The organism is Catellatospora methionotrophica, from assembly GCF_011297335.1.
Taxonomy (GTDB): Bacteria; Actinomycetota; Actinomycetes; order Mycobacteriales; family Micromonosporaceae; genus Catellatospora; species Catellatospora methionotrophica.
Map to the genome: position 1 here is coordinate 1 of NZ_JAAOTJ010000025.1, position 57,168 is coordinate 57,168.

A 57,168-nucleotide genomic window follows, 5' to 3' on the forward strand; every position below is an offset into this window, starting at 1 on the left:
CTGTGCCGCAACTCTTAAAGACTTGCGGCCTCAGCGCGTGGCGGAGGCCGCAAGTCTTTAAGAGTTGCCCCAGGTGGGAGGGGCGGGGTGGGCGGTGGTGTCAGTTGCCGAAGGTGTTGCACTGGCGGGGGTCGCCGGTGCGGTAGCCCTGGTCGAACCATTGCTGGCGTTGGGCGGAGGAGCCGTGGGTGAAGGCTTCCTGGTTGATGCGGCCGGTGGCCTTCTGCTGGATGGCGTCGTCGCCTACGGCGGCGGCGGCTTCGAGGGCCTGGTCGATGTCCTGCTGGGTGATGGACTTGAAGAGGGGCTGGCCGGTGGCGTCGGTGGTCTTGGCGGCCGCGTTGGCCCAGACTCCCGCGTAGCAGTCGGCCTGCAGTTCCATGGCGACGGAGTACTTGTTGGCGTTGGCGGGGTCGCGCTGCTGGGCACGGCGCACCTGGGCCTCGGTGCCGAGCAGGGTCTGGATGTGGTGGCCGTACTCGTGGGCCAGCACGTACGCCTGGGCGAACTGGCCCTTGGCGCCGAACCGGTTGGCCAGTTCGTCGTAGAAGCTCAGGTCGATGTAGACGTGGTTGTCGCCGGGGCAGTAGAACGGGCCGACACCGGCGGTGGCCGGACCGCACGCGGTGTTCACCGAGCCGGTGAAGAACCGGGTGGTCGCCGGCTGGTACGGCTGGCCGAGGTACTGCGGCATCGCGGAGCGCCAGTACGCCTGGATCGAGTTGATGTAGAGCAGGTTGCGGCAGGCCGGGTTGTCGAAGCGTTTCGGGTTCGACTTGTCACACTGCTGCGCCAGCGCGCTGCTGTTGACGTCGTTGGGGCCCGGCTGGTTCTGCTGCTGCTCGGGGGTCAGCCCGCCGACGCCGCTGAACAGGCTGGAGCCGCCGCCGGTGCAGATCAGGAAGCCGACGCAGAGCGCGCCGACCAGCAGTACCGCCATGCCGATCTTGCTTTTCATGAGCATCGGCAGCAGCCCGGCCAGGCAGCCCGCGCCCGCGCCGCCCATCCCGCCGCCGCCCCCGCCGCCTCCGCCGCCCATGGGTGGGAAGTTGAAGCCGCCTCCGCCGCGCCCGCCCCCGGCGCCACGCATGTCCTCGACCTGTGACGGGTCGAGTTCGGCGTTCTCGTTGATGCTCACGTTCGCCAGCGTAGGCAGTTTTGTGGCGAATCACACCCAAATCAGGCTGTCTCAAGGGTAAATGCCGTGGCAGGGCGGCTCGGGGTGCTCGGTAGACTGGAGTCTCCTTCCCGAAGCCACCCGGTGGCCCACCCCCGACCTGGGAGCAATACATGATCACGGCCACCGGTCTGGAACTGCGCGCCGGAGCGCGCATCCTGCTGGGGGACACCACCCTGCGCGTGCAGCCCGGCGACCGTATCGGTCTCGTCGGGCGCAACGGGGCTGGCAAGACCACCACGCTCAAGGTCCTCGCGGGCGAGGGCACCCCGTACGCGGGCAAGATCGACACCCGGGGCCCGGTCGGTTACCTGCCGCAGGACCCCCGCACCGGCGACCTCGGCATCACCGCCAGCGACCGGGTGCTGTCCGCGCGCGGGCTGGACGTGCTGCGCAACGAGATGAAGGAGCTGGAGGGCAAGCTCGCCGACGACGAGCGCTTCATGCGCCGCTACGGCCAGCTGGAGGACCAGTTCTCCGCGCTCGGCGGCTACGGCGCCGAGGCCGAGGCCGCCCGGATCTGCTCGAACCTGGGCCTGCCCGACCGGGTGCTCCAGCAGACCGTGGGCACCCTGTCCGGCGGTCAGCGCCGCCGTGTCGAACTGGCCCGCATCCTGTTCCGCGACGCCACCGAGACCGGCGGCGGCATCCTGCTGCTCGACGAGCCCACCAACCACCTCGACGCCGACTCCATCACCTGGCTGCGCGGCTTCCTCGGCGGCCACAAGGGCGGCCTCATCGTCATCTCCCACGACGCCTCGCTGCTGGAGGCCGTCGTCAACAAGGTGTGGTATCTCGACGCCAACCGCTCGGTCGTCGACGCGTACAACATGGGCTGGAAGACGTACCTGGAGGCGCGCGAGACCGACGAGCGCCGCCGCAAGCGCGAGCGGGCCAACGCGGAGAAGAAGGCCGGCGCGCTCATGGCGCAGGCCGACAAGCTGCGCGCGAAGGCCACCAAGACGATCGCGGCGCAGAACATGGCCAAGCGCGCCGAGAAGATGATCGCCGGGCTGGACGAGGTGCGGGCCACCGACAAGGTCGCCAAGGTGCGCTTCCCGACCCCGGCCGCCTGCGGCAAGACGCCGCTGACGGCGGAGGGACTGTCCAAGTCGTACGGTTCGCTGGAGATCTTCACCGACGTCGGCGTCGCGGTGGACCGTGGCTCGCGCGTGGTCATCCTGGGCCTCAACGGCGCGGGCAAGACCACCCTGCTGCGTATGCTCGCCGGCATCCTGGAGCCGGACACCGGCGAGGTCAAGGCGGGTCACGGCCTGCGCCTGGGCTACTACGCCCAGGAGCACGAGACCCTCGACGTCGAGCGCACCATCCTCGACCACATGCGCTCGGCCGCCCCCGAGCAGACCGACACCGAACTGCGCCGCATCCTGGGCGCGTTCCTGTTCAGCGGGGACGATGTGGACAAGCCCGCCGGAGTCCTGTCCGGTGGCGAGAAGACCCGCCTGGCCCTGTCCACCCTGGTCTGCTCCGGCGCGAACGTGCTCCTGCTCGACGAGCCCACCAACAACCTCGACCCGGTCAGCCGCGAGCAGGTCCTCGACGCCATCGCCCGCTACCCCGGCGCGATCGTCCTGGTCACCCACGACCCCGGCGCGGTCGCCGCCCTCAAACCCGACCGCGCCATCCTCCTCCCCGACGGCGACGAGGACGCCTGGTCCGACGACCTCCTCGAACTCGTCGAACTCGCCTGACCCCACCCCACCCCACCCGCCAGCCCCACCCCCCGCGCAACTCTTAAAGAGTCGCGGCCACCGGCACCTGCCGAGGCCGCGACTCTTTCAAAGTTGCGGACCGAAACGGCGCGCGCCGCGCGACGGGCCGTGGTGGCGAGGCGCGGCGGCGGGGTGGGCGGGTCACCAGGGGGTGGAGAGGACGGCTTCGATGATCATGGCGGAGAGGGCGCCTACGGCGACCAGGGTCAGTGGGGCGGGGACGGGGTCGCCGCCGGGGCGTTCGGGGGCGACGGCGGCGATGGTGAGCCACGGGAAGTAGGGGAGCCAGGCGTGTTCCGCGCCGCCGCGGGCCAGGCCCGCCCCGACCGAGAAGAGCACCGCGCCGGACGCGCCCACCAGGAACGGCCAGCCGGGGGTGTTGCGCACCTTGCGCAGGCTGGCGTAGATGGGCGGCCCGGCGGCCAGCAGCAGCGCGCACACGCTGATCAGGCCCCACCACAGGGCTGACCGGTGCGGCTCGATGCGCTGGGCGAAGTCGGCGTACGCGGTGCCGAGCCCGTCGGTCCAGGTGAAGCCCAGCCGGGCCGCGCCGAGCACCGGCAGCAGTACGCCGAGCCCGGCGAACATGTTCAGGGCGGCGCGGCGACGGGCGAAGTTCAGGAACACCACGGACAGCCCCAGCCACGCCACGGCGTACGAGAACAGTGCCGCCGTGCCCAGCAGCAGCCCGGCCAGCACCGCCCACGCCGCGGCCCGCCAGCCGTGGCGGCGGGTGGCGCGCACCCCGGCCAGCGTCATCGCCGCGCCGATGGTGGCCACCACGGCGTCCATCGACACCGCCGTCCACACCGCGTACGGCGCGAGCGCCAGCACGGGCGCGTACGGCCGCGCGGCGGCCTCGCCGCTCATGTCGCGTACGGCGGCCAGCACCATCGGCACCGACAGCGCCCCGACAGCGGTCACCAGCAGCCCCAGCGCCAGGTGGTCGGTGACCCCGAGCCGCTGCACGGCCCACAGCACCAGCACCGGCGCGGGCGGGTGCCCCCGGGTGGCCGCGGTGTGCTCGGCCGAGCGGTCCGTGAAGCTGCGCAGGTAGCCCAGCGGGTCGTCGCCGACCTCCTGCACGTCGCCCAGGTAACTGTCCGGGGTCAGCGACCGGGTCAGCCCGTCGGAGCCGTCGACGAGCGCCAGCGAGACGGCCCAGGCGAAGAACGCGACGGTCGCCCCGAGGCTGACCGCCCACCACGGCAGTCGATGGATCCAGCCGCGCCAGGCGGCGCCGAGCACGGCTGTCGCGACGACGGGCGCCAGCAACGACATCGGCGACAGTTCGAGGCGATAGCGGCCCAGAAACGGCGCGCTCGCGGTGCCCAGCCGGGCCCCGGCGCGCACCGCCAGCCAGGTCGCGAGCAGGCCGAATGTCACCAGCACGAACCAGCCGAACAGGTCTCGCCGTTCGCGGTCGCGGGTGCTCAGGGGGTCGACGGTGGTCACGGCGAGACACGCTATCGGGTACCCGACAGCACCGTGCGTGTCGGTTGGCATGGAATTGATATCTAGCGCATGATCGTCGGAGGCGGTCTAATAGGTTGGACCGCAAACCGCATCGTCCGGGACGTGAGGATTTCAACATGGCAGCCACCGGCACAGCTACCACCACCGAGAAGGGTCGCCGGATCGTCGGGACCGAACGCCAGACGCTCGCCAAGGACCTCGTGAAGCGCTACACGTCGGGTGAGTCCATCCGCGCGCTGGCCGCGTCGACTGGCCGTTCGTACGGATTCATCCACCGCGTGCTCACCGAGTCCGGAGTCGCGCTGCGTCAGCGCGGCGGAGCCCGTCGGCGCAAGAAGGCATGATTCACCCGCGCCACGCAGAGCTTGGGGAGCCGGTTGATGTCTGAGATGGCAGCGGCCGGCTTTCGCATCAGCCAGGACGGTCCGGTCGCGACGGTGACATTGGACCGCCCGGAGGTGCGCAACGCGCAGACCCCCGAGCTCTGGGCAGGTCTCGCCGAAGCCGCACGGGGGCTCGCCGGCGATGTGCGCGTCGTGGTGGTGCGCGGGGAAGGGCGGTCCTTCTCCGCGGGCCTCGACCTGAAAGTGGTGCAGGGCGGCGAGTTCCAGCAGCTCGCCACCGTCAGCCCGGAGGAGTGCGCGGACCGGATCGCCGGTTTCCAGCAGGCCTTCTCCTGGCTCCGCCGACCTGATCTGATCACCATCGCCGCGGTGCAGGGCCACGCCATCGGCGCGGGCTTCCAGCTCGCACTGGCCTGCGACCTGCGCATCGCCGCCGAAGACGCCCTGTTCGCCATGGCGGAGGTGACGCTGGGGCTCGTGCCGGACCTCACCGGCACCAAGCGCCTGGTGGAGCTCGTCGGCTACGCCCGCGCGCTGGAGCTGTGCGTGACGGGCCGCCGGGTCAACGCGGCCGAGGCCGACCGGATCGGCCTGGTCAACCTCGTGGTGGCGCGCGACGAGCTGGACGCCGCCGCGGCCGATCTGGCCAATGCCGTGCTGGCCGCGCCGCGTGACGCGGTCGTCGAGATCAAGGCCCTGCTGGCCGCCGCGGGCGGTCGCGGCTTCGCCGTGCAGGAGCGCGCGGAGCGCGAGGCGCAGACGCGCCGCATCCGCGACCTGGCCGGCCTGGGCGAGTGACTTTCCGGCGGTATCGGTTCCGCCATCCCTTTCCCGCACCGTGACCCACTCTTTCGGGCGTCATACGAGTGGCTGATTCGTCATGGTGGAAAGACGGCCGCTCTCTCCTTTCCGGTGAGCGGGCGGCATCGGCGTCGTGTGCCATTGTCTGCCCAGCGGAATAGTTAATGAGCCGGGCTAAGGAATTTTCGTTCGGCGGGCCACGTTGAGCGGCACGTCGGGTCTTTCGCAGTGGGAGGTTTCACCGGTGACATATCCGGGTGGGGGAGCGGGCATGGAGACGCTGATGCGGTCCATGCGCCGTGGGCAGACCGTCGAGAACCGCAAGATCGGCAAGCCCACCGCGAAGCGGATCCTGTCCTTCGCCCGGCCGTACCGCCGTGAGATCGCGTTCTTCCTGGTGACCATCGTCGTCGGCGCGGTCATCGGGGTGGCGACACCGCTGCTGGCGGGCCGGGTCGTCACCGCGATCACGCCCACGGACGGGGTCATGGCCGCGGGCGCGGGCCGGACCGTCGTCACGATCGCGGTCGTCATCGCGCTGCTGGCCCTCATCAGCGCCGGGCTGTCGCTGGTCGAGCGGTTCTACTCGGCCCGCATCGGCGAGGGCCTCATCTACGACCTGCGCACCCAGGTGTACGACCACGTGCAGCACATGCCGGTGCAGTTCTTCACCAGGGCGCAGACCGGCGCGCTGGTCAGCAGGCTCAACGGCGACGTGCTCGGCGCGCAGCGCGCGTTCACCTCGACGCTGTCCGGGGTCGTCGGCAACCTCATCCAGCTCGTGCTCACCGTGGTCGTCATGCTGACCCTGTCGTGGCAGATCACCGTGCTGTCGCTGATCCTGCTGCCGGTGTTCATCCTGCCCGCGCGGCGGGTCGGCCACCGGCTGGCCGAGATCACCAAGGAGTCGTACGACCTCGGCGCGAAGATGAACGCGACCATGACCGAGCGGTTCGGGGTGGCCGGGGCGCTGCTGGTGAAGCTGTTCGGCCGCCCCGAGACTGAGTCCGGCCGCTTCGCCGAGCGCGCCGGGCGGGTACGCGACATCGGCGTGCAGAGCGCCATGTACTCGCGCACCTTCTTCGCGGCCATGATGCTGGTCGCGGCGCTGGCCCAGGCCCTGGTCTACGGCCTGGGCGGCTGGTACGCCGTGCGGGGCAGCCTGGACGCGGGCGACGTCGTCGCGCTGGCGCTGCTGCTGACCCGCCTCTACGGCCCGATCACCGCGCTGTCGAACGTACGCATCGACGTGATGGGCGCGCTGGTCTCCTTCGACCGGGTCTTCGAGGTGCTCGACCTGCCGCCCGCGATCGCGGAGAAGCCCGGCGCGGTCGACGTGCCGCGGGGCTCCTCGAAGATCGAGTTCCGGGACGTCGCGTTCCGCTACCCGACCGCCGCCGAGATCTCGCTGGCCTCCCTGGAGGACGTCGCGACGCTGGAGCGCACCGTCACCGCCCCCGTGCTGCGCGGCGTCTCCTTCACCGTGGAACCCGGCCAGATGGTGGCGCTGGTCGGCAGCTCCGGCGCGGGCAAGTCCACCACCTCGATGCTGGTCAGCCGGATGTACGACGCCACCAGCGGCGCGGTGCTCGTCGGCGACGTCGACGTACGCGACGCCACGCTGCAGTCGCTGCGCGACACCATCGGCGTCGTCACCCAGGACGCGCACCTGTTCCACGAGACCATCGCGGAGAACCTGCGCTACGCCAAGCCCGACGCCACCGACGACGAGCTGTGGGCCGCGCTGGCGGCCGCGCAGATCGACACCCTGGTCCGGGCCACCCCCGACGGTCTCGACACCGTGGTGGGCGAGCGGGGCTACCGTTTCTCCGGCGGTGAGAAGCAGCGCATCGCCATCGCCCGCCTGCTGCTGAAGGCCCCCTCGATCGTCATCCTCGACGAGGCCACCGCCCACCTGGACTCCGAGAGCGAAGCCGCCGTCCAGCAGGCCCTGTCCACCGCCCTGGCCGGGCGCACCGCGCTGGTCATCGCCCACCGCCTGTCCACCGTCCGCGAAGCCGACCAGATCCTCGTCCTGGACCAGGGCCGCATCGTCCAGCGCGGCACCCACGAACAGCTCCTGGCCTCCGGCGGCCTCTACGCCGACCTCTACCGCACCCAGTTCACCACCACCCCCACCTCACCCCGGCTGGCCGACACGCCTGCCTGACGGGTCCCACGGCGCAGCGGGGCGGTCAGCGGCGGCCGAGGGTGTGGGCGCGGCCACGCCAGCGCAGGTGCAGCTCTCCACCGTGGAGGCGGGCGGCCGGGCCGCGGCGTGGCCGGGGCGCGGTCTCGCCGTCGTACGCCCACAGCAGCTCGCGTAGCGCGAGTTCGCGCGCGGCCGCGGCATCGCGCGGCGGGTGGGCGCGGGCGAAGTCCCAGCCGTCGCGCAGCGAACCCTGCGGCGCGCGCCCCGCCGCCCAGGCCGAGAACGTCCGCGCCCACTGCCCGGGGCCCGCCGCAGCGGCCAGCCGGGGCCAGGTCCGCGCGACCTCCTCGGCCCGCTTGCGCAGCAGCGCGTCCCGCGTCGCGCCGACCGCCGCGGCATCGAAGCCGGCGGGCATCGCGGCTCCGGCCACCAGTGCGCGGACCAGCTCCTCCTGCCGCCGCGCCAGCCCACCGCCACCAGCGCCGACCGGGTGCCCTCGCAGCGCGATCCCGTCACCGCCGGCACCGACCGGCACCCGCTGCCGGGCGGGCTCGTCACCGGCCCGGCCGACCGTTGCGCCGCCGGTCATCGGGCCGGGGCTCCGGTGATCGCCGGGTAGCCGGTCGCGGCGGACAGGGCGTCGAGTTCGGCGCGCAGGGCCGCGGCGGGCGGGTAGTGGCCGTCGCGCTCCAGCAGGACCGCGGGCGGGCGCTGGCGCGCGCACAGCTCGCCCAGCAGCTCCAGCACCTCGCCGGGCACCGGGTCGGTATGCGTGTCGTGGTACCGCCCCTCGTGCAGGCGGCCCCCGGCGACGTGCACGTACGCCATGCGCTCCAGCGGGAGCCGGGTCAGCAGATCGACCGGGTCCTCGCCCCGGTTGAGCGCGTTGGCGTACACGTTGGCGATGTCGAGCAGCAGCAGCGCGTCGGTGCGTTCCAGGATCTCGGTGAGGAACGCGGCCTCGGTCAGCTCGTCGTCGGGCCAATCGAACAGCGCCGCGATCGGCTCCAGCGCCAGCGGCACGCCGAGCTCGGCGGTGGTGCGCGCGACGTTGGCGACCACCGCGTCGACGGCCTCGCGGCTGCGCGGCAGCGGCAGCAGGTGACCGGCCTCCACGCCGCCCGCGCGTACGTACGCGATGTGCTCGCTGACCAGCGGTGCGCCGACGGCGCGGGCAGCGGCGGCCAGGTGCTCGACCCGGTGCGGGTCGACCGGCTCGGCTCCGCCGAGGGACAGCTTCACCCCGTGCGGCACCACGGCGACACCGGCCGCGAGCAGCTTCGCCAGCGCCTCCGGGGGCTCACCGGAGTGCGGTAGCGACTCGGCGACGACCTCGACGAAACGCAGGCCGGGCAGCTCGGCGACGAAGCCGGAGATCTCGGGGCGCCAGCCGATGCCGATGCCCCGTCCGGCCAGCGGGGTCATCCTCCGCACCCGCCTCCGCCGCACGAGGAGCCGCCGCCGCATGAGGAACCGCTGCTGCAGGAGGAACCGCCGCCGCTGTCGCCGCCGCTCGATCCGCCGCCGTCGGAGCCGCTGTAGAAGGGGCCGTACGCGCCGCTGGTGTCGTCGCGCTCCGGGATCTCGCTCTCCCCGGCGAAGGCAGGGTCGGCGGCCCACAGCACGGCGGTGCCGAACAGGCCGACCGCCAGCGCGGTCTGCGCCGGGCCGTAGGTGTCCCAGGCGGGCCGCGACGCGGGGCGCAGGTGGTTGAAGTGGCGCTTGGCCTGGAGCAGCGCGTTCTCGGCGGCCCTGGTACGGCGCGGCTTGCGCACGAACAGCACCAGGCCGAGGATGCCGACCGGGATCACCAGCAGCACCAGGAACGTCACCGGGCGGTCGTTGGCGATCCCGGAGAGGATCCGGACCACGCCGACCGCGAACAGCGCGAGCAGGAGCAGCGGGCCGCGCCGGGCGCGGGACACCACGTCGGGACCGACGGTGAGGCCGCCGCGGCGCAGCTCCTCGCCGATGGCGGCCAGCGCCTCGGCCACCGAGCGGTCGGTGTGCAGCTCCTTGGTGCGCAGCCCGTTGCCCACGGCGTGCAGCACCGCGGCGTCCAGCGGGGTGCCGCCCGGCGGCAGCCCGCCGGTGCGGGTGAGCCGCCCGGCGCTGTCGGCCGCCACGACACCGCTCTGGCGCAGGAAGGTCAGCGACGAGTACACCGCCAGCGCCGCGCCGCCGTTGAGGTAGGCCGTGTGCTGCGGGGACAACTGGTCCACGCGGACCTGGCCGGGTCCGGCGAACAGGCGGGACCGGTGGATCAGCGTGCCCACCAGCACCACCGCCGCGGCGGCCGCGAACAGCATCAGGAAGGTGGGGCCAGAGATGCCCCAGGTGTCCGCCACGGGAGCTCCTTCGACGAGGGAGCCCTCATGATGGACCATCGCCGCAATCAGCGGGAGACCAGGACGCTCAGGCAGGTGACGCAGCCTTCGAGCTTCTCGAACTCGCCGATGTCCACCACGACCGGCGTGTATCCGAGATCGGCCAGCAGCTCGGCGGTGCGCGGCGCGGACGCGGCCAGCAGCACCCGGTCGCCGCCGAGCGGCACCACGTGGCTGCCGCCCTCCTCCTCGACCGGCCGCACGGCGGGGAACAGCCCCGTCGGCACCAGGTGCGGCAGGGCCAGGAAGGTGCCGTCGGGCAGCGCGGTGACCGCGGACTTCAGGTGCAGCACCGCGCCGAGCGGCACCGGCACGACGGTGCGTCCCAGCGGGGCGAGCAGCGCCCGCAGCTGGCGGATGCCCTCGGCGTTGGTGCGCCCGCCGCGTCCGACGTAGACGGTCGTGCCGACCTGGAGCACGTCGCCGCCCTCCAGGGTGCCCGGCTCGGCGATGTGCGCGGTGCGCAGGCCCAGTTCCAGTACGGCCTGCTCGACGCCGGAGATCTCGCCGCGGCGGGCCGGGGCCCCGGGGTGGGTCAGCACGGCGAGGTCGTCGACGACCACCACCGCGTCCTCGACGAAGACCGCGTCGGGGCAGTCGTCGGCGGCCGGGGCCGGGTAGACCTCCCACCCGGCCGAGGCCAGCGCGTCGGCGTACGCCATGTGCTGGGCGCGGGCCAGGGACAGGTCGATGTCGCTGCGGCCGATGTGGGTGACGATGCCGTCGGCGAGCCGGGAACCGGGCTCGCGGACCAGGGCGGTTCTCATCTCTTACGTAGTACCAGGAAGACCACCAGCGCGACCACCACCACGGTGGCGCAGCAGACCGTGCCGCCGAGGAGCAGATGCCAAGGTTTGAGGGCGCCCATGGGCGGCACTGTAGCGGCCGAAAGCTCTCCAGAAAATATCTTGTCGATGCGTGGATCTCGTGGCTAATGTCGGCGGTACACGGGAAAGGAGGTGGTCCAGCTTTGAGTAGCTACAGGACACGTGAGGTGGCTGCCCGCTAGGCGGCTGTCATCGACTGCACTTCTGTCGATACCTGAAGGTTCGACTGGAGCGTCGAGGCCGTGTGTCAGCGGCCCTGGCGAATCCAAGGGAGCCACCCGATTCCCGGGGGAACGTCCGGTTTGTCCAGCCGGCCCGCGCACCCGCGCGGTACCCCCGGGTTTCGTCATTCCCGGAGCCGGATGTCCGCTTCAGCGGCGGCGGACGGTCTCCTCGATCAGGTCCAGCACCGGGCCGAAGTCGTCGGCCGAGCCGCCCATCGCCAGCCGCTTGACCAGCCCGTCGTACGCCAGCTCCAGGAAGTGCGCCAGCACGTCCAGCGGCACGTCCTCGCGCAGCACGCCGGCGCCGGCCTGACGCTGCAGGCGCTCGCGGGTCGCGGTGTCGATCGCCTCGCTGTGCTGCGCCCACCGCTTGGCGAACGCGGGGTCCGTGCGCAGCCGCCGGGCCACCTCCAGCTGCGTGCCCAGCCAGCCGGCCGCGTCGGGGTCCTGGGCGTGCGCCAGCAGGTCCCGCATCACCTGGACCAGGCCGTTCGCGGCGACCGTGGCGGCCATCTCGACCGCGTCGTCCTCGGCGACGGCCAGGAACAGCGAGTCCTTGTCTCGGAAGTGGTGGAAGATCGCGCCCCGGGACAGCCCGGTCGCCTGCTCCAGGCGGCGCACCGTGGCGCCCTCGTAGCCGTAGCGGGCGAAGCAGGCGCGGGCCGCGGCGAGGATCTCGTGGCGGCGCGCATCGAGCTGATCCTGACTCACCCTGGGCACATGCCGATCTTCGCAGGTCGGCCCGGCACATGCAATCCGTACGTACGGCTTGACACCTGGTAGGGGCCCGGCCACCGCCGATGATGGCAGATCTAGGACGCAATGCGCGCGTGACCGTCGCATGGAAGAATCCTCCGCGGCCGGCGTGCGTTGAGCGTCGGGGACAGTAAGGCGACACCGTGCGAACCGTTGCAGGCCAAGGGTCTGCGGCCCGCCGGGGAGGAAACGAGCTGTGGACCTGGAACAGTTGACCGAGACCTGGGTGCCGACCTGGGTGATGGTGCTGGTGGTGTCGATCCTGACGATCTCCCTGCTGATCGGCGTGCCGCTGGCACGCTCGGCCGGGCGGCGGCGAGGCGTCCGGCTGGCCAACCCGGGCGGGTACGCCACCCGCGCGGACAAGGCCAAGGACACCGGCCTGTTCCTGGCCGCGCTGATCCCGACGCTGCTGGTCTGGCTCGCCGTGATGGGCGTGTCCTTCATCGGCCTCACCGGCTTCGCCAACGACGTCATGGGCTGGAACCACTGGACCAACGTCCTGGTCCCGCTCAGCCTCGACGGCATCAGCATCTCCTTCGGCGCGTGGGCGTTCGTCGCGGTCAAGCGCGGGCGGCACCCCGGCCGGGCATACAAGATCGTGCTCGCCGCGGCGACCGTCTCGGCGACCCTGAACTTCGTGCACGGCCGCGACAAGTGGTCCATCTGGGCGGGCCTCTACCTGGCGTTCCTGTCGTTCGCGGGCATGGCGATGTTCCACGAGCTGCTCGACCAGTTCATGGCCGGCTACGACGACGAGGTCGCGCTCAAGACCCGCTACCCGCGCTTCGGCCAGCGCTGGTTCTACGCGCCGATCTCCACGTTCTCCGCGCGCCGGGCCTGGATCGTGCACCCGCCCGCCGAGGGGCTGCGGCCCAGCGTGCGCAACGCGCTGACGCACCTGGAGGACACCCGCGAGGCCAAGCGCCAGCGGCGGCTGTACGGCGCGCAGCTGGTGCGCGAGGAGCAGCAGGCCAAGCTGGTCGAGGTCCACGCCCGCGCCGAGGTGCGCCGGGCCCGCTCGGCGAGCTGGCGTCCCGGGGCCGCACCGGGCACCGTGCCCCAGGTGTCGCACCAGCCGATGCCCCACCAGCCCATGCCGCCCCACCAGCCTGTCCCACACCACCAGCCCGTGCCGCCACACGACCCCGTGTCGCACCAGCAGAATGTTCCGCACCTGCAGAACGGGCACCAGCAGAACGGGCACGAGCCTTACCCGCCGCAGTCCCTGTACCAGCCGACGCCGCAACAGGAAGCCGTCACCGAGCCCCCGCCGGCCTACCAGCCGGAGCCCGCAGCGGTGCCGCAGGACCTGGTGCCGGAGCGCGACGAGCGGGGTACGGTCCTCGGCCCGGACCTGCGGGCCACCCTGGAGTCGGTGTGGAGCGCGCCGACCGGCCGCGAGCCGATGGGGCACCGGCCGCTGTCGGACACCAGCGAGATCACCTCGCGCGGCATGCTCAACCACCTCCAGGAGCCGGTCCAGCGGATGATCGCCGAAGCGGACGCGCGTGGCGAGCAGGTCAGCGTGGCCTTCGTCCGCGAGTGGACGGCCCGCGAATACGGGCGTACGCCGGGGGAGAACTGGGCCCGCAACCAGATCAAGGCAGTCCGGCAGCGCGATGCCCTCGGCGTGGACGCGGATCTGGTGTGACCAGGCATCGATTTCGTTTCCGCGGGGTTTCCCGCACAAAGGGGGGCTTCACCAGCGTGTCCTGAGTCACGTAAGGTGCCCGCGTGCCTCTGTTGCTGTTGGACCTCGACAACACACTGGTCGACCGCGAGGGCGCCTTCCGGATGTGGGGTACTCGGTTCCTGTCCGAGATCAGCGCCCCGCCGTACGACATCGACTGGTTGGTGGACGCCGACGCGGACGGCCTGACCTCGCGCTGGGACCTGGCCGACGCGATCCGTGACCGGTATCGACTGCGCAACTCCGTGATCGACCTGGTCGAGGAGTTGCACGAGGGGCAGATCGAGGCCACCCGGCTGGACCCGATGGTCGGGGCCGCGCTGCGGATCGCCGCCGAGGCGGGCTGGGTCCCGGTGATAGTCACCAACGGTGAGACCCGCCAGCAGGAAGCCAAGATCCGGCGTACCGGACTGGACCGGTTCGTGGCCGACTGGGTCGTCTCGCAGGAGGTCGACTGCCGCAAGCCCAACCCGCGCATCTTCGAGATCGCCGCGGAGCGGGCCCGGATGCGGCTGCGCGGCGCCTGGCTGATCGGCGACAGCCCCGAAGCCGACATCGGCGGCGCGACCACCATCGGCATCCCCAGCGTATGGATCCACCGCGGCCGCCAGTGGACCGAGCGCCGCTTCGGCCCGACCCGCATCGCCGAGGGCGCGATCCAGGCCGTGGCCGCGGTCCTCGCCGCCGACCCGCCCCACCGGATGGCCCGCTGACCCGGTGTGACGCGGGTCGCTCCGGAAAATCGGTTGACAGGTGCGGGGAGGTGGCGGAAGACTCGTCCGCGTTGTGCGAGATCCCGGAAACTGATCCGGGTCGAGAGAGAAGGGGGTTGAGCCGAATGGTTGCCGTCGCTGTGCGCTGCGCACTTTCCGCCTCTTTCTTCTTCTCTCCGACCGAGGAGCTTTTCCAGTGCGAGAGCACGACTTTCCGCGCGCCGGCCGCGTCAACCGCCGGAACCGCTTCGACGACGAACTGACCTTCGAGAAGTCGCACGCCGAGGACGTCGAGTGGGACGAGACCCCCGACAAGCCCGAATTCGGTGATCGCTGGTCCACCTGGGACCTGTCGACGCCCACCGAGCGCGGGCCGTTGCCGCACCCCGACTGGCTCGTCACCGAGCTGGCCGCGGTCGACGTGGAACGCGGGGTCCTGAAGACCGGCAAGGAGGCCGACGTCTTCCTGCTGCACCGCCACGTGCCCGGCACCGACCGGGGCTGCCTGCTGGCGGCCAAGCGCTACCGCAGCCACGACCACCGCATGTTCCACCGCGACTCCGGCTACCTCGAAGGCCGCCGCGACAAGGAGTCCCGGGTCAACCGGGCCATGGCCAACCGCAGCGCGTTCGGCAAGGAGGCCATCGCCGGGCAGTGGGCGGCGGCCGAGTTCGGCGCGCTGGCCCGGCTGTGGGAGATCGCGCGGCAGCTCGACGTCGCGCCGTTCACCCCGTACCCGGTGCAGATCCTGGGCACCGAGGTGCTGCAGGAGTTCATCGGCGCGCCCGACGGCACCGCCGCGCCCCGGCTCGCCCAGGTCCGCACCGACGAGAACGGCCTGGCCGACCTGTGGGCGCAGCTCATGCTCGGCCTGACCGTACTGGCCAGGGCCGGGTTCGCGCACGGCGACCTGTCGCCGTACAACATCCTCGTGCACGAGGGGCGGCTGGTCATCATCGATCTGCCGCAGATCGTGGACGTGGTGGCCAACCCGCAGGGCAAACGGTTCCTGGCCCGCGACGTGCACAACGTGGCGACCTGGTTCACCGCCCGCGGCCTGACCGGCCTCGACGAGGCGGCCATCACGGCCGAACTCCTCGCCGAAGCAGGCATGCGCACCTGACCCGCGCGGCGGGGCGATGATCGCTGTTTCCGGTCAGAAGCTGTGGTTAGACCGCACTTTCTGACCGGAAACAGCGATCATCGTCTGTCGTGGCTGGGCCGCCCGCGCTGGCCGGGGCGGGGTCAGCGGACGCGGCCTCGGGGCTTGAGCTGGGCGTTGGGGAGTACGGGGGCGGGTAGCGGGGGGCCGTTGTAGCCGGTCACCTGGCCGAAGCGGGGGTCCGCCGCCATCCACTGCTCGCGGGCGGCGGCGACGTCGTCATGGCTGCGCCCGACGAAGTTCCACCACATCACGATCTCCTCAGCGAACGGCTCCCCGCCGAGCAGCAGCACCCGCGCCGGGTCGTCCGCCGCCACATCGAGCGAGGTCCGCTCGCGGCCGAGGTAGAGCAGGGTGCCGGGCTCCAGCGGTACGCCGTCGACGTGGGCGGTGCCGTCCAGCACCAGCGCCGCGTACTCGAAATCGGGGCGCAGCGGCAGTGTGATCGCCGTGTGCGCGGTCAGTGCGGCTTCCGCGCCGACCAGCGGGGTGTACGCCGTCGCGGGCGACACCGCGCCCAGCAGCTCACCCATGATCACTGTCACGACGGCCCCGTCCAGCGCGACGACAGGCAGGTCAGGGTGGTGCTCGAAGGCCGGGGCGACCGCACGAGCCGCCTCCGGCAGGGCCACCCACAACTGCACACCGTGCAGCGGCGTGGTGCGCGGCACGGGCGACTCCTCAGAGTGCGAGATGCCGTGCCCAGCCGTCATCAGGTTGAGCTGACCCGGCCGCACCAGCGCCCTGCTGCCGACGCTGTCGCGGTGCAGCACCTCACCCTCGACCAGCCAGGTGACCGTCTGCAGCCCGGTGTGCGGATGCGGCGCTACGCGCATGTCGTGCTCAGCGGGCCCGTACTGGTCGACGAAACACCACGCCCCGACCATGCGCCGATCCTTGTGCGGCAACGTCCGGCTGACCACCATCCCGCGCGGCCCACCGAGCACCACCTCGCGCCCCGGCATCAGCTCATGCGTCGGCCCCTCCGGCGCCGCCTCGCCCCCGCAAGCAGTCTCCACCGGCGCAGCCTCGACGTTGCTCATGCAACTACCCTAGCCCCGCCGCTCCGCCCCATCCAAGATCGCCGTTTCGTGTCACTTCCCCGGGTCAGACCACAGGTTTCGACACGAACCGGCGATCATGCCCCGGCCCCGCGCCCAGAGCGAAGGAAGGGCGCCTTCCCCACGCAGAACGCGTGGGGAAGGTGCCCTTCCTTCCTGGCTACGGGCCGGTCAGCTCGCGAGCATGCGGCGCAGGACGTAGTGGAGGATGCCGCCGTGGCGGTAGTAGTCCGCCTCGCCGGGGGTGTCGATGCGGACGACCGCGTCGAAGCTGACACCCGTGTCGGTGGTGACCTTGACCGTCTTCGGGGTGGTGCCCGTGTTCAGGGCCTCCACGCCGGTGAAGGTGAAGGTCTCGGTGCCGGTCAGGCCGAGCGAGTCGGCGGTCTGCCCGGCCGGGTACTGCAGCGGGAGCACGCCCATGCCGATGAGGTTCGAGCGGTGGATGCGCTCGTACGACTCGGCGATGACGGCCTTGACGCCCAGCAGCGCGGTGCCCTTGGCGGCCCAGTCCCGCGACGAGCCGGAGCCGTACTCCTTGCCCGCCAGGATGACCAGCGGGATGCCGGCGGCCTGGTAGTTCTGGCTGGCGTCGTAGATCGTGGCGACCGGGGCGTCCGCGACGGTGAAGTCACGGGTGAAGCCGCCCTCGGTGCCGGGTGCGATCTGGTTGCGCAGCCGGATGTTGGCGAACGTGCCCCGGATCATCACCTCGTGGTTGCCGCGGCGCGACCCGTACGAGTTGAAGTCCTTGCGGTCCACCCCGTGCTCGGCCAGGTACGTGCCCGCCGGGGAGTCCGCCTTGATGGAGCCGGCGGGGGAGATGTGGTCGGTGGTGACCGAGTCGCCCAGCTTCGCCAGCACCTTCGCGCCCGCGATGTCGCCGACCGGCCCCGGCTGCGCCGCCATGCCCTCGAAGTAGGGGGGCTTGCGCACGTAGGTCGAGTCACCGGCCCAGGCGAACGTGTCACCGGTCGGCGTCGGCAGGCCCTGCCAGCGCTCGTCGCCCGCGAACACGTCGGCGTAGTCCTTGGTGAACATCTCCGCCGAGATGGACTTGTTGATGGTGTCCTGCACCTCGGCCGGGGTCGGCCAGATGTCGCGCAGGTACACCGGCTGCCCGTCGGCGTCGACGCCGAGCGGGTCGCTGGACAGGTCGATGTCCATGGTGCCGGCGATGGCGTACGCCACCACCAGTGGCGGGGACGCCAGGTAGTTCATCTTGACGTCGGGGTTGATCCGGCCCTCGAAGTTGCGGTTGCCGGACAGCACCGACACCACCGCGAGGTCGGACGCGTTGACCGCGGCGCTGACCTCCTCCGGCAGCGGGCCGGAGTTGCCGATGCAGGTCACGCAGCCGTAGCCGACCAGGTGGAAGCCGAGCTTCTCCAGGTACGGCACGAGGTCGGCCTTGTGGTAATAGTCCATGACGACCTTGGAACCGGGCGCCAGCGTGGTCTTCACCCACGGCTTGGCGCGCAGGCCCCGCTCGACGGCCTTCTTGGCCAGCAGCGCCGCACCCAGCATGACCTGCGGGTTCGACGTGTTGGTGCAGGAGGTGATCGAGGCGATCACGACCGCGCCGTGGTCGAGCTGGTACGTCGTGCCGTCGGCCGCGGTCACCGGCGTCGGGCTGCTGGCCCGCGCGAGGCTCTGCGCAGGGGAGTCCGATGCGGGGAAGCTCTCCTTGCCCGCCTCGTCGTCGTCCTCGTCGGTGACGTAGTCCGGCAGCACCGAGCGGAACGCGGTCTTGGCGTTGGTCAGCTCGACGCGGTCCTGCGGGCGCTTCGGGCCGGCGATGCTCGGCACGACGGTCGCCAGGTCCAGCTCCAGGTACTCGGAGTAGGACGGCTCGACCGACGGGTCGTGCCACAGGCCCTGCTCCTTGGCGTACGCCTCGACCAGGGCGATCTGCTCGGCCGAGCGGCCGGTCAGCTCCAGGTAGGCGATCGTCTCCGCGTCGATCGGGAAGATCGCGCAGGTGGAGCCGAACTCGGGGCTCATGTTGCCGATGGTGGCCCGGTTGGCCAGCGGCACCGCGGTGACGCCGGGGCCGTAGAACTCGACGAACTTGCCGACCACGCCGTGCTTGCGCAGCTGCTGGGTGATGGTGAGCACCAGGTCGGTGGCGGTGGTGCCCGACGGCAGCTCGCCGAACAGCTTGAAGCCGACGACCTTGGGGATCAGCATGCTGACCGGCTGGCCCAGCATCGCGGCCTCGGCCTCGATGCCGCCGACGCCCCAGCCCAGCACGCCCAGGCCGTTGACCATCGTGGTGTGCGAGTCGGTGCCGACCACGGTGTCCGGGTAGGCCTGGCCGTTGCGCGGCATGATCACGCGGGCCAGGTGCTCGATGTTCACCTGGTGCACGATGCCGGTGCCCGGCGGCACGACCTTGAACTCGTTGAACGCGGTCTGACCCCAGCGCAGGAACTGGTAGCGCTCCTGGTTGCGGCCGTACTCGATCTCGACGTTGCGCTCGAAGGCGTCCTGGCGGCCGAACACGTCGGCGATGACCGAGTGGTCGATGACCAGCTCGGCCGGCGCCAGCGGGTTGACCTTGGAGGCGTCGCCGCCCAGGTCGCGGACGGCCTCGCGCATGGTGGCCAGGTCGACGACGCAGGGCACGCCGGTGAAGTCCTGCATGAGGACGCGGGCGGGCGTGAACTGGATCTCCACGCTGGGCTCGGCGGTGGGGTCCCAACCACCCAGCGCGCGGATGTGATCGGCGGTGATGTTGGCGCCGTCTTCGGTGCGGAGCAGGTTCTCCAGCAGGATCTTCAAGCTGAAGGGCAGCCGCTCGTGGCCCTCCACCTTGGTGATCTGGAAGATCTCGTAGCCGGCGTCACCGACGCGCAGCTCACTCTTGGCACCGAACGTGTCGAGGCTCGCCACGTCGTACTCCTTCACAGCGGGTCTTGTTTCCACCTGAGTCTTTCGCAGGGGCTGGCACGTCAGCAGGTAAGGCAATGCTTACCGGCCGCGATGCCGCCACCCAAACCGTACGTCCGTCTTGTTTAGTGCGCAAGTCCGTGCCAGACTCCGGGATGTGATTCACCACGTACAGGTCGCCTGCCCCCGGGGCAGCGAGGACGTGCTGCGCGGCTTCTACGTCGGCGTCCTCGGCATGACCGAGAAACCCAAACCCCCGGCGCTCGCGGTCCGCGGCGGCTGCTGGTTCCACGACGAGTTCGGCAGCGAGTTGCACCTCGGTGTCGAGGACGACTTCCGCCCCGCCCGCAAGGCCCACCCAGCCCTGCTGCGCCCCGACCTCGACGCCCTGGCGGCCCGCATCGAGGCCGCCGGATACCCGGTGACCTGGGGCAACGACGAGGTCCCCGGCGTCCGCCGCTTCCACACCGAGGACCCCCACGCCAACCGCCTCGAATTCGTGCTCGTCGAGCAGTAGGCGGCCGGAGGGCCACCGGCTGCGAATTGGTGCTCCACCAGCGGAGCGGGCGGTGGCACGATCCGATCATGATCTCTACGGGCGCGGTCCTCGGGGTGTTCGCGGTGGCGCTGGCCATGGTGCTCACCCCGGGGCCCAACATGATGTATCTCGTGTCACGCAGCATCACCCAGGGCCGCCGGGCGGGGCTGGTCTCGCTGGGCGGCGTCGCGGTCGGCTTCCTGGTCTACCTGACGGCCACGAACCTCGGGCTGTCCGCGCTGTTCGTGGCGGTGCCGTCGCTCTACCTCGCGGTCAAGCTCGCCGGTGCCGCATACCTCGGCTGGCTGGCTTTCAAGACCCTGCGACCCGGCGGCGTATCGGTGTTCGAGCCCACCGCCCTGCCGCCCGACTCGAACCGCCGCCTGTTCACCATGGGCCTGGTCACCAACCTGCTCAACCCCAAGATCGCCATCATGTACCTCTCCCTGATCCCCCAGTTCATCGAGCCGGAGGCCGGTAACGTGCTGGCACAGGGCTTCCTGCTCGGCGCGGTGCAGATCGTCGTCGCGGTCACGGTCAACGGCCTGATCGCCCTGGCGGCGGGCACGATCGCCGGGTTCCTGTCCGGGCGTCCGGTATGGCTGCGCGTCCAGCGCTACCTGATGGGCACGGTGCTCGGCGCGCTCGCCGTCCGCATGGCCACCGACCACGCCCGCCCGACGCCCGCCTGACCGGGAATGTTTGGACGATCGTTGACTGTTCAACTATTGTCAGGGGAACTAAGCTAGTACAGAGGAGGGCGTCATGCCTGCCGTTACCGTCGATGACCTGTTGGTGCTGCCCCGGGTGCCCGTGCCGGCCCAGGCCGCGGTGGAGCGGAAGGTCACGTCGGTGACCGCCGCGCCGTCCGGGTTCGAGGGGGAGGGTTTCCCGGTCCGCCGCGCGTTCGCGGGGGTGGACCTGAAGACCCTGGACCCGTTCATCCACATGGACCAGATGGGCGAGGTCGACTACGCGCCGGGTGAGCCGAAGGGGACCCCGTGGCACCCGCACCGGGGCTTCGAGACGGTCACCTACCTGCTCGACGGCATCTTCCGGCACCAGGACTCGCACGGCGGCGGCGGCCTGATCTCCGACGGCGACACGCAGTGGATGACCGCCGGCAGCGGCCTGCTGCACATCGAGGCCCCGCCGGAGGAGCTGGTCATGTCGGGCGGCCTGTTCCACGGCTTCCAGCTGTGGGTCAACCTGCCCGCCAAGATGAAGATGTCCGCGCCGCGTTACCAGGACATCCGGGCCGGTCAGGTGTCGCTGCTCAGCTCGCCCGACGGCGGTGTGCTGCTGCGCGTCATCGCCGGTGACGTGGCCGGGCACGCGGGGCCGGGTGTCACGCACACGCCGATCGCGCTGGTGCACGCCACGCTCGCGCCGGGGGCGCAGCTGCGGCTGCCGTGGCGGCCGGACTTCAACGCGCTGGTCTACACGCTGGCCGGGTCCGGTTCGGTCGGCACCGACCGGCGTCCGGCGAAGCTGGGCGACCTGGCCGTGTTCGGGGCCGGTGACGTGATCACCATCGAGGCCGACGCGTCGCAGGACAGCCGCAACGCGGCCGGGATGGATGTGCTCATTCTCGGCGGCCAGCCGATCCGCGAGCCGGTGATGGCGTACGGGCCGTTCGTGATGAACACCAAGGCCGAGCTGGTCCAGGCGTTCGAGGACTACCAGGCGGGCAAGCTCGGCGTCATCCCGAGCACGCCCCGCCGGGTCGACGTCGGCAACGCCGACCACCCCGGCCACGACGTCCTCTGACCTCAGGCAGTCCACAAGGGCGCCTTCCCCGCGTGAAGCGTGGGAAGGCGCCCTTTCTCGTGCCCGCCTGCCCTCACGGGACGGGGGGCAGGGGCGGCGTCGGGATGGGGAGTTCGGGGATCGGCGGGAGGCTCGGGTCGATGGGCAGTCCGGGTGCGGCGCCGCCGAGCACGATGGAGATCAGGCTGGCCAGCAGGTCGTTGATGCTGGTCAGCAGTTCGGTGATGGCATCCATGGGATCCACCTTCCGTAGCGCGGTCGCGGAGGTGTGGCGACCGATTAGGACCATTTGATAGCTAATACCCGACATGTGACAAGGGTTGACGAGCTTTCGGAGGACCACGGACGGGGTGATCTTTCAGGCGGATGCCGTCTACACGTCAAAGATTGCAAGGGCTTGCGGAAACATTTCAGTTGCCCGTATGTTGCGGCTGTTGCTCGTGTGACGCCCCCGACACTTCACCCCTCCCGGAGAAGGCCCATGGCAGCCCTACGCGCCCTCGTGCGCCCCGCGGCACTTCGCAAAGCGTTGAGAAACCCCCGCACCCTGCTCATCGGACTGCTGGCGCTGGTGCTGGCGGCGGCCCCGTTCGTAGTTGTCCGCGCGATGAGCGGCGACGGGCCCACCCAGTGGGTCGAGGCTGGTGACACCTACTGGGCCGACGAACCCACCGAGGCCGCGCTCGCGCAGAAGAGCACGCCACGGCGAAGGGCCGAGCAGTTCTACTTCGTGCTGCCGGACCGGTTCGCCAACGGCGACCCCCGCAACGACAGGGGCGGGCTGTCCGGCGACCGGCTCAAGACCGGCCTGGACAAGACCGACAAGGGCTTCTACCACGGCGGCGACCTGGCAGGCCTGATCGACAAGCTGGACTACGTGCAGGGCCTGGGCACGACCGCGATCTGGCTCGCGCCGGTGTTCCAGAACCGGCCGGTGCAGGGCACGGGCGCGGACGCCTCGGCCGGTTACCACGGCTACTGGATCACCGACTTCACCCAGGTCGACCCGCACTTCGGCACCAACGCCGACCTGAAGAAGCTGGTCAAGCTCGCGCACCAGCGGGGCATCAAGATCTACCTAGACGTCATCGTGAACCACACCGCCGACGTCATCGCGTACGAGGAGAACCAGTACTCGTACGTGGACAAGAAGACCAGCCCGTACACCGACGCGGCCGGGCGGGCGTTCGAGGACGTGAACCACGCCGACGGCAGGAACGGGTTCCCGAAGACGGATCGCACGTCGATGCCGTACACCCCGGTGTTCAAGAGCCCTGCCGACGCGAAGGCGAAGACGCCCGCGTGGCTGAACGACCCGACGATGTACCACAACCGGGGCGACTCGACGTTCTCCGGCGAGAACAGCACCTACGGCGACTTCTTCGGCCTGGACGACCTGTGGACCGAGCGGCCCGAGGTCGTGCGCGGCATGACCCAGGTGTACTCGGACTGGATCTCCTCCACCGGCGTCGACGGCTTCCGCCTGGACACGGCCAAGCACGTGAACATGGAGTTCTGGCCGCAGTTCAGCCAGGGCATCGCGATCAACGCGCGCAAGGCGGGCAAGCCCGACTTCTTCATGTTCGGCGAGGTCTACTCGGCCGACCCGAACATCATGTCGAGCTACGTGCGCCAGGGCCGCCTGCAGGCCACCCTCGACTTCGGCTTCCAGGCCGCCGCGCAGGGCTTCGTCACCGGCGGCTCGGGCCAGGGCCTGGCCGACCTGTACGCCGCAGACGGCCTCTACACCTCGCCCGGCACCGACGCGTCCACCCTGCCGACGTTCCTCGGCAACCACGACATGGGCCGCATCGGCACGTTCATCAGCAACAGCGGTGTCGACACCGCGACGGCGCTGCAGCGCGACCGGCTCGCGCACGAGCTGATGTTCCTGACCCGTGGCCAGCCGGTCGTCTACTCCGGCGACGAGCAGGGCTTCACCGGCAACGGCGGGGACAAGGACGCCCGGCAGGACATGTTCGCCAGCCAGGTCGCCGACTACCTCGACGACGACCTGCTCGGCACCGACCGCACCCACGCCTCAGACCAGTTCGACACCGCGCACCCGCTCTACCGCGCGATCGCCGGGCTGGGCGCGCTGCGCCAGGCACATGCGGCTCTGCGTGACGGCGTGCAGGTGACCCGGCACGCGGGCGACGGCGTGTTCGCGTTCTCCCGCATCGACCCGGCGCAGCGCGTCGAGTACCTGGTGGCGTCGAACAGCGGCACCGGCCCGAAGACCGTCACCGTGGACACCGCGACCGCGAACGCCGCGTTCGGGCAGCTCTACCCGGTCGCGGGCGACGGCGCGACGGCCGCCGCCGACGGCAGGGTGACCATCACGGTCCCCGCGCTGTCCAGCATCGTGCTGCGCGCCGACCGGGCCCTGCCGAGCGCCGCTGCCCCGCAGATCGCGATCACCGCCCCGGATGCGGGCGCGAAGGTCGCCACCCGGACCGCCGTCACCGCCCGGGTCACCGGCGACCCGCTGTCCACGGTCACCTTCGCGGCGCGGGTCGGCACCGGCCCGTGGAAGCTGCTCGGCACCTCGAACGCCGTCGGCGAGCACACCGTGTCCCACGACCTGACCGGCCTGGCCGGTGGCACGGCCGTCACCTACAAGGCCGTCGTACGCGACAGCGCGGGCCGCACCGCGTCCACGACCAGCGCCATCACCGTCGCCTCGCCCGCACAGGCCGCGCAGCGGGAGTACGTGCTGGTCCACTACCAGCGCGGTGACGGCGACTACGACCCGTGGGGCCTCTACACCTGGGGCGACATCGACGGCTCGATGGAGCACCCGTGGCCGCAGGGCCAGCCGTTCGCCGGAGAGGACTCCTACGGGCGTTTCGCCTGGGTGAAGGTCAAGCCGGGCGCGACCAGCGTCGGGTTTCTCGTCGTCGACGGTTCCGGCGGCAAGGACGTCGACGCGGACCGCAGCGTCGACCCGAGCCGGGTCGGCGAGATCTGGCTGAAATCGGGCGACGCGACCGTCTACCCCTCCCGCGCGGCGGCCACCGGCAAGGTCGACATGCACTACCGCCGGACCGACGGGAACTACAGCGGCTGGGGCCTGCACCTGTGGGGTGACGGACTGGCCTCCGGGGCGGGCACCGACTGGTCCGCTCCGCGCCAGCCGGACGGCACGGACGCTTTCGGCGCACACTGGAGTGTGCCCGTCGGCGACGCGACCAAGCCGGTGAACTTCATCGTGCACCGGGGCGACGAGAAGGACCCGAACGCCGACCTCGCCATGGACATGGGCGTCGGCGAGGCCTGGCTCGCGCCCGGCGACGCGACCGTGCACCCGACCCGGGCCGCCGCCGAGCAGACCGCTGTGCTGCACCTGCGCCGCGCGGACGGGAACTACGACGGCTGGGGCCTGCACCTCTGGGACGGCAACGCCAACCCCGTGGAGTGGGGCAGCCCGATGCTGCCGACCGGCACCGACGCGTTCGGCGCGTACTGGCGGATCCCGCTGGTCGACGGCGCGACCGGGGTGAACTACATCATCCACAAGGGCGACGAGAAGGACCTGCCGGGCGACCAGCGGCTGAACCTCGCGACGTTCGGCAACGAGGCCTGGATCCTGTCCGGCCGGCAGGCCTACCTGCGGCCGTCGGTCAAGGGCGCGGCTCTGGACATCGACCTGACCACGTCGTCCGCCCAGTTCCTCGACCGGGGCACCATCGCGTGGAACAAGCACGACCCTGACGGCAAGGTGTACGACCTGGTCGTGGCCCCGAACGGCGGCCTGTCCGTGGTGGACGGCGCGCTGGCCGGGGACTTCACGAAGATCCGGCTGTCCGCGTCGGGCGGCCTGTCCGAGGCGCAGCGGCAGAGGTTCCCGCACCTGTGGGCGTACGGGGCGTTCGACGTGAACTCCACGGTCGCGGGCCTCAGGAACGCGCTGCGTGGGCAGCTCGTGGTCACCGAGAGCGACCACGAGGGCAGGCTGCTGTCCGCGACCGGGGTGCAGATCCCGGGCGCGCTCGACGACGTGTACTCCGCCGCGGCCAAGGCCGTGCTCGGACCGGTGTTCACTAAGGGCAGGCCCAGCCTGGCGCTGTGGGCCCCGACCGCCAAGGACGTGAAACTGGAGCTGTTCGACAGCCCGTCGGCGACCCCGCGGACCGTGTCCATGGTCCGCGACGACACCACCGGCGTGTGGAAGGTCGACGGGTCCGCCGACTGGACCGGTAAGTACTACCGGTTCCAGGTCACCGTGTGGCAGCCCGCCAAGGGGCAGGTCGTCACCGCGTCGGTCACCGACCCGTACGCCGTCGCGCTGTCGGCGAACTCGACGCACAGCCAGCTCGTCGACCTGGCCAAGCTGCCGGGCGCGGCGGTGAAGTCCCCGTCCTACACGGGCCGGGCCCAGATCCAGGAGCTGTCGGTGCGCGACTTCTCCGTCGCGGACCCGACGGTGCCGCAGGACCGGCGGGGCACGTACGCCGCGTTCACCGACCCGCAGACCGCAGGCATGCGGCACCTCAGGTCGCTGGCCGACGCCGGGGTCTCGCACCTGCACCTGCTGCCGGTGTTCGACTTCGCGACCATCCCGGAGCGGCGCGCCGACCAGCAGCAGCCCGCCTGCGACCTGGCGTCGCTGCCCCGGGACTCGGCGCGGCAGCAGGAGTGCGTCGGCGCGGCCGCCGCGACCGACGGCTACAACTGGGGCTACGACCCGCTGCACTACACCGTGCCCGAGGGCGGCTACGCGACCGACCCCGAAGGCAGCGCCCGCAACGTCGAATTCCAGTCCATGGTGGACGGCATCCACCGGTCCGGCCTGCGCGTCGTGCTCGACGTCGTCTACAACCACACCTCGGCGGCGGGCGACGACCCGAAGTCGGTGCTCGACCGGATCGTGCCCGGCTACTACCAGCGGCTGCTCGACGACGGCACGGTGGCCAACTCGACCTGCTGCGCCAACACCGCCCCCGAGCACGCCATGATGGGCAAGCTCGTGGTCGACTCGCTGGTCACCTGGGCGAAGACGTACCGGGTGGACGGGTTCCGGTTCGACCTGATGGGACACCACCCGAAGCAGAACCTGCTCGACGTGCGGGCCGCGCTGGACAAGCTGACCCTGGCCGAGGACGGCGTCGACGGCAGGGCGATCCTGCTCTACGGCGAGGGCTGGAACTTCGGCGAGGTCGCCAACGACGCCCGGTTCGTGCAGGCCACCCAGGCCAACATGGCCGGCACGGGCATCGCCACGTTCAACGACCGGCTGCGTGACGCCGTACGCGGCGGGGGGCCGTTCGACGACAACCCGCGGATCCAGGGCTTCGCGTCGGGGCTGTTCACCGACCCGAACGGGGACGCGGCCAACGGCACCGCCGAGCAGCAGCGGGCGCGGCTGCTGCACCAGCAGGACCAGATCAAGGTCGGCCTGACCGGCAACCTGGCCGGGTTCACGTTCAACGACTCGGCGGGCAACAGGGTCAGCGGCGCGGAGGTGGACTACAACGGCGCACCGGCCGGGTACACCAAGGCCCCGGCGGAGGCGGTCACCTACGTCGACGCGCACGACAACGAGATCCTGTTCGACGCGCTGGCCTACAAGCTGCCCGCGAGCACCCCGGCGCTGGACCGGGCCCGGATGCAGGTGCTGGCGCTGTCGACGGTGGTGCTCAGCCAGGGCACCGGGTTCGTCACCGCCGGTTCTGACCTGCTGCGCAGCAAGTCGCTGGACCGCAACTCGTACAACTCCGGCGACTGGTTCAACGCCATCCGCTGGGACTGCGCGAGCGGCAACGGGTTCGGGCTCGGCCTGCCCCCGGCGGCCGACAACGAGAGCAAGTGGGCGTACGCGAAACCCCTGCTGGCCGATCCGGCCATGGTGCCCTCGTGCGAGGCGATCAACCTCGCCGGGGACCGGTTCGCCGAGCTGCTGCGGGTCCGCGCGTCCAGCCCGCTGTTCTCCCTGCGTACGCAGGCCGACGTGCAGCAGGCGGTGTCGTTCCCGCTGTCCGGGGCCGCCGAGACCCCGGGCGTGATCACGATGGTGATCCGGAAGGACGGCAGGACGGTCGTGGTGGTCTTCAACGCCACCACGTCGAGCACCACGCAGACCGTCGCGTCCCTCAAGAACGCGCGGCTCGGCCTGCACCCGGTGCTCGCCGGCTCGGCCGACCCGCTGGTGCGGCAGTCCGCGTACACGGCGTCCACGGGCGGGTTCACCGTTCCGGGCCGTACCGTGGCGGTCTTCGTCACGAAGTGACACGGGAAGGGCGGGCGTCCCCGTGGGACGCCCGCCCTCTTGCATCGATCCCTACCTTCCCGACGCGGCAGCGCGCCCGGTTGGTGGGGTGGATCAGCCGGGCAGTCGCGGGCCCTGCTCGCGCTGGGCGGCGAACCAGGTCTCGACCTCGGTCGACGTGCGGGGCAGGCCCGCCGAGAGGTTGACCGCGCCGTCCTTGGTGACCAGCACGTCGTCCTCGATGCGGATGCCGACGCCGCGCAGCTCGGCGGGGACCAGCTCGTCCTCGGGCTGGAAGTACAGGCCCGGCTCGACGGTGAGCACGTAGCCCTCGTCCAGCGCGCCGTCCTTGTACGTCTCGTGCCGGGCGTGCGCGCAGTCGTGTACGTCGATGCCGAGCATGTGGCCGAAGCCGTGCAGGGTCCACCGGCGGTAGATGGTGGACTCCTTAGACATCGCCTCGTCCACGCTCACCGGCAGGATGCCCAGCTCGTGCAGCCCTTCGGCGAGCACCCGCATGCAGGTGGTGTGCACGTCGGCGAACTTGACGCCCGGCTTGATGAAGTCCATGCCGGCCTGCTGCGAAGCGTGCACGATGTCGTACACCTGGCGCTGCAGTGGCGTGAACGTGCCGCTGACCGGCAGCGTACGGGTCACGTCGGCGGTGTAGAGGTTGCGGTTCTCGATGCCCATGTCCAGCAGCAGCAGCTCGCCCGGGGTCGTCCGGCCGTCGTTGCGGATCCAGTGCAGCACGGTGGCGTTGCCGCCCGCGCCGACGATCGAGCTGTACCCGACGGTGTTGCCGTCGTGGCGGGCACGCAGGCCGAACACGCCGTCGATCAGGCGCTCGGAGATCGCGCGGTCGGCCGGGATGATCCGGGCCACGTCCTCGAAGCCGCGTACGGTCGCGTCGATCGCGTCCTGCAGCTGCGCGATCTCCCACTCGTCCTTGACCAGCTTCATCTCGGAGATCGTGTACGCCAGCTCGCGGTCGCGCTCCGGGGTGGTCGCCCGGACCAGGCCGTCGACGTGCGGGTCGAGGCCGCGCAGCACCCGGGTGCGGCCGGGCGCGAGGTCGTTGAGGACGTCGGCGAGCGTGTCGAGGTGCGCGGTCTCCACGCCCAGCTCGGCGGACTTCTCGCGCAGCGTGTGGCGGCGGCCGATCCACAGCTCGCCGTAGCGGCGGTCCTTGAAGAACTCGTCGGTGTCGCGCGGCGAGCGCGGGCGCACGTACAGCACGGCGTCGTGGCCCGAGCCGTTGGGCCGCAGGACCAGCACGCTCTCCGGGTCGTGTTCCCCGGTCAGGTAGACGAAGTCGCTGCCCGGACGGTACGGGAAGTCGGTGTCGTTGGCCCGCACCATCTCGCGCCCGGACGGGATCACCAGCGTCTCGCCGGGGAACGCGGCCGACAGCGCGGAGCGCCGCTTGGCATGGTTCGGGGCCTCCGCCCGCAGGGTCACCGGGAGCTCGGTGTCGCTCCATCCGGTGCGCATGAACTGCAGGAACTTCTCCGGGTACGCAGGGTCGTGCGACTCGGTGCCCTTCTTCTCTTCAGTCATATTGCCGTCCTCCGGGCATGGTCTTCGTGTGTTCCGAGCCTATCGCCCGCCGCTAGCTGGCATGATTGCCCACGTGTGTGGACTTTTGGCCTTTTTCAGTAGTCAGGGCACGGTTGATGCGTACTCGGGCCCCCTTCGCGAGGCCCTGGAACGGCTGCACCACCGGGGTCCCGACGACACCGGGCTGGACGTCGTCGACACCGACGCGATCTTCGCGCACAAGCGGCTGGCGATCATCGACGTCGAGTTCTCCAAGGAGCCGCTGCCCTGGTCGCCGCCCGGCCCGGACAGCGCCGACTCGGCCGAGGCCCGCTACCTGCTCACCTTCAACGGGGAGATCTACAACTACCTGGAGTTGCGCCAGGAGCTGATCGACGAGCACGGCGCGAAGTTCGCCACCCAGGGTGACGGTGAGGTCATCGTGGCGGGATACCACTACTGGGGAGAGGCGGTCCTGGACCGGCTGCGGGGCATGTTCGCCTTCGTGATCTGGGACCGGCACGAGCGGCTGGCCTTCGGGGCGCGCGACGGGTTCGGCATCAAGCCCCTGCACTACCTGCAGACCGTCGACGGGCTGTTCCTGGCCAGCGAGAAGAAGGCGCTGCTCCCGTTCGCGCCCAGCGCCGCGGCGGGCAACGCGGGCATCGACCCCGTGCAGTTGTCGCACCTGCTGACCTTCCAGTACGTGCCGGAGCCGCACACGCTGCACCACGGCATCGAGCGCATCGGCTCGGGGGAGTGCCTGACCTGGCGGCCCGGCCCGGTCGGCGAGCGCACCGGCGGGCAGCTGACCAAGCGCCGCTGGTTCCGGCCGGTGCTGCGCCCGCGGCTGTCGGTCGACGACCCGAAGCGGCTGTTCGCCCAGATCCACGAGACGCTGCGCGAGAGCGTACGGCTGCACATGCGCTCCGACGTGCCCGTCGGCGCGTTCCTGTCCAGCGGCATCGACTCCACCGCTGTGGTCGCGCTGGCCCGCGAGTGGAATCCGAACATCCTGACCTTCACGGTCGGCTTCGACGTGCCCGGCTACTCCGAGATCGACGTGGCCCAGGAGTCGGCCCGGCACCTCGGCGTCACCACGATCCCGACCAAGATCGGCGCGAAGGAGATGATGGAGGCGCTGCCGCGCATCGTCTGGCACCTCGACGACCCGGTCGCCGACCCGTCCCTGGTCCCGCTCTACCACGTCGCGCAGACCGCCGCGAAGCACGTCACCGTGGTGCTGTCGGGTGAGGGCGCGGACGAGTTCTTCGGCGGATACGGCATCTACCGCGAGCCGCTGTCGCTGGCCCCGCTGACCGGGCTGCCGCACTCGTTCCAGCGCGGCCTGCGCGCCATCTCCAAGGCGATCCCGCGCGGCATGCGCGGCAAGAGCTACCTGGAGCGCGGCACCACCCCGCTGACCGAGCGGTTCAGCGGCAACTCGCGCATCTTCACCGACGACGCCGAGATCCGCCGCCTGCTGCGCCGCCGCGAGTCGCTCGACGCCCGCTTCACCGACGTGACCGCCCCGCTGTACGCCGAAGCGGCCGCCGACGGCCTCGACGACGTGGCCACCATGCAGTACGTCGACATCCACACCTGGCTGCGCGGCGACGTGCTGGTCAAGGCCGACCGCATGTCCATGGCGCACTCGCTGGAACTGCGGGTGCCGTTCCTGGACCGCGAGGTCTTCGCCGTCGCGTCGAAGATCCCGCTGGAGCTGAAGGTGCCGCCGCGCTCCCACGCGACGAAGTACGCCATGCGCCGGGCCCTGGAACAGGTCGTGCCGCCCGCCATCGTGAACCGGCCGAAGCTGGGCTTCCCGACCCCGACCCGGGTCTGGCTGGCCGGCGAGATGTACGACTGGGCCCGCGAGATCCTGCACACCTCCGGCGCCGACGACCTGCTCGACCTGTCCTATGTCGACGGCCTGCTCAAGGAGCACCGGGCCGGGGGCGCGGACAACTCCCGCAAGATCTGGACGGTGCTCGTCTTCTGCGTCTGGCACTCCATCTTCGTGGCCCGCACGCTCGATCCGGGCGTCGGCCGCAACGAGTCCGCCCTGCTGACGAAACCCGTCGTCGGCTCCATGGTTTCCTAACCGTCACCGTAGTGACATGCTGACTCTGACAACAGACGCCGCGCACGCGTCCGCACTGTCACACCGTCCAGGTGCGACACCGCAGGCCGCGACCGGTGGAACCGTCAGGGGAGGCGGGATGGCGCAGCCGGTCCTGGTGGAAGTCTCGTCCCTGCTCAGACCAGATGCTCTGGTCGCCGCCCGGGGGCTCTGGCGCGCGCCGGGCCCCCCTCGGCTGCTGCACGCCGACATCGCGGGCCTGCCCGACAGTGCGGTGCCCTGGCTGTGGGAGGTGGCGGAGGAGTTCGGCCGCGACGCCGACCTGACCGTGCTGAGCGGCGCCGACGTGGTCCGCAGGCACGGGCCGGTCCCGCCGCTGCGGCCCGCCCGGCGGCTGCGTGCTCTGGGCCGTGGCGCGGTGCTGCTGGTGTGCGGCCCGGCGGTGTCGATCCTGATCTGCGACGACCCGGACGGCAGGCCCCGCGCCGACGGTCCGAATGACGTCGTGATCGGACTGCCGGTCACGCCGACGTTACCGAACCTGCAGGCCGCGCTGGGTTCCGGCGGTGTGCCGTGGGACGCACCGGGCTGGTTGGATCTAGCGAATCACGCCGCCGCGGCCTAAGGTGCCTTAGTGCCCCACGTACCAGACACGGACAACGACGACACCTCACCCGAAGGCCTCTTCGCCGTGCTGCGCCACGCGGTGCTCGACGGCCCCGGTTCGACGCCGTCGCGGGTGCGCCACGTCGTCGCCCACGCCAAGCTCGACGAGGTCTCCCACGAGCTGCGCGGCTACGTCGACACGATGCGCGAGCACGCCTGGAGCAGCACCGACGAGCAGGTCCGCGACCTGCTGACCGTGGGCTGGTCCGAGGACCAGGTGTACGAGCTGACCGTGGCCGTGGCGCTGGGCGCCGGGCAGCGGCGGCTGGACGCCGGGCTCGCCGCGATCACGCGGGCGCGGACCCGGTCGGCCGACGAGGCCACGGTCCCGGTCGTCGTGCCCGCCCAGCCGGCCGCGCCCCAGCCGGCCGCGCCCCGGCCGGACAGCCTGCGGGCGGAGGTGGCGCGGCATGCGGCTGCCTAGCCTGAGCCGTTCCTGGCGCTTCAGCGACCGGGTCAAACTCAAGATGATCCGGCTCGCCAGCGGCCGCCCGCCCGCCGACATCCTCAAGATCCTGCACTACCGCCGGGAGTTCTTCGGCGAGCCGTTCAGCGCCTGGGTGCACCAGGTGCTGCGCGGCCCGTCCGAGTGGAGCATCGCCGAGCGGGAGCTGATGGCGACCTTCGTGTCGCACCTCAACCAGTGCCGCTTCTGCGAGGGCAGCCACGGCGCGATCGTCGACGCGACGCTCGGGCGCGAACTGACCGCCGCGGTGCTGGCCGACTGGCGCACCGCACCGCTGCGGCCCGCGCTGCGGGCGGCGCTGGCGCTGCTGGAGCCGCTGACCCTGCGCCCCGGCGACGTCGGCCCCGAGTTGGTCGAGGCGGCCTACGCGGCCGGCGTCACCGAGCAGGGTGCACGCGACGTCGTGCACATCTGCGCGATCTTCTGCACCATCAACCGGGTCGCCGACGCGGTCGACTTCGCGATCCCGGACGACAAGGGCTTCCAGGGCGACGCCTACCAGCTGCTCAAGCGCGGTTACGCGATCGGCTGAGCTCAGCCGATCGTGTTCGGCGTGGCCGCGTCCAGCTGGGCGTAGCCGCGCCGGACCGCGTGCTCGGCCTCGCGCAGCCCGGCCTCGCCCCAGCGGGCCAGCGAACTGGCAGCGGCCACCTTCGCCACGTCGCCGCCGTCGCGGTGCGCCTCGCGGATCAGCCAGTCCAGGGCGGCCAGCTCGTCATGGGCCATGGTCAGGAATTCGAGGTCGACGGGCTCACCGTGGCCCGGCACCACCACCGTGTCCGGCCCGACCGTACGCGCCAGCGCGCGCAGCGTCTCCGGCCAGTCCAGCGGGTACGCGTCGGCGAACCCCGGCGGGGCGCCCTCCTCGACCAGGTCACCGGCGACCAGCACGTCGTCGACGCGTACCACCAGGTCACCGGCGGTGTGGCCGCGGCCGTGCCAGGCCAGGCTCACCTGGCGGCCGCCGATGTCGATCAGTTCCTCGCGCTCCACCGGGCTGTCCGGCGCGCGCAGCGTCACCCGGCCCAGCTCCCGGGCGACGTGCTCGTCGTCGGCGAGCAGTTCCTGTTCCCAGGCGCGCTGCCACTGGCGGCCGTGCTCGCGTAGCTCGCGTACGCACTCGCGGTGCCCCCAGATCGGGGTCGCCGGCCCGGCCAGCGTCGCGTTGCCGAAGCAGTGGTCGAAGTGGAAGTGCGTGTTCACGATGCCCAGCGGCTTGGCGGTCACCCGCAGCACGGCTTCGGCCAGTTCCCGGGCCTGGGCCTCGGTGGACAGCGTGTCCACCAGCAGCGCGCCGGTCTCACCGGTGATCAGCGTGCAGTTGACCCGCAGGTACGGGTACACCAGCACGAACACCCCGTCGGCGAGCTCGGTGAACTCCGTCATGCCCCCGTCGCCTTCTCCACGAAGCGGTGCCGGTCCACCAGCACCCGCTCCACCCGACCCTCCGCCGCCACCGCCTCGCCGTCGCGCACGGTCACCTCGAAGGTGAGCTTGCGGCCGTCGACCTTGGTCAGCAGCGCCTCCGCCACCACGGTACGGCCTACCGGCGTCGGCGACCGGTGATCCAGCTCGACACGCGTCCCGACCGTGGTCTGCCCGGATTCCAGCACCCGCGCGGTCGCCGCGACCGTGGCCGCCTCCACCAGCGCGACCACCCGCGGCGTGCCGAGCACGCCGACGTCACCCGAGCCGAGCGCCTGCGCCGTGTCCGCGTCACTCACCGTCAACTGCACCTTCGCCGTCAGGCCTGCCGTGAGCTGCTGCATGCGCCACAGCCTAGGCGCACATCCGGCCACCCGCACCCGCCCGGCTGGGGTCACCCGCCGGGGTGGCGTGCTCCGGCACGTACACATTGGAGGTGATCATGCCGGTCAGCGCCCCGCGACCCAATAGAGCTGCTTGTGTCCGCGGGCCTCCATCTCGGCGGCCAGCGCGTCGGCCTCCTCGCGGCTCTCGCACCGGCGGACCTCGTACCGGTTGCCGTTGTCGTCCTGCCGCCACACGACCCAGTGCGCCGGTCTGTCCTCAGCGGTCATCGGTCTCCTCACACGGCTAGGGCGCGGGCCGCGCGGGCTCGGGTGGTGAGCTCGTCGGCCCAGGTGAAGGCCTCGGCGAGCGGGCGGTGCGCCGCCGCGGCCGGGGTCGACCCGGCGACGTCGACGTACACCGTGGCCAGGCCGAGGCGACGCTGCCAGGGACCCTCGGTGACGCGCACGCTCTGGATCCGGGCGTACGGCACCACGGTCAGCTGGCGGGTCAGCAGGCCGTCGACGGTGGCGAACGCGTGCTCGGTCAGTCCCGCCGCCAGCACCCGGCGGCGCAGCGGAGCCAGCCAGCGGGCCTGGTCGGGCACCGGGGACAGGCGCAGCGCCGTGATGTCCAGGCCGGGCAGGGCCAGCGGGATGATCGCCCGCGCGGTGTCGACGGTCGCCACCGGCAGCAGCCGGTCGGTCTCGGCCCGGCTCTGCTGGCCGTCGGCGCTCACCGCGTTCTGTCCCGCGACGGCGAGGGTGACCCGCAGCCAGCCCTTGCCGCGCCAGAGCAGCGGCCAGGTCACCGCCAGCGACTGGATGCGCTGCGCGCCGACCACCTGGCTGCGCGTCTCCAGGAGCCCGTGCCGGATGCGCAGGCGCTCCTGCGCGGCCCGCCCGATCCGGAAGTTCCAGAAGTTGAGGATGCGCATCACGGGCGCGCCGATGGTGCCCGCGACCGCGGTGACCATGCTGGCGACCGCGAAGACGCCGAAGTCGCTGTTGAAGGCCAGCTGGCCGACGATGTAGAGGACGGCCAGCGGGGTGAACATGACCGGCGGGGTCAGGAACTGGCTGACCACCACGTCGTTGTTGTCGACCCGGTAGAGGTCGGGCTCCTCGGGCCGGGCCGCCTCGGGCGCGGCGGTCTCGGCGGCCGGGGCAGCGGTGCGGCTGGCCAGCGCCAGTAGGCGGGTACGCAGCGCGTCGGCCTCGGCCAGCGGCAGGAACGCCAGCGGGGCCTCCGCCTTGCCCGCACCGGCGACGTCCAGCTTCAGCTCGGCGAGCCGGGCCGGGCGGGCCAGCACCGGCTGCACCACCTCGATCGACTGGAGCCGCTCCAGCGGCACCGCGCGGGTGCGTCGGAACAGCACGCCCTCGTGGATGCGCAGCTCCCGGCCGACCACCTCGTAACCGGTGAAGCGCCAGGCGACGGCCGAGTAGAGCAGTACGAGCACCAGCAGGCCGAGCAGCACCAGGGCGTACCTGTCCGCCCCGAGGTTCTGCAGGCCGCGCCACGAAACGGCGGCGACGACCAGGAAAAGCGTGCGCACGCTCTTCAGCACAGGGCTGAGCGGGTGCAGCCGCTGTCGCCCGAGCACCGGCTGCCCCGGCCCGACGACCGGGGCGTGCGGAGGCTCAGCGATGGCGGGCTGCTCCGGCCCGGCGGGCGCCGGAGGATCAGGCGGTGTCGCAGGTGTGGTCACAGGCCCTCACCGGCGTCCTCGCCGAGCGCCGCGAGCCGGTCGCGCAGGCGGGCGGCCTCGGCCGGCTCCAGGCCGGGGATGGTCGCGTCGGAGGCCGCGGCGGCGGTGTGCAGCTGCACGGTGGCCAGGCCGAAGGCGCGTTCCAGCGGCCCGGCGACGACGTCGACGAACTGCATGCGGGCGTACGGGACGATGGACAGGTGCCGGACCATGCGGCCGTGCCGGACCAGCAGGTCGCGCTCGCGCTCGGCGTAGCCGTAGGAGCGGGCGGCGCGCACCCCGACCACGCCGCGCACCACGGTGAACGCGAGCACCACGACGCCCGCCGACACGGCCCACCAGGAACCGGTGAGGAACCAGAGCACCGCGCAGACGGCGAGCATCACGGCGGTGCTGATGGCGATCCTGGTCAGTTCCAGGCCCACCAGCCGGGCCGAGACGGGACGCCAGGTGACCTCGCCCGGCCAGGGGTCGAGGGCGCTGCGCGCGGGGTCGGCCGACGCGGTGTGCAGGACTGCTTCGGGGCGCGGCTCGGTCACGTTCCGACGATAGACGATCAGGCCACGGGCAGCGTCTCGCGCAGGAAGCCCCGCGCGGACAGGAAGTCGGCCAGGGTCTGGCGGTGCTCGCCGCAGGCGAGCCAGGTCTTGCGCCGCTCGGGATCGTGCAGCTTGGGGTTGTTCCAGCGCAGCTCCCAGACGGCTGCGGCACGGCAGCCCTTGCGCGAGCAGATCAGGGGAGCCCCGGCCTCTAACACGTGCTGGAGCCTACCGGGGCGGCGAAAAAGCCCGAGCTCGGCTCGGGCTGCGGTGGTGCTTGGCGTGCCGGGCGGCCACGGGGGAAGCCGCCCGGCAACGCACGAATATTAACCACGCGCCGGGTGCGGAGGGAAGAGTGCGACGGCATCCGATCGGATGAAAACACTCGCCGTCGCGACCGGCCGAGCGCCCCTGATGGTTTCGCCGTAATTACGGCACTATGCCGCATAAGTCGGCTGTTCGTGCGAGGCTGGGGCAGGTCAGAACCCGTCGGTAATCGAGGAGCCGTGGTGCAGCCCATCACCTACGACAACGCCGCCGGCCCCGAGCTCACGGGCCGCGCCGACGCCGCCCCCGCCACGGTCGTCACCCCCGCTCAGGACGCGACGCTGCTGGAGCGTGCGCTGTTCGAGGTCAAGAAGGTGATCGTCGGCCAGGATCGGCTGATCGAGCGCATGTTCGTGGCGCTGCTGGCGCGCGGGCACTGCCTGCTGGAGGGCGTGCCCGGGGTGGCCAAGACCCTGGCCGTGGAGACCCTGGCCACCGTCGTGGGCGGCACGTTCGCGCGGGTGCAGTTCACCCCCGACCTGGTGCCCGCCGACATCGTCGGCACCCGCATCTACCGCACCGGCAGCGAGACCTTCGACGTCGAGCTGGGCCCGGTGTTCGTCAACTTCCTGCTCACCGACGAGATCAACCGTGCGCCCGCCAAGGTGCAGTCGGCGCTGCTGGAGGTCATGGCCGAGCGGCACGTGTCGCTGGGCGGGGTCACCCACGCCGTGCCGGACCCGTTCCTGGTCATGGCCACCCAGAACCCGATCGAGCAGGAAGGCGTGTACCCGCTGCCCGAGGCGCAGCGCGACCGCTTCCTGCTGAAGATCCTGGTGGGATATCCGACCGACACCGAGGAACGCGAGATCGTGTACCGGATGGGCGTCGCGCCGCCGCGCGCCGAGCCCGTGCTGTCCACCGAGACCCTGAAAGGCCTGCAGGAACGCGCCGACCAGGTGTTCGTCCACAATGCCCTGATCGACTACTCGGTCCGGCTGGTGCTGGCCACCCGCGCCCCGGCCGACCACGGCCTGCCCGACATCGCCCGGCTCATCCAGTACGGCGCGAGCCCACGGGCCTCGCTCGGCCTGGTCCGGGCCACCCGGGCGCTGGCGCTGCTGCGCGGCCGCGACTACGCGCTGCCGCAGGACGTGCTCGACATCGCCCCGGACATCCTGCGGCACCGGCTGGTGCTCAGCTACGACGCGCTGGCCGACGAGATCCCCGCTGACTACGTGGTGGGCCGGGTGCTGGCGGCGGTGCCGCTGCCCTCGGTCGCCCCGCGCCAGCAGGCGACATGACCGCGGCCGCGTCCGAGCGCGTCGCCGGGCAGGCGACCGCGCCGGAGCGGGCCGGGGGACAGGCCGCGCTGCGGCGGCTGCAGCTGCTGGTCAACCGCCGCCTGGACGGCCTGCTGCAGGGCGACTACCTGGGTCTGCTGCCCGGACCGGGCAGTGAGGCGGGGGAGTCGCGCGAATACCGGGCGGGCGACGACGTACGCCGGATGGACTGGCCGGTCACCGCCCGCACCACGGTGCCGCACGTCCGGCTGACCGTGGCCGACCGGGAACTGGAGACCTGGCTGGCCGTGGACCTGTCGCCCAGCCTCGACTTCGGCACCGCCCGGATGCTCAAGCGCGACCTGGTGCTGGCGGCGACCGCGGCGATGACCCACCTGACCGTGCGCGGCGGCAACCGCGTCGGCGCGGTGATCAACGCCGGCGGCCCGGAACTGGTCCGCAGGCCCGCCCGCCCCGGCCGCCGCGAGGCGCAGGGCCTGCTGCGTACGGTGGCCCGCCTGATCGACGAGGGTGCGCCCGCGCGGGCCCGGCAGCGTCCCGCCGACAGCCTCGCCCCGCTGATCGAGGCGCTGAACAGCCCGCCGCGCCGCCGGGGGCTGGCCGTGGTGATCTCGGACTTCCTCGACCCGCCCGAGCGCTGGGCCTGGCAGCTGCGCAAGCTCGCCACCCGGCACGAGGTGCTGGCCGTCGAGGTGCTCGACCCGTGCGAGCTGGAACTGCCCGCCGCCGGGGTGCTCGAACTGCGCGACCCGGAGACCGGCGCGCTGCACGAGGTGCAGACCGGCGACCGTGACCTGCGCCGCCGCTACGCCCAGGCCGCGCAGCAGCAGCGCGAGCTGATCGCCGACGCGGTGCGCACCGCCGGGGCACGGCGGGTACGGCTGCGCACCGACTCCGACTGGCTGCTCGACCTGGTGCGGTTCGTGGCCGCGCAACGACACCGCCGTTCCCGCGGGGGGAGCCGATGATCCGTTTCCTGGATCCGATGTGGCTGCTGGCACTGATCCCGGTGCTGGCGCTGGCCGGGGCGTACGCCGCCCGGCACCTGCTGCGGCGGTTCCGCCGCGACACGGCGCTGCCGTTCGCGAACCTGGAACTGCTGCGCTCGCTGGTGCCCCGCGGGCTGGGCTGGCGGCGGCACGTGGCCGCCGGGCTGTTCCTGGCCGGGCTGTTCTCACTGGTGACGGCGCTGGCCCGGCCGTCGGTGGAGGTCGACGAGCCGCTGGAGCGGGCGACCATCATCCTGGCCATCGACGTGTCGCTGTCGATGCAGGCCGACGACGTGGAGCCGACCCGGATGCAGGCCGCGCAGGACGCGGCCAAGCAGTTCGTGCAGGAGCTTCCCACCTCGTACAACCTGGGCCTGGTGTCCTTCGCGAAGTCGGCCAACGTGCTGGTCTCGCCGGGCAAGGACCGGGAGGCGGTCAACGAGGCGATCGACGCGCTGGAACTGGCCGAGGCGACGGCGACCGGCGAGGCGGTGTTCACCTCGCTCGACGCGATCAAGGCGGTGCCCGGAGCCGGGGCCGAGGGGCCGCCACCGGCGCGGATCGTGCTGCTGTCCGACGGCTACCGCACGTACGGCCGGGCGATCGAGGACGCGGCGGTCGCGGCGGTGGAGGCGAACGTGCCGGTGACCACGATCGCGTTCGGCACCGACGCGGGCATGGTCGACATCGCGGGCCAGTTGCAGCGGGTGCCGGTGGACCGGCAGGCCCTGGCCGAGCTGGCCGAGACTACCGGCGGTTTCTTCTACGAGGCGGCGTCGGCGGCCGAGTTGACCCAGGTGTACCAGGACATGGGCTCGTCGATCGGGCACAAGACGGTGCCCAAGGAGGTCTCGCAGTGGTTCGCGGCGGCGGCGCTGCTGCTGGGCCTGGGCGCGGGCGCGCTCAGCCTGCTGTGGACCTCGCGCCTGCCCTGACGTGGGCAGGAGACGCTTGCTCTGCACCCGTCCGCGCAACCGTCTGAGGTGTTGCGCGGGCGGGTGCAGAGCACACGCGGGTGGGTATGGCGCACCGGCGGCGTTGCGGGCGCGCACTGCCGGGGCTCAGCGGCTGACCAGCAGGAAGATGGCTCCGACCCAGGTCGCGGCGAGGGTGAAGCCCAGCGGGGCGAGGTAACGGCTCATGACGGCTCCGGTGACTGTGTTGTGCAGGCAACTACAGGGACACGCGGGTGTGAGTCATGACCAGGTCAAGGCGCAGGCCTCCCAGCCGGTGGAAGACGCACCGGCTCGGTTTTGGCGGGAGGACGCGCGGGAATGCGAGGCAGGTCAGGCGCAGGAGTCAGCGCGCGACGGCTCGCGGGACCCGGCCATGACTCGGAGGATCGCTATCTCGCATAGCGATCACCTCCTTAGGCCGAATTCCAGCTCGCAAACGTCGTGATCATACCGTATGGGCGATGGTGGACCGCATCAGCCGTACCGGCAGGGTTTCCGTGTCCACCCGACCGAGTCGTTTGGCGGACCTCCACAAAGATTATAGTCGGATTTAGTCACGCCCCCGTACCTGCCGCCTTCCGGGCAGCGCCCTAGGCTCAGGCGGAACAAGCTGATCGCGAAGGAGAAGACCGTGTCTCGTACCGTCCTGGTCACCGGCGGCAACCGCGGTATCGGCCTGGCCATCGCGCAGGCGTTCGCCAAGCAGGGCGACCGTGTGGCGATCACGCACCGGGGCACCTTCGACCCCGCGTCGGCCCCCGACATCCTGGGCGTCACCTGCGACATCACCGACGCGGCGCAGGTCGACGCGGCGTTCACCACCATCGAGAACGAGCTCGGCCCGGTCGAGGTGCTGGTCGCCAACGCCGGCATCACCGACGACACGCTGCTGATGCGCATGTCGGAGGAGCAGTTCAGCCGGGTGCTCGACACCAACCTGACCGGTGCCTGGCGCTGTGCCCGCCGGGCCAGCACGAAGATGGTGCGCGGACGCTTCGGCCGCATGATCTTCATCTCGTCCGTGGTCGGCCTCTACGGCGGCGCGGGCCAGGTCAACTACGCGGCCAGCAAGGCCGGACTGGTCGGCATGGCCCGCTCGATCACCCGCGAGCTGGGCACCCGCAACATCACCGCGAACGTGGTGGCCCCCGGTTTCATCGAGACCGACATGACCGACAAGCTCACCGACGAGCGCAAGGCCGAGATCCGCAAGGCCATCCCCGCCGGCCGCATCGCCGCCGTCGACGAGGTCGCCGGAGTGGTCACCTGGCTCGCCGGCGACACCGCGGGCTACATCTCCGGCGCGGTCATCCCGGTAGACGGCGGCCTGGGCATGGGCCACTGACCCCTGACGCGGTCGACCATGAACTTCTGGCCGCCGGTGGGGAGTCCACGGCGGTCCGCCGTCCAGGCGGTCGCCGGGACGAGCCACTGGCGGAGTGCGGGGCGGCGGGTCGCCACCCCTGCACCGTGATCATCGAATTAAGGGAGTAGACGTGCTGCTGGAAGGTAAGCGCATCCTGGTCACGGGTGTGATCACGGAGCAGTCGATCGCGTTCAACGTGGCGAAGATCGCGCAGGAGCAGGGCGCGACGGTCGTGCTGACGGGGTTCGGGCGGATGTCGCTGGTCGAGCGGATCGCCAAGCGCCTGCCCGTCACCGCGCCCGTGATCGAGCTGGACGCGACGAACCCGGAGCAGCTGGCGGCCCTGGCCGACAACGTGCGCGGGTACGTCGACGGGCTCGACGGCGTCGTGCACTCGATCGGCTTCGCCCCGGCCACCGCGCTGGGCGGCACGTTCCTGCAGACCCCGTGGGAGGACGTGGCCACGGCGCTGCACGTGTCCACCTACTCCTACAAGGCGCTGGCCATGGCCACCCTGCCGCTCATGCCGAACGGCGGCTCGATCGTCGGGCTGACCTTCGACGCGACCGTGGCCTGGCCGGTGTACGACTGGATGGGCGTGGCCAAGGCCGGGCTGGAGTCGGCCTCGCGCTACCTCGCCAACTACCTGGGCGACCAGGGCATCCGCAGCAACCTGGTCTCGGCCGGCCCGCTGCGCACGATGGCCGCCAAGTCGATCCCGGGCTTCGAGAAGTTCGAGGAGTCCTGGTCCGAGCGCGCCCCGCTGGGCTGGAACCTCACCGACACCGCCCCGACGGCCAAAGCCGTCTGCGCCCTGCTCTCCGACTGGTTCCCCGCCACCACCGGCGAGATCATCCACGTCGACGGCGGCTACCACGCGCTCGGCGCCTAGCCCCCCACCTGCCGCAACTCTTAAACAGTCGCGCGCACCGGCACACTCTCAGGCCGCAACTCCATAAGAGTTGCGGCCTGAGTGGTGACCGGGGTGGGCGATGTGTGGGCCCTTCGGGCGGGGTTCTAGCCTTTTACGCATGTACGACGCCTTCCTGCTGTTGTCGTTCGGCGGACCGGAGCACCCGGACGAAGTGCTGCCCTTCCTGCACAACGTGACGCGCGGCCGCGGCGTGCCCCCGGAGCGGCTGGCCGAGGTCGCCGAGCACTACCTGCGCTTCGGCGGGGTGTCGCCGATCAACGAGCAGTGCCGCGAGCTGGTCGCCGCGATCCGCGCCGACTTCGCCGCCAACGCGCTCGACCTGCCGGTGTACTGGGGCAACCGGAACTGGCGGCCGATGCTCGCCGACACCCTGGCCCAGATGCGCGACCACGGCATCGAGCGCGCGGTGGCCCTGGCGACCAGCGCGTACGGGTCGTACTCGTCGTGCCGGCAGTACCTGCAGGACATCTCGTCGGCGCGGGCCGCGGTCGGGCCGCGTGCCCCGCTCGTGGACAAGCTGCGCCACTTCCACGACCACCCGGGGTTCGTCGAGCCGTTCGCCGACGCGGTCACCGCGGCGTTGTCGACGCTCGACGCGACCCAGCACGAGACGACCCGGCTGGTGTTCACCGCGCACTCGATCCCGGTCGCCATGGCCGAGACGGCCGGGCCGACCGGCGGGCGCTACGAGGCGCAGCTGCGCGAGACCGGGCGGCTGGTCGCCGAACGCGGCGCGCCCGGCCTGGCCTGGGACCTGGTCTGGCAGAGCCGCTCGGGCGCCCCGCACGTGCCGTGGCTGGAGCCCGACGTCAACGACCATCTGGAGACGCTGGCCAAGGAGGGGGTGACCCAGGTGGTGGTGAGCCCGATCGGGTTCGTCTCCGACCACCTGGAGGTGCTGTGGGACCTCGACGAGGAGGCCGCGGCGACGGCCCGGCGGCTGGGCCTGGGATTCGCCCGCGCGGGCACGCCGGGAGCCGACCCGCGGTTCGTGGCGATGGTGCGCGATCTCGTGCTGGAGCGCATGGCACCAGGCGGCCGGGAGCGGACCGCGCTCGGTAGGCTCGAACACTGGGATGTCTGTGCGAGCAACTGCTGCCCGCCGCCGGTGCGCAGCAACAGAGAGGGAACCCGATGACCGACCGCAAGCCGATCGCCGCCTGGTTGACCGACATGGACGGCGTACTGGTCCACGAGGGTGAGCCGGTGCCCGGCGCGACGGAGTTCATCGGCCGGCTGCGGGCCTCTGGGCTGCCGTTCCTGGTGCTCACCAACAACTCCATCTACACCCCGCGCGACCTGCACGCGCGCCTGACCCGGCTGGGCTTCGACCTGCCGGAGTCGGCGATCTGGACCTCGGCGCTGGCCACCGCGCAGTTCCTGGCCGACCAGCGGCCGGGCGGCACGGCGTACGTCATCGGCGAGGCGGGCCTGACCACGGCGCTGCACGCGGCGGGCTACATCATGACCGACTACGAGCCGGACTACGTGGTGCTGGGCGAGACCCGCAACTACAGCTTCGAGGCGATCACCACGGCGATCCGCCTGATCAACAAGGGCGCGCGGTTCATCTGCACCAATCCCGACGCGACCGGACCGTCCAACGAGGGCGCGCTGCCCGCCGCGGGCTCGGTCGCGGCGCTGATCACCAAGGCCACCGGCATCGAGCCGTACTTCGTGGGCAAGCCGAATCCGATGATGATGCGCTCGGCGCTCAACAAGATCGGCGCGCATTCGGAGTCGGCCGCGATGATCGGCGACCGGATGGACACCGACGTGCTGTGCGGCCTGGAGGCCGGGCTGCACACGATCCTGGTGCTCACCGGCATCGCCACCAAGGCCGATGTGGAGCGCCACCCGTACCGCCCGTCCCGGGTCATCAACTCCGTCGCCGACCTGATCGACGAGGTCCAGCCGATCGAGCAACCCACCGAACCCCAGCCCGCCTGACCCCGGCCACCTGGTCCCGCCCCACCCCTGTTTCGCATCGACGCTGGCCTATCACATCGAAAAATCGGCGCTCATTTTCGATGTGATAGGCCAGCGTCTATTGGAAAAGCGGGGGTCAGCTCTCGAAGGGGGCGTTGCAGGCGGCCATGAGGGCGGCTCGGCAGGCGCCGGCGAGGGGGCGCAGGGCGTCGTCGCGCTGCTGGGCCTCGAAGCTGTTCAGCGCCCCGCCCGGCGCGGCCTGCCCAGCCAGGCTCAGCACCCGGTCGAGGACGCAGGCGCGGGCGTAGAGCCGCCGGGCCCTCGGGTCGTAGCCCGGGGGCAGGTCGGTCTCGGCGTCGGGTTTGCGCAGGGCCTGCAGCGCCCCGGCCAGCTCGGGACGCCACTGCGCGACGTCCAGGCGTACCAGCCGGGTGGTGGTCTCGGTCAGCGCCAGGCTCAGCGCGCCGTCGGCCTCGCGCACCCCCGGCAGCAGCGCGCTCGGGGCTTCGGGCAGCTCGAACGCCCGCCACAGCACCGTGGTGAAGGTGACGCCGGAACCGGACGTGTGCTGCCGGGTCTCCGGCACCAGGCCGAGCCGGCAGGCGACCACGCCCTCGCCGCTGACCAGGGCGTGGCTCGTGAACGGGCCGGGGCCGGGCAGGCCGCGCGGGTCGCCGGGCACGGGCAGCACCAGCCGGATCTCGTCGGGGTGCAGCTTGGCCAGCGCGGGCAGCGCCTCGCGCAGCTCGACCTCCTCGCGCCACTGGCCGGGAAGGTCGCGCACATGCTGCTCCTCCTCGGCGGTCAGGTCGTCGAGGATCTCGTCGAAGGACACCAGTCCGGCGCGCCAGGCCCGGGTCCACGCGACGAAGCGGGCGGACCGGCGCGTGGTCAGGGTCTCCTGCGCTGCGGGGGACATGCCGACCAGGGTACGTGCTGTTCCCGGGGTTTGTCCCGGACCGGCGCGTCATTGAGCGCATGACGCGCGCGCGGACTAGGGTGCCGTCGCATGCGCTACAGCGATGATGTGCTCGATTCCTTCGACCGCCGCAAGCCCCACCGGGTGACCCCCGAACATGATGCTGAGCTGGGCATGGTCGTCGAGGACGCGGGCAGCGGCTTCTGCGGTGAGATCGTGGGCTTCGAGTACGGCGCGGTGACCCTGGAGGACCGCCACGGCCGCCGCAGGCACTTCCCCCTCGAACCCGCCGCCTTCCTACTGGATGGGACGGTGGTCACGCTGCGCCGCCCGCAGCCGTCCGCCACCCCCGCCCGGCCGCGCCGCACCGCGTCCGGATCGGTCGCCGCCGCGCCGACCCGCGCCCAGGTCGCCCGCGCGGGCCGGATCTGGGTCGAGGGCCTGCACGACGCCGAGCTGCTGGAACGGATCTGGGGCGACGACCTGCGCGGCGAGGCGATCGTGGTGGAGCCGCTGCACGGCGTCGACGACCTGCCCGCCGCGGTGCGCGAGTTCGCACCCGGCCCCGGCAGGCGGCTGGGGGTGCTGGTGGACCACCTGGTCAGCGGCACCAAGGAGGCCCGCCTGGCGCAGGCCGTGGACAGCCCGCACTGCCTGATCGCCGGACACCCCTACGTGGACGTCTGGCAGGCGGTCAAGCCGTCGCGGCTGGGCATGGAGGAGTGGCCCGTCGTGCCGCGCGGGCACCCGTGGAAGGAGGGCATCTGCGCCGCGCTCGGCGTCGGGGAGCCGGCGCTGTTCTGGCGGCGGCTGCTGTCGCGCGTGGACAGCTACCACGACCTGGAGACGCCACTGGTCAACTCGGTGGAGCGGCTCATCGACTTCGTGACCGCGCCGCAGGAGTAGACCGCGCCACAGGAGTAGACCGCGCCGCAGGAGTGGTCAGGGCTGCCGGGTGTGCACGAACGTGGCGATGTCCAGCTCGACCGGGGCGCGCTCGGCGTCGCGGCGCACCCGCATCACCTCGCCGTCGTTGCTGCCGCTGTGGCAGCGCCACACGTCCGCGCCCTCCGTGGTGAACCGCCACGGCGTGCCGGGCACCGTGACCGGGGTGAACACCAGCTCGCCCGCGGCCGCGTCGAAGCGGGCGGCGAACTCCCGGCCCATCCACCACCAGGTGCCCTCCAGCTCGTGCGGCTGGCCCACGGGCTGGGGCTGCCAGGGCGCGGGCCGCTCCGGCTCGGCGTCGAGGACCTCGGCCAGCAGTTGCCGGCTCAGCTCGGCCATCCGCCGCCCGTGCAGGGTGTACGCGTTGGCGAAGGTCACCACGCCGGTCCGGCTCGGCCGGTGCGCCCACAGGTGGGCCAGGTAGCCGGGCATCGAGCCGCCGTGTCCGGCGAAGATGCGCTCGCCGCTGCGGACCAGCTCCAGCCCGAGGCCGTGGCCGGTGGTCCAGGCGTCCAGGTCGGTCATCACCACCGGGGCGCACATCTCGGCCAGCGTCGCCGGGGCGAGGATCGCCGGGTCCGGCTCGGCCAGGAAGGCGGCCCACTTGACCAGGTCGTCGGCGGTGGACCAGAGCTGCCCGGCGGGCGCCATCGCGCCCGCGTCGGTGCGCGGCTCCTCCTGCAGCGTGCCGTGCCAGGGGTGCACCACGTAGCCGCGGGCGAACGGCTCGGTCGCGGCGTAGCTGGTGCGGGTCATGCCCAGCGGCTCCAGCAGCCGCTTGGTGACCAGGTCCGTCCAGCGCAGACCGGTGATCCGGTGGGCGACCGCGCCGAGCAGCCCGTACGCCAGGTTGGAGTAGTGGTAGGCGCGGTGCGGCGGGTAGGCGAGCTTGTCCGGGGTCAGCGCGGCGAGGAAGGTGTCCAGGTCGGGGCCGTCGTGCCGCTCCCACCACAGGCCGTCGGGCTCGCGCTGCAGGCCGGAGATGTGCCCGAGCAGCTGCCGCAGCGTGATCGCGCTGCCGACCGGGGTGCCGGGCAGGTGCCGGTAGAGCAGGTCGTCCAGCGCCAGCGCGCCCTCGTCGCGCAGCTGCATCATCAGCACCGCGGTCAGCGTCTTGCTGATCGAGCCGATCCGGAACTGGGTGTCGCCGGTCGGCGCGGTCCCGGTGGCCGGGTCCGTGCCGGCCACGGCCAGGTGGGCCGGTCGCCCGTCGCGCACCACAGCCGCCACCAGGCAGGGGGTACGCCCCTGCGCCTGCGCCCCGGCGACCAGCTCGTCGATCCGGGCCGCGGTCTGCGTGTTCAGCGTCATCGTCACTCCACCCTGTGCGCACCGATCCACCCGTGCGCTGCCACCTGCGCTGGACAACCTATGCGGACAACGGCGTCCGGGCCAAGGCGTTACCCCGGCTGGCTGCGCGTACCTCGGGATCTGGCCGAACGTACGAGGAGATCCACACCCCCCATCACTGGCGCGAGCGTGACACGATCAGCACGTGGAAGATTGGATGTGGTGGCTACTCCTCGCAGCGATGGCGGTGATCGCGGAGCTCTTCACCGGCACGTTCGTGCTGCTGATGCTGGCTGCCGGCGCGCTGGTCGCCTCGCTGGTGGGTCTGGGCGGGGCACCCGGCTGGATCCAGGGCATCGTGTTCATCGTGGTGTCCGTTCTCTCGCTGGCGGTCGTGCGCCCGTGGATGAAGCACCGCTGGTTCCGTCAGGACGCCGATGCCGCCGCCATGGGGCTGTCGGTCACCGAAGGCTCGGACGCGCTCGTCATGGAGCGGGTCGACGCCGACAACGGCCTGGTCAAGATCGGCGGCGAGCTCTGGCGGGCCCGGCCGTACGACGCCACGAAGGCATATGTCCCGGGTGACCGGGTCCGGGTTGTGAAAGTGGACGGCGCGACGGCGCTGGTCTGGAGGGATTGATGGAGACTTTTATCACCGCGCTGGTGGCCATCATCGCGCTGATCGTCCTGATCACGTTGATCAAGATGGTCAAGATCGTGCCGCAGCAGCGCAACGACGTGGTCGAGCGCCTCGGCAAGTACAACCGCACGCTGACCCCGGGCCTGAACATCCTGGTGCCGTTCATCGACGCCGTCCGGACCAAGGTCGACCTGCGCGAGCAGGTGGTCAGCTTCCCGCCGCAGCCGGTGATCACCTCGGACAACCTGGTGGTCTCCATCGACACCGTGCTGTACTTCAAGGTCATCGACCCGGTGCGGGCCACCTACGAGATCGCGAACTTCCTGCAGGCGATCGAGCAGCTGACCGTCACCACGCTGCGTAACGTCATCGGCTCGATGGACCTGGAGCGCTCGCTGACCAGCCGCGAGGAGGTCAACCGGCAGCTGTCGGTGGTGCTCGACGAGAACACCGGCCGCTGGGGCGTCAAGGTGACCCGCGTCGAGATCAAGGCGATCGAGCCGCCGCCGAGCATCCGCGACTCCATGGAGAAGCAGATGCGCGCCGAGCGTGACCGCCGCGCCGCGATCCTCAACGCCGAAGGCGTCAAGCAGTCCCAGATCCTCACCGCCGAGGGCGACAAGCAGGCGGCCGTGCTGCGCGCCGACGGTGACCGGCAGGCCCGCATCCTGCAGGCCGAGGGCCAGGCCAAGGCGATCAAGCTGGTCGTCGACGCCATCCACGTGTCCGCGCCCGACAACAAGGTGATGGCCTGGCAGTACCTGCAGGCCCTCCCGCAGATCGCGGCCGGCGCGTCGAACAAGCTGTGGATCGTCCCGGTCGAGCTGACCAAGGCGCTGGACGGCATCGCGTCGACCTTCGGCGGCCTGCGCAGCGACCCGGAGGCCGCCGAGGCCGCCCGCGAGTCGGGCGCCGAGACCGAGGCCGAGGCCGCCCGCATGGCGGCGGAGGCGGCCGCGGCCGTCAAGGAGATCGAGATCGAGGCGAGCCGTCTTCCCAAGGAGTGACGGACAGGCACGAAAGAGGGCCGGCAGCGTCGACTGCCGGCCCTTCGTCGTGTACGCGGTCAGCGCGGGTCGCGCCCCATCAGCAGCTTCCACGGCACGAGCGCCGACTCGATCTGCACGCCGAGGCTCATCTTCGACACGCCCTCCTCACGCTCCGTGAAGTGGATCGGCACCTCGGCGATGCGCAGCCCCTGGCGTACGACCCGGTGGTTCATCTCCACCTGGAAGGCGTAGCCGTTGCTCTGCACCGAGGCGACGTCGATCGCGCGCAGGGTCGACGCGCGCCAGGCCTTGAAGCCCGCGGTGGCGTCCTTGACCCGCAGCCGCAGGATCGCGTTGACGTAGAAGTTGGCCCACGCCGACAGGGCCTTGCGGTGCCACGGCCAGTCGCTGGCGACCGCGCCGCCCGGCACGTAGCGCGAGCCCAGCACGACGCCCGCGTCGGTCTCCGCCAGCGTCTGCAGCATCGCCGGGATCGCGGTCGTCGGGTGGGACAGGTCGGCGTCCATCTGGATCACGATGTCGGCGTCCTCGTCCAGCGCCCGGGTCATGCCCGCGACGTACGCGCGGCCCAGCCCGTCCTTGGCCGTGCGGTGCAGCACCCCGACCGGGATGGGCCCCTGCAGGGCCAGCTTGTCGGCGACCTCACCCGTGCCGTCCGGCGAGTTGTCGTCGACCACCAGCACGTGCAGGTTCGCGAGCGGCAGCGCCGCCAGCAGGTCGACGAGCTTCGGCAGGTTGTCGCGCTCGTTGTAGGTGGGCACGACCACGGTGATCTTCGGAGCGGTGCTCTTCATCGATACCTCAGGATTGGGGACGTCCGACCGGCTGAGCAGGTCAGGGCAGACGGCCGATGGACGGGCGGCGGTGGCCGATCCTACCTTCCGCAGGGCCCGATCGCCCCTAGCCCGGTGTCGCCGCCGGGCCGCGCCGCCCCGGACGGCAGAATCGGGACGTGGAACTGATCACGGATCCGGGCGATGAGCGCATCGCCGACTACCGGGCGCTGACCGACGTCGAGCTGCGTACGCGCTGGGAGCCGCCGCACGGGCTGTTCATCGCCGAGGGGGAGCTGGTGCTGCGCCGCGCGCTGCGGGCCGGTTACCGGCCGCGCTCGTTCCTGGTCGAGGCCAAGCGCGCGGGGCAGGTCGCCGACCTCGACGGCGCCCCGGTGTACGGGGCCGACCCGGAGGTGCTGGAGCAGGTCACCGGCTTCCACGTACACCGGGGCGTGCTGGCCAGCTTCCACCGCCAGCCCGCGCTGCCCGCCTCGGAGGTGCTGGCCGCCGCGCGCCGGGTGGTGATCCTGGAGGACATCAACAACCACACGAACATCGGCGCGATCTTCCGTGGCGTGGCGGCGCTCGGCGTCGACGCCGTCCTGCTGTCGCCGACCTGCGCCGATCCGCTGTACCGGCGCAGCGTGCGGGTGAGCATGGGCGAGGTGTTCGCGATCCCGTACGCCAAGCTCGACCCGTGGCCGCAGGCGCTGTCGGAGGTGCGTGACGCGGGTTACACCATCCTCGCGATGACCCCGGCCGCCGACGCGGTGCCGATGCAGCAGCTCACCGACAGCCAGCGGCTGCGCCCGGCACTGCTGCTGGGCGCGGAGGGGCCCGGCCTGTCCCGGCACGCCCTGGACGCCAGCGACGTGCGGGTGCGCCTGCCCATGCGGCGCGGCGTCGACTCCCTCAACGTCGCCGCCGCGACCGCCGTCGCCTGCTGGGAGCTCTCCCGCGACGACCCCGCCTGAGGGGCGGCGGCCGTGGCGGCAGTCTCGTACGCTGCCGCCGTGACCCAGCCACACCACCCTGCGGGACGGTTCGGACTTGCCCGGTGGAGACGCCGCCTGGGCTGGTGGAGCGTCCCCGTGGGAGCGCTCGCCGCCGCCGGGCTCATGCACTCGATCGCCCTGGCCGCGCGCTGGGCCTTCGGCGCGCCTGCTCCGCAGCCCTTCAGCTGGCGTGGCTTCGCGCTGATGTGGCTCATCTTCGCCGCGATCTCGACGTTGTCCGGGTGGTGGGATCGGCGGCGCTCGGCGGTGGCCGAACCCGAGGAACAACCCGGTGCGCCACGGGCGCTGCGGATCTTCAGCGACGCGGCCGGCGTCGCGTGGGCCGCGACCGCCGTCGCGGCGTACACGATGGCCGTCGACAGCGAACTGCCGCTGCCCTGGGCGGCTTTGGCGACCGCGCTCGCCTTCGTGCCGATGGGAGTGGCCCACCACCTGACCGACCGGTATGAACCCGCACCGGCGACGGCCGCCCCGCAACCGGCGCCGTGACGCGGGCAGTGCGCTCGCCGCGCGGTGCGCGCCTGCGTAGTCTGGTGATCACAGCCGGGCTGCGAGGGATGGGACCTGCTCCATGCGTACCGCCGACGGGCTCATCGTGGAGCATCGGTGACCGCGGTGTTCCCGACCGTCCGTGAGGTGATCGCGCTGGACCCGGTGCGGGTCGGCGCGCCGCGGCTGGTGGCGGGGGAGTCGGGGCTCGACCGGCCGGTGCGCTGGGTGCACTCGGCGGAGGTGCCCGACATCGCGACCCTGCTGCGCGGCGGCGAGCTGGTGCTGACCACCGGCATCGGGCTGCCCTCCGACGACGCGGGGGTGCGCGCGTTCATCAGCGACCTGGCCGAAGTGGGCGTCGCCGGGCTGATCGTGGAGCTGGGACGGCGGTACACGGCCAGCGTGCCGCGGGTGATGGCGGCCGCCGCGCAGAAGCTGGGCATGCCGCTGGTCGAGCTGCGCCGACCGACGCCGTTCGTGCAGATCACCGAGGCGGTGCACGCGCTGATCGTGGACGCGCAGCTGGCCGAGCTGCGTGCCACCGAGCAGATCCACCAGCGCTTCACCGAGCTGAGCGTCGAGGGGGCCGAGCCCGCCGAGGTGGTGCACCAGGCCGCGCAGCTCGCAGGGTGCCCCGTGGTGCTCGAGAACCTGGCCCGGCAGGTGCTGGCCTACGACGCCGCCGGAGATCGCGCGGAGATGCTGCTGGACGGCTGGGAGCAGCACTCCCGCCGGGTCAAGGCGACGCCGTCGGGCAGCGGCCGGACCGGCTACGACCCGGACACGGGCTGGCTGGTGACGCCGGTCGGGGCCCGTGGCCAGGACTGGGGGCGGCTGCTGCTGCGCTGGCCCGCCTCGGGGGCGATGCAGGACCTGACCGGGCACACGCCGGACCCCGGGCTGGGCGCCCTGCCCCGGTTCCCGGCCGTGGTCGCGCCGGACGGGACTGGCGCGCCGGAGGCAGCCGAGCCGGGCCCGGGGCAGCCGGACCGGGCCGTCACGCCGCCGACCAGGCTGACCATCCTGCTGGAGCGGGCAGCCTCGACGCTGGCGCTGGGGCGGCTGATCCGGCGCGACGCCGAGGGACTGGCGCGGCAGTTGCACGGCACGCTGCTGTCGGCGCTGCTGGACCACAGCCTGCCGGTGTCGGAGGTGGCGCTGCGGGCCGCCGCGCTGGGCATCCAGCTGGAGCGCCGCCGCCTGGTCGGGGTGGTGGTCCGGCACCGCGACGAGTCGCTGACGGCGGGCACCGAAGCGGCCCAGGCCGCCCTGCGCGACCTGGCCGACGCCGTGTCGCAGGCGGTGCGCGAGGCCAAGCAGATCGGGCTGACCAGCGCCGTCGACGACCGGGCGGTGGGTGCGCTGCTGGCGGTGCGCGGGGAGGAGGAGCCCGCGCTGGAGTCGTTCGCCGCCGCGCTGCGCCGGGGGCGGCCGGACACCCTGCTGATCGCGGCGGGTTCGGGCGTCGACAGCCTGCGCGAGGCCCGGCGTTCGCTGGTGGAGGCCCGGCAGGTGGCGCAGGCGGCCCGGCACGATCCGAGTGGTCCGGCGGTGCACCGGCTGCCCAATGTCGGCCTGCCGGGGCTGCTGCACCTGCTGCGCGACGAGCCGCGGCTGCAGACGTTCGTGGAGCGGCAGCTCGGGGCGCTGCTGACCTACGACGCGGAGCATCCGAAGGACGCGCTGCTGCCCACGCTGCGGATGTTCCTGGAGCACGGGCGCAACAAGTCGATCGCGGCGGGCGCGGCGCACCTGTCCCGGCCTGCCTTCTACGAGCGGCTGGCTCGCATCGAGCGCATTCTGGGAGTAGACCTGGACTCGGTGCAGGCGTGCCTGTCGCTGCACGTGGCGCTGCTGGCTAGGGACGCGTTGCGGGGCTGACCCACAGAAATACTGAGGCAAAGCCTTCGATTCTTAGGCGGGATGCGCGGCGCGTACCCTCGTGGCTTGACGACCTGTCAGGCGGACACGGCGTCGGCTGGCAGGATGTAGCTTGCCCGGGGCTCCCGGAGCTGGGAGCGTCGGGGTGATCTGACACACAGCCGTATACCGCCCGCCGAAGGACGTGTTAGCCCATGAGCACCGATGAACTGCTCAGCCGCCACCGCGCTGTCATGCCCAACTGGATCAGCCCGCTGTACGCCGAGCCGATCGAGCTCGTCTCCGGCGAGGGCTGCCGGGTCGCCGACGCCTCGGGGCGCACCTACCTTGATTTCTTCGGCGGCGTGCTCACCAACATGATCGGGTACGACATCCCGGAGATCTCCGACGCGGTCCGCGCCCAGATCGACCGGGGCATCGCCCACTCCTCGACGCTGTACCTGATCCGCAAGCAGGTCGAGCTGGCCGAGAAGATCGCGAAGGTGTCCGGCATCCCGGACGCGAAGGTGTTCCTGGCCAACTCCGGCACCGAGGCCAACGACACCGCGCTGATGCTGGCCACGCAGTACCGGCGGAGCAACCAGATCCTCGCGGTGCGCAACAGCTACCACGGCCGCAGCTTCGCCGCGCTCGCCGTCACCGGCCAGCGCAGCTGGTCGGCGACCTCGCTGTCCCCGTTGAGCGTCAGCTACCTGCACTCCGGCGACCGGCTGCGCGGTGTGTTCGCCGGGCTGTCCGACGCCGAGTACATCGCGCGCTCGGTCACCGACCTGCGCGAGGTGCTGGCCACCACGACCGCGGGCGACGTGGCCTGCCTGATCGCCGAGCCGATCCAGGGAGTGGGCGGCTTCGTCGCGCCGCCCGACGGCTACTTCAAGGCGATCAAGGAGGTGCTCGACGAGCACGGCATCCTCTGGATCTCCGACGAGGTGCAGACCGGCTGGGGCCGCACCGGCGAGCACTTCTGGGGCTACCAGGCCCATGACGCGGTGCCGGACATGCTGACCTTCGCCAAGGGCATCGGCAACGGGTTCGCCCTCGGTGGCGTGATCGCCCGCGCCGAGGTCATGGACTGCCTGAGCGCGGTCTCGTTCAACACCTTCGGCGGCAACCCGATCAGCGCCTCGGCCGGTCAGGCGGTGCTCGACTACGTGCTCTCGCACGACCTGCAGTCCAACGCCGCCCGGGTCGGCGACGTGCTCCACGCGGGCGTACGCGGGCTGGCGTCGCCGATCGTGGCCGAGGTACGCGGCAAGGGCCTCATGCTCGCGTTCGAGCTGGTCCGCCCCGGCACCCTGGACCCGGCTCCGGAGCTGGCGCTGCGGGTGCTGGAGGAGACCAAGGCCAACGGGCTGCTGGTCGGCAAGGGCGGCCTGTACGGCAACGTGATCCGGATGGGCCCGCCGCTGACCCTCACCGAGGCCGAGGCCAAGGAAGGCCTGGACATCCTGGCCGCCGCGCTGGCGGCGGCACATCAGCAGGCGGTGACGGCATGACCGGATACATCACGCATTTCGTCGACGGCAAGCCGTGGGAGCACGGCGCGACCCGCCAGGGCGAGGTGCACGACCCGGCGACCGGCCAGGTGGCGGCGCTGGTGGACTTCGCGTCGGCGGCCGAGGTCGGCACGGTCGTGGCCGCCGCCGACCGGGCCGCGCGGGCCTGGCGCGACGCGTCGCTGGCCAAGCGGACCGCGGTGCTGTTCGCGTTCCGGCAGCTCATCCACGAGCGGCGCGACGAGCTCGCCGCGGCGATCACGGCCGAGCACGGCAAGGTGCTGTCGGACGCGGCGGGGGAGGTGCAGCGCGGCCTGGAGGTGGTCGAGTTCGCCTGCGGCATCCCGTCGGCCCAGCGCGGCTTCTTCAGCGAGAACGTCTCCACCGAGGTCGACTCGTACTCGATCCGGCAGCCGCTGGGCGTGGTCGCGGTGATCACGCCGTTCAACTTCCCGGCGATGGTGCCGCTGTGGTTCGCGCCGATCGCGATCGCCTGCGGCAACGCGGTGGTGCTCAAGCCGAGCGAGAAGGACCCGAGCGCGGCGGTGCTGCTGGCGTCGTGGTTCGCCGAGGCGGGGCTGCCCGACGGGGTGTTCAACGTGGTACACGGCGACAAGGAGGCCGTGGACGCCCTGCTGACGCACCCGCAGGTGAAGGCGGTGTCGTTCGTCGGCTCGACGCCGATCGCGCGCTACGTCTACGAGACCGGCACCGCGCACGGCAAGCGGGTGCAGGCGCTCGGCGGGGCGAAGAACCACATGGTGGTGCTGCCCGACGCCGACCTGGACCTGGCCGCCGACGCGGCGGTCAACGCGGGCTTCGGCTCGGCGGGCGAGCGCTGCATGGCGATCTCGGTGGTGGTCGCGGTCGACCCGGTCGGCGACGAACTGGTCGGCAAGATCGCGCAGCGGGTGGCGGGCATCCGCACCGGCGACGGCCGCCGCGGCTGCGACATGGGGCCGCTGGTCACCAAGGTGCATCGGGACAAGGTCGCGTCGTACGTCGACGCGGGTGAGCGGGCCGGGGCGAAGCTGGTCGTGGACGGGCGCACCGTGCTGCCGGACGCGGACGGGTCCGGGTTCTTCCTCGGGCCGACGCTGTTCGACCAGGTCACGCCGCAGATGTCGATCTACACGGACGAGATCTTCGGGCCGGTGCTCAGCGTGGTCCGGGCCGGGTCGTACGAGGAGGCGCTGGCGCTGGTCAACGGGAACCCGTACGGCAACGGCACGGCGATCTTCACCAACGACGGCGGGGCCGCCCGGCGCTTCCAGCACGAGGTGGAGGTCGGCATGATCGGCGTGAACGTGCCGATCCCGGTGCCGATGGCGTACTACTCCTTCGGCGGCTGGAAGGCGTCGCTGTTCGGCGACACCCACGCGCACGGCGCCGAGGGCGTGCACTTCTTCACCCGGGGCAAGGTAGTCACCAGCCGCTGGCTCGACCCGAGCCACGGCGGCCTCAACCTCGGCTTCCCCACCCAGCACTGAGGCCCACGGCGATGATCGCCGTTTGAGGTCGAGAAGTGGGGTCTGACCCCAGCTCCTGACCTCAAACGGCGATCTTGCGCTAGTGGCGGCGGGGTGGCGGGGGAGGTGCGGTGGAGGCGGGGAACTTGTAGGGTCGGGCTCCGATCGTGCTGGTCAGACAGCATGGTCGGGGTTTTTTCATGTCCGGGCGGGGAGATGGTGAAACTTTTCACCGGGGTGGGTAGGGGTAGGGCTCACCGGCGGGGTCGTGAACGCCTGGAGGCGGCTTATGGGGGTTCTGTAGAAAGTCTGCGTAACGTTTCTGCGGCGACATCTTGCCTAGTGACGACGGCGGCCGTAAGAATCCTTCAGAACACGGCCGAAACTTGTAGGGAAATACCAGACCGTCTCTGGCAAGGAGTGGGAATGGCACAGTCCGACCTGAACCGGCGTACGGTGCTGCGGCGTGCCGCCGCGGCGGGCGTGCTCGCCGGACCGGCCGCGGGGCTGCTCAGCAGCTGCGCGCTCGGCGACGACACGTCCGGCGACACGTCCGGCAAATTCGAGGGCACCAAGAGCGACAAGAACCCCCTGGGTGTTAAAGAGGACGCTCCGCTGGACGTCGTCATCTTCAACGGGGGCTTCGGCGAGGACTACGCCAAGGCCCACGAGGCGATGTACAAGGAGACCTACCCCAAGGCCGAGGTCAAGCACTCGGCCGTGGTGGAGATCAACAAGGAACTGCAGCCGCGCTTCGTCGACGGCACCCCGCCGGACTTCGTGAACAACTCCGGCGCCGGGCAGATCGACCTGGGCGGC

51 protein-coding genes (1 of these 51 only partly in view) are annotated in these 57,168 nt (G+C 71.6%); 31 read left to right on the top strand and 20 right to left on the bottom strand.

Annotation, left to right across the window (positions count from 1 at the left end):
• Positions 1 to 100 precede the first annotated feature (100 nt).
• Positions 101 to 1,138 (bottom strand): KPN_02809 family neutral zinc metallopeptidase, encoded by a 1,038-nt coding sequence (gene ypfJ, locus HAV40_RS33520; RefSeq protein ID WP_166388310.1) that lies wholly within the window; start codon positions 1,136 to 1,138, stop codon positions 101 to 103.
• 152 nt (positions 1,139 to 1,290) lie between these two features.
• On the opposite strand from ypfJ, the gene HAV40_RS33525 reads away from it, so the two are divergent.
• Positions 1,291 to 2,889 (top strand): ABC-F family ATP-binding cassette domain-containing protein, encoded by a 1,599-nt coding sequence (locus HAV40_RS33525; protein ID WP_166388311.1) that lies wholly within the window; start codon positions 1,291 to 1,293, stop codon positions 2,887 to 2,889.
• Between the two features lie 162 nt (positions 2,890 to 3,051).
• On the opposite strand, the gene HAV40_RS33530 is transcribed toward HAV40_RS33525, so the two are convergent.
• Positions 3,052 to 4,365, bottom strand: coding sequence for a hypothetical protein (locus tag HAV40_RS33530; RefSeq protein WP_239085781.1), 1,314 nt, complete (start codon positions 4,363 to 4,365; stop codon positions 3,052 to 3,054).
• A 137-nt stretch (positions 4,366 to 4,502) separates the two neighbouring features.
• On the opposite strand from HAV40_RS33530, the gene HAV40_RS33535 reads away from it, so the two are divergent.
• From HAV40_RS33535 to HAV40_RS33545, 3 genes are all read left to right on the top strand, one after another.
• Positions 4,503 to 4,730, top strand: coding sequence for a helix-turn-helix domain-containing protein (locus HAV40_RS33535; RefSeq protein WP_120315961.1), 228 nt, complete (start codon positions 4,503 to 4,505; stop codon positions 4,728 to 4,730).
• Between the two features lie 45 nt (positions 4,731 to 4,775).
• Entirely contained in the window at positions 4,776 to 5,528 is a 753-nt protein-coding gene (locus HAV40_RS33540; protein ID WP_166388360.1) for an enoyl-CoA hydratase/isomerase family protein, read from the top strand.
• A gap of 274 nt (positions 5,529 to 5,802) precedes the next feature.
• Positions 5,803 to 7,701: an ABC transporter ATP-binding protein gene (locus HAV40_RS33545; protein ID WP_203671046.1), complete on the top strand. Its 1,899-nt coding sequence runs from the start codon at positions 5,803 to 5,805 to the stop codon at positions 7,699 to 7,701.
• Positions 7,702 to 7,726: 25 nt separating this feature from the next.
• Here the strand turns inward: HAV40_RS33545 and HAV40_RS33550 are convergent, their stop codons facing one another.
• From HAV40_RS33550 to HAV40_RS33570, 5 genes are all read right to left on the bottom strand, one after another.
• Complete coding sequence (locus tag HAV40_RS33550; RefSeq protein ID WP_166388313.1) at positions 7,727 to 8,272, bottom strand: SCO6045 C-terminal-like domain-containing protein; 546 nt, start codon at positions 8,270 to 8,272, stop codon at positions 7,727 to 7,729.
• A complete protein-coding gene (locus HAV40_RS33555) occupies positions 8,269 to 9,108 on the bottom strand; it encodes an MbnB/TglH/ChrH family RiPP precursor modification enzyme (protein WP_166388314.1) in 840 nt (279 codons plus the stop codon). The genes HAV40_RS33550 and HAV40_RS33555 overlap by 4 nt, the downstream gene beginning before the upstream one ends.
• On the bottom strand, positions 9,105 to 10,031 hold the full coding sequence (locus HAV40_RS33560) for a TIGR04222 domain-containing membrane protein (protein WP_239085780.1): 927 nt from the start codon (positions 10,029 to 10,031) through the stop codon (positions 9,105 to 9,107). The genes HAV40_RS33555 and HAV40_RS33560 overlap by 4 nt, the downstream gene beginning before the upstream one ends.
• Positions 10,032 to 10,078: 47 nt before the next feature.
• Positions 10,079 to 10,837, bottom strand: coding sequence for a dimethylargininase (ddaH, locus tag HAV40_RS33565; RefSeq protein ID WP_166388316.1), 759 nt, complete (start codon positions 10,835 to 10,837; stop codon positions 10,079 to 10,081).
• Between the two features lie 431 nt (positions 10,838 to 11,268).
• Positions 11,269 to 11,841 carry a TetR/AcrR family transcriptional regulator gene (locus HAV40_RS33570; protein ID WP_155386832.1) on the bottom strand — a complete coding sequence of 191 codons (573 nt, stop codon included), beginning with the start codon at positions 11,839 to 11,841 and terminating at the stop codon, positions 11,269 to 11,271.
• A gap of 232 nt (positions 11,842 to 12,073) precedes the next feature.
• On the opposite strand from HAV40_RS33570, the gene HAV40_RS33575 reads away from it, so the two are divergent.
• The 3 genes from HAV40_RS33575 (at position 12,074) to HAV40_RS33585 (ending at position 15,406) form a co-directional block, all read left to right on the top strand.
• On the top strand, positions 12,074 to 13,531 hold the full coding sequence (locus HAV40_RS33575; protein WP_166388317.1) for a DUF2637 domain-containing protein: 1,458 nt from the start codon (positions 12,074 to 12,076) through the stop codon (positions 13,529 to 13,531).
• Positions 13,532 to 13,614: 83 nt separating this feature from the next.
• The gene (locus tag HAV40_RS33580) at positions 13,615 to 14,283 is read left to right on the top strand and encodes an HAD family hydrolase (protein WP_155386834.1); all 669 of its coding nucleotides are present in this window, start codon (positions 13,615 to 13,617) and stop codon (positions 14,281 to 14,283) included.
• 196 nt (positions 14,284 to 14,479) lie between these two features.
• Positions 14,480 to 15,406: a serine protein kinase RIO gene (locus HAV40_RS33585; protein WP_166388318.1), complete on the top strand. Its 927-nt coding sequence runs from the start codon at positions 14,480 to 14,482 to the stop codon at positions 15,404 to 15,406.
• Positions 15,407 to 15,528: 122 nt separating this feature from the next.
• Here the strand turns inward: HAV40_RS33585 and HAV40_RS33590 are convergent, their stop codons facing one another.
• Entirely contained in the window at positions 15,529 to 16,488 is a 960-nt protein-coding gene (locus HAV40_RS33590) for a pirin family protein (protein WP_166388319.1), read from the bottom strand.
• Positions 16,489 to 16,677: 189 nt separating this feature from the next.
• A complete protein-coding gene (gene acnA, locus HAV40_RS33595) occupies positions 16,678 to 19,416 on the bottom strand; it encodes an aconitate hydratase AcnA (RefSeq protein WP_166388320.1) in 2,739 nt (912 codons plus the stop codon).
• Between the two features lie 139 nt (positions 19,417 to 19,555).
• On the opposite strand from acnA, the gene HAV40_RS33600 reads away from it, so the two are divergent.
• The 3 genes from HAV40_RS33600 to HAV40_RS33610 all read left to right on the top strand — a co-directional run bounded on the left by HAV40_RS33600 (position 19,556) and on the right by HAV40_RS33610 (position 21,706).
• Entirely contained in the window at positions 19,556 to 19,915 is a 360-nt protein-coding gene (locus tag HAV40_RS33600) for a VOC family protein (protein WP_166388321.1), read from the top strand.
• A 68-nt stretch (positions 19,916 to 19,983) separates the two neighbouring features.
• A complete protein-coding gene (locus tag HAV40_RS33605) occupies positions 19,984 to 20,628 on the top strand; it encodes a LysE family translocator (RefSeq protein ID WP_166388322.1) in 645 nt (214 codons plus the stop codon).
• A gap of 73 nt (positions 20,629 to 20,701) precedes the next feature.
• Positions 20,702 to 21,706, top strand: a complete 1,005-nt coding sequence (locus tag HAV40_RS33610; RefSeq protein ID WP_166388323.1) for a pirin family protein — start codon at positions 20,702 to 20,704, stop codon at positions 21,704 to 21,706.
• 73 nt (positions 21,707 to 21,779) lie between these two features.
• Here the strand turns inward: HAV40_RS33610 and HAV40_RS33615 are convergent, their stop codons facing one another.
• Positions 21,780 to 21,941, bottom strand: coding sequence for a hypothetical protein (locus HAV40_RS33615; RefSeq protein WP_166388324.1), 162 nt, complete (start codon positions 21,939 to 21,941; stop codon positions 21,780 to 21,782).
• Between the two features lie 246 nt (positions 21,942 to 22,187).
• Between HAV40_RS33615 and pulA the strand changes: the two genes are divergently transcribed.
• On the top strand, positions 22,188 to 27,935 hold the full coding sequence (gene pulA / locus HAV40_RS33620; RefSeq protein WP_239085779.1) for a pullulanase-type alpha-1,6-glucosidase: 5,748 nt from the start codon (positions 22,188 to 22,190) through the stop codon (positions 27,933 to 27,935).
• Between the two features lie 93 nt (positions 27,936 to 28,028).
• On the opposite strand, the gene HAV40_RS33625 is transcribed toward pulA, so the two are convergent.
• Entirely contained in the window at positions 28,029 to 29,474 is a 1,446-nt protein-coding gene (locus HAV40_RS33625) for an aminopeptidase P family protein (RefSeq protein WP_166388325.1), read from the bottom strand.
• 73 nt (positions 29,475 to 29,547) lie between these two features.
• Between HAV40_RS33625 and asnB the strand changes: the two genes are divergently transcribed.
• The 4 genes from asnB to HAV40_RS33645 all read left to right on the top strand — a co-directional run bounded on the left by asnB (position 29,548) and on the right by HAV40_RS33645 (position 33,200).
• On the top strand, positions 29,548 to 31,557 hold the full coding sequence (gene asnB / locus HAV40_RS33630) for an asparagine synthase (glutamine-hydrolyzing) (RefSeq protein WP_166388326.1): 2,010 nt from the start codon (positions 29,548 to 29,550) through the stop codon (positions 31,555 to 31,557).
• A 118-nt stretch (positions 31,558 to 31,675) separates the two neighbouring features.
• Positions 31,676 to 32,161, top strand: coding sequence for a hypothetical protein (locus HAV40_RS33635; RefSeq protein WP_166388327.1), 486 nt, complete (start codon positions 31,676 to 31,678; stop codon positions 32,159 to 32,161).
• 9 nt (positions 32,162 to 32,170) lie between these two features.
• Positions 32,171 to 32,626, top strand: a complete 456-nt coding sequence (locus tag HAV40_RS33640; protein WP_166388328.1) for a hypothetical protein — start codon at positions 32,171 to 32,173, stop codon at positions 32,624 to 32,626.
• Positions 32,613 to 33,200 (top strand): carboxymuconolactone decarboxylase family protein, encoded by a 588-nt coding sequence (locus HAV40_RS33645; protein WP_166388329.1) that lies wholly within the window; start codon positions 32,613 to 32,615, stop codon positions 33,198 to 33,200. Before HAV40_RS33640 ends, HAV40_RS33645 begins: the two co-directional genes overlap by 14 nt.
• A 2-nt stretch (positions 33,201 to 33,202) precedes the next feature.
• Here HAV40_RS33645 and HAV40_RS33650 read toward each other — a convergent pair whose 3' ends face one another.
• The 6 genes from HAV40_RS33650 to HAV40_RS33675 form a co-directional block, all read right to left on the bottom strand.
• A complete protein-coding gene (locus tag HAV40_RS33650) occupies positions 33,203 to 34,054 on the bottom strand; it encodes an MBL fold metallo-hydrolase (protein WP_166388330.1) in 852 nt (283 codons plus the stop codon).
• Positions 34,051 to 34,437 (bottom strand): thioesterase family protein, encoded by a 387-nt coding sequence (locus HAV40_RS33655; RefSeq protein WP_166388331.1) that lies wholly within the window; start codon positions 34,435 to 34,437, stop codon positions 34,051 to 34,053. Before HAV40_RS33655 ends, HAV40_RS33650 begins: the two co-directional genes overlap by 4 nt.
• A 105-nt stretch (positions 34,438 to 34,542) precedes the next feature.
• Complete coding sequence (locus HAV40_RS33660; RefSeq protein WP_166388332.1) at positions 34,543 to 34,707, bottom strand: hypothetical protein; 165 nt, start codon at positions 34,705 to 34,707, stop codon at positions 34,543 to 34,545.
• Between the two features lie 8 nt (positions 34,708 to 34,715).
• On the bottom strand, positions 34,716 to 36,128 hold the full coding sequence (locus HAV40_RS33665; protein WP_409364922.1) for a PH domain-containing protein: 1,413 nt from the start codon (positions 36,126 to 36,128) through the stop codon (positions 34,716 to 34,718).
• Positions 36,125 to 36,667 carry a PH domain-containing protein gene (locus HAV40_RS33670; RefSeq protein WP_166388333.1) on the bottom strand — a complete coding sequence of 181 codons (543 nt, stop codon included), beginning with the start codon at positions 36,665 to 36,667 and terminating at the stop codon, positions 36,125 to 36,127. Before HAV40_RS33670 ends, HAV40_RS33665 begins: the two co-directional genes overlap by 4 nt.
• Positions 36,668 to 36,684: 17 nt before the next feature.
• Positions 36,685 to 36,885 carry a hypothetical protein gene (locus tag HAV40_RS33675; RefSeq protein ID WP_166388334.1) on the bottom strand — a complete coding sequence of 67 codons (201 nt, stop codon included), beginning with the start codon at positions 36,883 to 36,885 and terminating at the stop codon, positions 36,685 to 36,687.
• 288 nt (positions 36,886 to 37,173) lie between these two features.
• On the opposite strand from HAV40_RS33675, the gene HAV40_RS33680 reads away from it, so the two are divergent.
• The 7 genes from HAV40_RS33680 (at position 37,174) to HAV40_RS33710 (ending at position 44,433) form a co-directional block, all read left to right on the top strand.
• Positions 37,174 to 38,238, top strand: a complete 1,065-nt coding sequence (locus tag HAV40_RS33680) for an AAA family ATPase (protein WP_409364921.1) — start codon at positions 37,174 to 37,176, stop codon at positions 38,236 to 38,238.
• Positions 38,235 to 39,206 (top strand): DUF58 domain-containing protein, encoded by a 972-nt coding sequence (locus HAV40_RS33685; protein WP_166388335.1) that lies wholly within the window; start codon positions 38,235 to 38,237, stop codon positions 39,204 to 39,206. Before HAV40_RS33680 ends, HAV40_RS33685 begins: the two co-directional genes overlap by 4 nt.
• Positions 39,203 to 40,162 carry a VWA domain-containing protein gene (locus tag HAV40_RS33690; protein ID WP_166388336.1) on the top strand — a complete coding sequence of 320 codons (960 nt, stop codon included), beginning with the start codon at positions 39,203 to 39,205 and terminating at the stop codon, positions 40,160 to 40,162. Before HAV40_RS33685 ends, HAV40_RS33690 begins: the two co-directional genes overlap by 4 nt.
• Positions 40,163 to 40,814: 652 nt before the next feature.
• On the top strand, positions 40,815 to 41,528 hold the full coding sequence (fabG, locus tag HAV40_RS33695; protein WP_166388337.1) for a 3-oxoacyl-ACP reductase FabG: 714 nt from the start codon (positions 40,815 to 40,817) through the stop codon (positions 41,526 to 41,528).
• A gap of 151 nt (positions 41,529 to 41,679) precedes the next feature.
• Positions 41,680 to 42,441, top strand: coding sequence for an enoyl-ACP reductase FabI (gene fabI / locus HAV40_RS33700; protein WP_409364920.1), 762 nt, complete (start codon positions 41,680 to 41,682; stop codon positions 42,439 to 42,441).
• A 139-nt stretch (positions 42,442 to 42,580) separates the two neighbouring features.
• Complete coding sequence (locus HAV40_RS33705; protein WP_166388338.1) at positions 42,581 to 43,621, top strand: ferrochelatase; 1,041 nt, start codon at positions 42,581 to 42,583, stop codon at positions 43,619 to 43,621.
• A complete protein-coding gene (locus HAV40_RS33710) occupies positions 43,618 to 44,433 on the top strand; it encodes an HAD-IIA family hydrolase (RefSeq protein ID WP_166388339.1) in 816 nt (271 codons plus the stop codon). The genes HAV40_RS33705 and HAV40_RS33710 overlap by 4 nt, the downstream gene beginning before the upstream one ends.
• A 115-nt stretch (positions 44,434 to 44,548) precedes the next feature.
• Here HAV40_RS33710 and HAV40_RS33715 read toward each other — a convergent pair whose 3' ends face one another.
• Positions 44,549 to 45,331, bottom strand: coding sequence for a hypothetical protein (locus HAV40_RS33715; RefSeq protein ID WP_166388340.1), 783 nt, complete (start codon positions 45,329 to 45,331; stop codon positions 44,549 to 44,551).
• A gap of 90 nt (positions 45,332 to 45,421) precedes the next feature.
• Here HAV40_RS33715 and HAV40_RS33720 point away from each other — a divergent pair, with 90 nt between their 5' ends.
• Positions 45,422 to 46,237, top strand: coding sequence for a DUF3097 domain-containing protein (locus tag HAV40_RS33720; RefSeq protein ID WP_166388341.1), 816 nt, complete (start codon positions 45,422 to 45,424; stop codon positions 46,235 to 46,237).
• A 36-nt stretch (positions 46,238 to 46,273) separates the two neighbouring features.
• Here HAV40_RS33720 and HAV40_RS33725 read toward each other — a convergent pair whose 3' ends face one another.
• Positions 46,274 to 47,590, bottom strand: a complete 1,317-nt coding sequence (locus tag HAV40_RS33725) for a serine hydrolase domain-containing protein (protein WP_166388342.1) — start codon at positions 47,588 to 47,590, stop codon at positions 46,274 to 46,276.
• A gap of 220 nt (positions 47,591 to 47,810) precedes the next feature.
• Here HAV40_RS33725 and HAV40_RS33730 point away from each other — a divergent pair, with 220 nt between their 5' ends.
• Positions 47,811 to 48,209, top strand: a complete 399-nt coding sequence (locus tag HAV40_RS33730) for an NfeD family protein (protein WP_239085773.1) — start codon at positions 47,811 to 47,813, stop codon at positions 48,207 to 48,209.
• On the top strand, positions 48,209 to 49,216 hold the full coding sequence (locus HAV40_RS33735) for an SPFH domain-containing protein (protein WP_166388343.1): 1,008 nt from the start codon (positions 48,209 to 48,211) through the stop codon (positions 49,214 to 49,216). Before HAV40_RS33730 ends, HAV40_RS33735 begins: the two co-directional genes overlap by 1 nt.
• Before the next feature lie 59 nt (positions 49,217 to 49,275).
• On the opposite strand, the gene HAV40_RS33740 is transcribed toward HAV40_RS33735, so the two are convergent.
• Positions 49,276 to 50,013, bottom strand: coding sequence for a polyprenol monophosphomannose synthase (locus tag HAV40_RS33740; RefSeq protein WP_166388344.1), 738 nt, complete (start codon positions 50,011 to 50,013; stop codon positions 49,276 to 49,278).
• A gap of 158 nt (positions 50,014 to 50,171) precedes the next feature.
• On the opposite strand from HAV40_RS33740, the gene HAV40_RS33745 reads away from it, so the two are divergent.
• The 6 genes from HAV40_RS33745 to ngcE all read left to right on the top strand — a co-directional run.
• Positions 50,172 to 50,969 (top strand): TrmH family RNA methyltransferase, encoded by a 798-nt coding sequence (locus HAV40_RS33745; protein ID WP_166388345.1) that lies wholly within the window; start codon positions 50,172 to 50,174, stop codon positions 50,967 to 50,969.
• 39 nt (positions 50,970 to 51,008) lie between these two features.
• Positions 51,009 to 51,500, top strand: a complete 492-nt coding sequence (locus HAV40_RS33750; protein ID WP_166388346.1) for a hypothetical protein — start codon at positions 51,009 to 51,011, stop codon at positions 51,498 to 51,500.
• Between the two features lie 126 nt (positions 51,501 to 51,626).
• Positions 51,627 to 53,384, top strand: a complete 1,758-nt coding sequence (locus tag HAV40_RS33755) for a PucR family transcriptional regulator (protein WP_457912264.1) — start codon at positions 51,627 to 51,629, stop codon at positions 53,382 to 53,384.
• Positions 53,385 to 53,578: 194 nt separating this feature from the next.
• Positions 53,579 to 54,880, top strand: a complete 1,302-nt coding sequence (locus tag HAV40_RS33760; protein ID WP_166388348.1) for an aspartate aminotransferase family protein — start codon at positions 53,579 to 53,581, stop codon at positions 54,878 to 54,880.
• Positions 54,877 to 56,370 carry a CoA-acylating methylmalonate-semialdehyde dehydrogenase gene (locus HAV40_RS33765; RefSeq protein WP_166388349.1) on the top strand — a complete coding sequence of 498 codons (1,494 nt, stop codon included), beginning with the start codon at positions 54,877 to 54,879 and terminating at the stop codon, positions 56,368 to 56,370. The genes HAV40_RS33760 and HAV40_RS33765 overlap by 4 nt, the downstream gene beginning before the upstream one ends.
• 405 nt (positions 56,371 to 56,775) lie before the next feature.
• Positions 56,776 to 57,168 carry the 5' portion of an N-acetylglucosamine/diacetylchitobiose ABC transporter substrate-binding protein gene (gene ngcE, locus HAV40_RS33770; protein WP_203671045.1) on the top strand. The gene runs 1,038 nt beyond the window's last position, so the window shows 393 of its 1,431 coding nt (coding positions 1–393); its start codon is at positions 56,776 to 56,778; the stop codon falls past the right edge of the window.

What these genes read in the sequence shown, in the direction of transcription:
- HAV40_RS33655 (WP_166388331.1), bottom strand. Translation starts at nt 34,437, where the DNA reads ATGCAGCAGCTCACGGCAGGCCTGACGGCGAAGGTGCAGTTGACGGTG.
- HAV40_RS33605 (WP_166388322.1), top strand. Translation starts at nt 19,984, where the DNA reads ATGATCTCTACGGGCGCGGTCCTCGGGGTGTTCGCGGTGGCGCTGGCC.
- HAV40_RS33625 (WP_166388325.1), bottom strand. Translation starts at nt 29,474, where the DNA reads ATGACTGAAGAGAAGAAGGGCACCGAGTCGCACGACCCTGCGTACCCG.
- HAV40_RS33555 (WP_166388314.1), bottom strand. Translation starts at nt 9,108, where the DNA reads ATGACCCCGCTGGCCGGACGGGGCATCGGCATCGGCTGGCGCCCCGAG.
- HAV40_RS33610 (WP_166388323.1), top strand. Translation starts at nt 20,702, where the DNA reads ATGCCTGCCGTTACCGTCGATGACCTGTTGGTGCTGCCCCGGGTGCCC.
- HAV40_RS33550 (WP_166388313.1), bottom strand. Translation starts at nt 8,272, where the DNA reads ATGACCGGCGGCGCAACGGTCGGCCGGGCCGGTGACGAGCCCGCCCGG.
- HAV40_RS33650 (WP_166388330.1), bottom strand. Translation starts at nt 34,054, where the DNA reads ATGACGGAGTTCACCGAGCTCGCCGACGGGGTGTTCGTGCTGGTGTAC.
- HAV40_RS33615 (WP_166388324.1), bottom strand. Translation starts at nt 21,941, where the DNA reads ATGGATGCCATCACCGAACTGCTGACCAGCATCAACGACCTGCTGGCC.
- HAV40_RS33535 (WP_120315961.1), top strand. Translation starts at nt 4,503, where the DNA reads ATGGCAGCCACCGGCACAGCTACCACCACCGAGAAGGGTCGCCGGATC.
- HAV40_RS33590 (WP_166388319.1), bottom strand. Translation starts at nt 16,488, where the DNA reads ATGAGCAACGTCGAGGCTGCGCCGGTGGAGACTGCTTGCGGGGGCGAG.
- HAV40_RS33715 (WP_166388340.1), bottom strand. Translation starts at nt 45,331, where the DNA reads ATGTCCCCCGCAGCGCAGGAGACCCTGACCACGCGCCGGTCCGCCCGC.
- HAV40_RS33635 (WP_166388327.1), top strand. Translation starts at nt 31,676, where the DNA reads ATGGCGCAGCCGGTCCTGGTGGAAGTCTCGTCCCTGCTCAGACCAGAT.
- HAV40_RS33690 (WP_166388336.1), top strand. Translation starts at nt 39,203, where the DNA reads ATGATCCGTTTCCTGGATCCGATGTGGCTGCTGGCACTGATCCCGGTG.
- HAV40_RS33540 (WP_166388360.1), top strand. Translation starts at nt 4,776, where the DNA reads ATGGCAGCGGCCGGCTTTCGCATCAGCCAGGACGGTCCGGTCGCGACG.
- HAV40_RS33710 (WP_166388339.1), top strand. Translation starts at nt 43,618, where the DNA reads ATGACCGACCGCAAGCCGATCGCCGCCTGGTTGACCGACATGGACGGC.
- HAV40_RS33760 (WP_166388348.1), top strand. Translation starts at nt 53,579, where the DNA reads ATGAGCACCGATGAACTGCTCAGCCGCCACCGCGCTGTCATGCCCAAC.
- pulA (WP_239085779.1), top strand. Translation starts at nt 22,188, where the DNA reads ATGGCAGCCCTACGCGCCCTCGTGCGCCCCGCGGCACTTCGCAAAGCG.
- HAV40_RS33735 (WP_166388343.1), top strand. Translation starts at nt 48,209, where the DNA reads ATGGAGACTTTTATCACCGCGCTGGTGGCCATCATCGCGCTGATCGTC.
- HAV40_RS33725 (WP_166388342.1), bottom strand. Translation starts at nt 47,590, where the DNA reads ATGACGCTGAACACGCAGACCGCGGCCCGGATCGACGAGCTGGTCGCC.
- HAV40_RS33660 (WP_166388332.1), bottom strand. Translation starts at nt 34,707, where the DNA reads ATGACCGCTGAGGACAGACCGGCGCACTGGGTCGTGTGGCGGCAGGAC.
- HAV40_RS33720 (WP_166388341.1), top strand. Translation starts at nt 45,422, where the DNA reads ATGCGCTACAGCGATGATGTGCTCGATTCCTTCGACCGCCGCAAGCCC.
- HAV40_RS33645 (WP_166388329.1), top strand. Translation starts at nt 32,613, where the DNA reads ATGCGGCTGCCTAGCCTGAGCCGTTCCTGGCGCTTCAGCGACCGGGTC.
- ddaH (WP_166388316.1), bottom strand. Translation starts at nt 10,837, where the DNA reads ATGAGAACCGCCCTGGTCCGCGAGCCCGGTTCCCGGCTCGCCGACGGC.
- HAV40_RS33525 (WP_166388311.1), top strand. Translation starts at nt 1,291, where the DNA reads ATGATCACGGCCACCGGTCTGGAACTGCGCGCCGGAGCGCGCATCCTG.
- HAV40_RS33685 (WP_166388335.1), top strand. Translation starts at nt 38,235, where the DNA reads ATGACCGCGGCCGCGTCCGAGCGCGTCGCCGGGCAGGCGACCGCGCCG.
- HAV40_RS33705 (WP_166388338.1), top strand. Translation starts at nt 42,581, where the DNA reads ATGTACGACGCCTTCCTGCTGTTGTCGTTCGGCGGACCGGAGCACCCG.
- HAV40_RS33765 (WP_166388349.1), top strand. Translation starts at nt 54,877, where the DNA reads ATGACCGGATACATCACGCATTTCGTCGACGGCAAGCCGTGGGAGCAC.
- HAV40_RS33740 (WP_166388344.1), bottom strand. Translation starts at nt 50,013, where the DNA reads ATGAAGAGCACCGCTCCGAAGATCACCGTGGTCGTGCCCACCTACAAC.
- HAV40_RS33545 (WP_203671046.1), top strand. Translation starts at nt 5,803, where the DNA reads ATGGAGACGCTGATGCGGTCCATGCGCCGTGGGCAGACCGTCGAGAAC.
- HAV40_RS33730 (WP_239085773.1), top strand. Translation starts at nt 47,811, where the DNA reads ATGGCGGTGATCGCGGAGCTCTTCACCGGCACGTTCGTGCTGCTGATG.